This window comes from Burkholderia sp. RF2-non_BP3 (assembly GCF_001522185.1).
Lineage (GTDB): Bacteria > Pseudomonadota > Gammaproteobacteria > Burkholderiales > Burkholderiaceae > Burkholderia > Burkholderia diffusa.
Genome location: NZ_LOSU01000007.1, coordinates 1 through 56,167 on the forward strand (window position 1 = coordinate 1; position 56,167 = coordinate 56,167).

53 protein-coding genes and 3 pseudogenes (1 of these 56 cut by a window edge) are annotated in these 56,167 nt (G+C 65.1%); 40 read left to right on the forward strand and 16 right to left on the reverse strand.

Annotation, left to right across the window (positions count from 1 at the left end):
- Positions 1-73: 73 nt before the first annotated feature.
- The 7 genes from WS45_RS01640 to WS45_RS01670 all read left to right on the forward strand — a co-directional run bounded on the left by WS45_RS01640 (position 74) and on the right by WS45_RS01670 (position 8,270).
- The gene (locus tag WS45_RS01640; protein ID WP_059697832.1) at positions 74-997 is read left to right on the forward strand and encodes an ABC transporter permease subunit; all 924 of its coding nucleotides are present in this window, start codon (positions 74-76) and stop codon (positions 995-997) included.
- Positions 994-1,926 (forward strand): ABC transporter permease subunit, encoded by a 933-nt coding sequence (locus tag WS45_RS01645; protein WP_059697835.1) that lies wholly within the window; start codon positions 994-996, stop codon positions 1,924-1,926. The genes WS45_RS01640 and WS45_RS01645 overlap by 4 nt, the downstream gene beginning before the upstream one ends.
- Before the next feature lie 21 nt (positions 1,927-1,947).
- Complete coding sequence (locus WS45_RS01650) at positions 1,948-3,513, forward strand: DUF3138 family protein (RefSeq protein ID WP_059697837.1); 1,566 nt, start codon at positions 1,948-1,950, stop codon at positions 3,511-3,513.
- Positions 3,514-3,539: 26 nt separating this feature from the next.
- Positions 3,540-4,832 carry an NAD(P)/FAD-dependent oxidoreductase gene (locus tag WS45_RS01655; RefSeq protein ID WP_059697839.1) on the forward strand — a complete coding sequence of 431 codons (1,293 nt, stop codon included), beginning with the start codon at positions 3,540-3,542 and terminating at the stop codon, positions 4,830-4,832.
- A 75-nt stretch (positions 4,833-4,907) separates the two neighbouring features.
- Positions 4,908-5,288, forward strand: coding sequence for a cupin domain-containing protein (locus WS45_RS01660; protein WP_059697841.1), 381 nt, complete (start codon positions 4,908-4,910; stop codon positions 5,286-5,288).
- 46 nt (positions 5,289-5,334) lie between these two features.
- Positions 5,335-6,750 carry an amidase family protein gene (locus tag WS45_RS01665; RefSeq protein ID WP_059697843.1) on the forward strand — a complete coding sequence of 472 codons (1,416 nt, stop codon included), beginning with the start codon at positions 5,335-5,337 and terminating at the stop codon, positions 6,748-6,750.
- A gap of 29 nt (positions 6,751-6,779) precedes the next feature.
- Positions 6,780-8,270 (forward strand): aldehyde dehydrogenase, encoded by a 1,491-nt coding sequence (locus WS45_RS01670; protein WP_059693678.1) that lies wholly within the window; start codon positions 6,780-6,782, stop codon positions 8,268-8,270.
- Between the two features lie 67 nt (positions 8,271-8,337).
- Here WS45_RS01670 and WS45_RS01675 read toward each other — a convergent pair whose 3' ends face one another.
- Positions 8,338-10,191, reverse strand: a complete 1,854-nt coding sequence (locus tag WS45_RS01675) for an ABC transporter ATP-binding protein (protein ID WP_059697846.1) — start codon at positions 10,189-10,191, stop codon at positions 8,338-8,340.
- A gap of 308 nt (positions 10,192-10,499) precedes the next feature.
- Between WS45_RS01675 and WS45_RS01680 the strand changes: the two genes are divergently transcribed.
- The 3 genes from WS45_RS01680 to WS45_RS01690 all read left to right on the forward strand — a co-directional run bounded on the left by WS45_RS01680 (position 10,500) and on the right by WS45_RS01690 (position 12,160).
- Positions 10,500-10,871, forward strand: coding sequence for a CidA/LrgA family protein (locus WS45_RS01680; protein WP_059697916.1), 372 nt, complete (start codon positions 10,500-10,502; stop codon positions 10,869-10,871).
- The gene (locus tag WS45_RS01685) at positions 10,868-11,602 is read left to right on the forward strand and encodes an LrgB family protein (RefSeq protein ID WP_059526012.1); all 735 of its coding nucleotides are present in this window, start codon (positions 10,868-10,870) and stop codon (positions 11,600-11,602) included. The genes WS45_RS01680 and WS45_RS01685 overlap by 4 nt, the downstream gene beginning before the upstream one ends.
- A 243-nt stretch (positions 11,603-11,845) precedes the next feature.
- Entirely contained in the window at positions 11,846-12,160 is a 315-nt protein-coding gene (locus WS45_RS01690; protein WP_059693672.1) for a hypothetical protein, read from the forward strand.
- 120 nt (positions 12,161-12,280) lie between these two features.
- On the opposite strand, the gene wrbA is transcribed toward WS45_RS01690, so the two are convergent.
- Both wrbA and WS45_RS01700 read right to left on the reverse strand, forming a co-directional pair.
- On the reverse strand, positions 12,281-12,883 hold the full coding sequence (gene wrbA / locus WS45_RS01695; protein WP_059526008.1) for an NAD(P)H:quinone oxidoreductase: 603 nt from the start codon (positions 12,881-12,883) through the stop codon (positions 12,281-12,283).
- 61 nt (positions 12,884-12,944) lie between these two features.
- On the reverse strand, positions 12,945-13,670 hold the full coding sequence (locus tag WS45_RS01700) for a pirin family protein (protein WP_059697848.1): 726 nt from the start codon (positions 13,668-13,670) through the stop codon (positions 12,945-12,947).
- 127 nt (positions 13,671-13,797) lie between these two features.
- Here WS45_RS01700 and WS45_RS01705 point away from each other — a divergent pair, with 127 nt between their 5' ends.
- Complete coding sequence (locus tag WS45_RS01705) at positions 13,798-14,682, forward strand: LysR family transcriptional regulator (RefSeq protein WP_059697850.1); 885 nt, start codon at positions 13,798-13,800, stop codon at positions 14,680-14,682.
- A 741-nt stretch (positions 14,683-15,423) separates the two neighbouring features.
- Here WS45_RS01705 and WS45_RS01710 read toward each other — a convergent pair.
- The gene (locus tag WS45_RS01710; RefSeq protein WP_059697852.1) at positions 15,424-16,998 is read right to left on the reverse strand and encodes a winged helix-turn-helix domain-containing tetratricopeptide repeat protein; all 1,575 of its coding nucleotides are present in this window, start codon (positions 16,996-16,998) and stop codon (positions 15,424-15,426) included.
- 184 nt (positions 16,999-17,182) lie between these two features.
- Between WS45_RS01710 and WS45_RS01715 the strand changes: the two genes are divergently transcribed.
- From WS45_RS01715 to WS45_RS01730, 4 genes are all read left to right on the forward strand, one after another.
- The gene (locus tag WS45_RS01715; RefSeq protein WP_059697854.1) at positions 17,183-17,938 is read left to right on the forward strand and encodes an SDR family oxidoreductase; all 756 of its coding nucleotides are present in this window, start codon (positions 17,183-17,185) and stop codon (positions 17,936-17,938) included.
- Between the two features lie 158 nt (positions 17,939-18,096).
- Positions 18,097-18,279, forward strand: a complete 183-nt coding sequence (locus tag WS45_RS01720) for a hypothetical protein (RefSeq protein ID WP_059697856.1) — start codon at positions 18,097-18,099, stop codon at positions 18,277-18,279.
- Between the two features lie 199 nt (positions 18,280-18,478).
- A complete protein-coding gene (locus tag WS45_RS01725) occupies positions 18,479-19,516 on the forward strand; it encodes a LysR family transcriptional regulator (protein ID WP_059697858.1) in 1,038 nt (345 codons plus the stop codon).
- A 783-nt stretch (positions 19,517-20,299) separates the two neighbouring features.
- Entirely contained in the window at positions 20,300-20,872 is a 573-nt protein-coding gene (locus WS45_RS01730) for a YbhB/YbcL family Raf kinase inhibitor-like protein (RefSeq protein WP_059697860.1), read from the forward strand.
- 16 nt (positions 20,873-20,888) lie between these two features.
- Here WS45_RS01730 and WS45_RS01735 read toward each other — a convergent pair whose 3' ends face one another.
- Positions 20,889-21,638: an SDR family NAD(P)-dependent oxidoreductase gene (locus tag WS45_RS01735; RefSeq protein ID WP_059697862.1), complete on the reverse strand. Its 750-nt coding sequence runs from the start codon at positions 21,636-21,638 to the stop codon at positions 20,889-20,891.
- A gap of 110 nt (positions 21,639-21,748) precedes the next feature.
- Here WS45_RS01735 and WS45_RS01740 point away from each other — a divergent pair, with 110 nt between their 5' ends.
- The 8 genes and pseudogenes from WS45_RS01740 (at position 21,749) to WS45_RS34640 (ending at position 31,418) form a co-directional block, all read left to right on the forward strand.
- On the forward strand, positions 21,749-22,660 hold the full coding sequence (locus tag WS45_RS01740; RefSeq protein ID WP_059697864.1) for a LysR family transcriptional regulator: 912 nt from the start codon (positions 21,749-21,751) through the stop codon (positions 22,658-22,660).
- Positions 22,661-22,932: 272 nt separating this feature from the next.
- Positions 22,933-23,928: an alpha/beta fold hydrolase gene (locus WS45_RS01745; RefSeq protein WP_059697866.1), complete on the forward strand. Its 996-nt coding sequence runs from the start codon at positions 22,933-22,935 to the stop codon at positions 23,926-23,928.
- Between the two features lie 316 nt (positions 23,929-24,244).
- Positions 24,245-24,835 (forward strand): annotated as a pseudogene (locus WS45_RS01750) (IS30 family transposase); the annotation flags it as partial.
- Positions 24,836-25,117: 282 nt separating this feature from the next.
- Positions 25,118-25,531, forward strand: coding sequence for a DoxX family protein (locus WS45_RS01755; protein ID WP_059449243.1), 414 nt, complete (start codon positions 25,118-25,120; stop codon positions 25,529-25,531).
- A gap of 163 nt (positions 25,532-25,694) precedes the next feature.
- Entirely contained in the window at positions 25,695-26,639 is a 945-nt protein-coding gene (locus WS45_RS01760) for a dTDP-4-dehydrorhamnose reductase family protein (protein WP_059697918.1), read from the forward strand.
- A gap of 210 nt (positions 26,640-26,849) precedes the next feature.
- Positions 26,850-27,245, forward strand: a complete 396-nt coding sequence (locus WS45_RS34635) for a hypothetical protein (RefSeq protein ID WP_156436990.1) — start codon at positions 26,850-26,852, stop codon at positions 27,243-27,245.
- A gap of 156 nt (positions 27,246-27,401) precedes the next feature.
- A complete protein-coding gene (locus tag WS45_RS01765) occupies positions 27,402-30,692 on the forward strand; it encodes an autotransporter outer membrane beta-barrel domain-containing protein (RefSeq protein ID WP_059697870.1) in 3,291 nt (1,096 codons plus the stop codon).
- Between the two features lie 297 nt (positions 30,693-30,989).
- Entirely contained in the window at positions 30,990-31,418 is a 429-nt protein-coding gene (locus WS45_RS34640; protein WP_156436992.1) for a hypothetical protein, read from the forward strand.
- Between the two features lie 319 nt (positions 31,419-31,737).
- Here the strand turns inward: WS45_RS34640 and WS45_RS01775 are convergent.
- Positions 31,738-31,992: pseudogene (locus WS45_RS01775) on the reverse strand (amino acid permease); the annotation flags it as partial.
- 7 nt (positions 31,993-31,999) lie between these two features.
- On the opposite strand from WS45_RS01775, the pseudogene WS45_RS35940 reads away from it, so the two are divergent.
- The 4 genes and pseudogenes from WS45_RS35940 to WS45_RS01790 form a co-directional block, all read left to right on the forward strand.
- Positions 32,000-32,262: pseudogene (locus WS45_RS35940) on the forward strand (reverse transcriptase family protein); the annotation flags it as partial.
- Positions 32,263-32,606: 344 nt separating this feature from the next.
- Entirely contained in the window at positions 32,607-32,936 is a 330-nt protein-coding gene (locus WS45_RS01780) for an H-NS histone family protein (protein ID WP_059525998.1), read from the forward strand.
- Between the two features lie 267 nt (positions 32,937-33,203).
- Entirely contained in the window at positions 33,204-34,451 is a 1,248-nt protein-coding gene (locus WS45_RS01785) for an MFS transporter (RefSeq protein ID WP_059697875.1), read from the forward strand.
- A gap of 76 nt (positions 34,452-34,527) precedes the next feature.
- The gene (locus WS45_RS01790; protein ID WP_059697876.1) at positions 34,528-35,094 is read left to right on the forward strand and encodes a hypothetical protein; all 567 of its coding nucleotides are present in this window, start codon (positions 34,528-34,530) and stop codon (positions 35,092-35,094) included.
- 29 nt (positions 35,095-35,123) lie between these two features.
- Here WS45_RS01790 and WS45_RS01795 read toward each other — a convergent pair whose 3' ends face one another.
- The 4 genes from WS45_RS01795 to WS45_RS01810 all read right to left on the reverse strand — a co-directional run bounded on the left by WS45_RS01795 (position 35,124) and on the right by WS45_RS01810 (position 38,470).
- Positions 35,124-36,242 (reverse strand): polyamine ABC transporter substrate-binding protein, encoded by a 1,119-nt coding sequence (locus tag WS45_RS01795; protein WP_059697878.1) that lies wholly within the window; start codon positions 36,240-36,242, stop codon positions 35,124-35,126.
- A gap of 193 nt (positions 36,243-36,435) precedes the next feature.
- Complete coding sequence (locus WS45_RS32850; RefSeq protein ID WP_156436994.1) at positions 36,436-36,723, reverse strand: hypothetical protein; 288 nt, start codon at positions 36,721-36,723, stop codon at positions 36,436-36,438.
- A gap of 331 nt (positions 36,724-37,054) precedes the next feature.
- Positions 37,055-37,747: a pentapeptide repeat-containing protein gene (locus tag WS45_RS01805; protein ID WP_059697882.1), complete on the reverse strand. Its 693-nt coding sequence runs from the start codon at positions 37,745-37,747 to the stop codon at positions 37,055-37,057.
- 84 nt (positions 37,748-37,831) lie between these two features.
- Positions 37,832-38,470 (reverse strand): TetR/AcrR family transcriptional regulator, encoded by a 639-nt coding sequence (locus tag WS45_RS01810; protein WP_059697885.1) that lies wholly within the window; start codon positions 38,468-38,470, stop codon positions 37,832-37,834.
- Between the two features lie 274 nt (positions 38,471-38,744).
- On the opposite strand from WS45_RS01810, the gene WS45_RS01815 reads away from it, so the two are divergent.
- Positions 38,745-39,932 carry a beta-propeller fold lactonase family protein gene (locus WS45_RS01815; protein WP_059697887.1) on the forward strand — a complete coding sequence of 396 codons (1,188 nt, stop codon included), beginning with the start codon at positions 38,745-38,747 and terminating at the stop codon, positions 39,930-39,932.
- 50 nt (positions 39,933-39,982) lie between these two features.
- On the opposite strand, the gene WS45_RS35945 is transcribed toward WS45_RS01815, so the two are convergent.
- Entirely contained in the window at positions 39,983-40,117 is a 135-nt protein-coding gene (locus tag WS45_RS35945; RefSeq protein ID WP_006750603.1) for a hypothetical protein, read from the reverse strand.
- A gap of 401 nt (positions 40,118-40,518) precedes the next feature.
- Between WS45_RS35945 and WS45_RS01820 the strand changes: the two genes are divergently transcribed.
- The 3 genes from WS45_RS01820 (at position 40,519) to ampC (ending at position 43,205) form a co-directional block, all read left to right on the forward strand.
- Entirely contained in the window at positions 40,519-40,935 is a 417-nt protein-coding gene (locus WS45_RS01820) for a hypothetical protein (RefSeq protein WP_059697889.1), read from the forward strand.
- Positions 40,936-41,037: 102 nt separating this feature from the next.
- Complete coding sequence (locus WS45_RS01825) at positions 41,038-41,850, forward strand: alpha/beta fold hydrolase (RefSeq protein ID WP_059697892.1); 813 nt, start codon at positions 41,038-41,040, stop codon at positions 41,848-41,850.
- 185 nt (positions 41,851-42,035) lie between these two features.
- Entirely contained in the window at positions 42,036-43,205 is a 1,170-nt protein-coding gene (gene ampC, locus WS45_RS01830; protein WP_059697893.1) for a class C beta-lactamase, read from the forward strand.
- A 174-nt stretch (positions 43,206-43,379) separates the two neighbouring features.
- Here ampC and shc read toward each other — a convergent pair whose 3' ends face one another.
- Positions 43,380-45,425 carry a squalene--hopene cyclase gene (gene shc, locus WS45_RS01835; protein WP_059697895.1) on the reverse strand — a complete coding sequence of 682 codons (2,046 nt, stop codon included), beginning with the start codon at positions 45,423-45,425 and terminating at the stop codon, positions 43,380-43,382.
- Positions 45,426-45,477: 52 nt separating this feature from the next.
- Here shc and WS45_RS01840 point away from each other — a divergent pair, with 52 nt between their 5' ends.
- A complete protein-coding gene (locus WS45_RS01840) occupies positions 45,478-46,182 on the forward strand; it encodes a TetR/AcrR family transcriptional regulator (RefSeq protein WP_059697897.1) in 705 nt (234 codons plus the stop codon).
- Between the two features lie 15 nt (positions 46,183-46,197).
- On the opposite strand, the gene WS45_RS35950 is transcribed toward WS45_RS01840, so the two are convergent.
- A complete protein-coding gene (locus WS45_RS35950) occupies positions 46,198-46,323 on the reverse strand; it encodes a hypothetical protein (RefSeq protein ID WP_257140249.1) in 126 nt (41 codons plus the stop codon).
- A gap of 222 nt (positions 46,324-46,545) precedes the next feature.
- On the opposite strand from WS45_RS35950, the gene WS45_RS01845 reads away from it, so the two are divergent.
- Positions 46,546-46,821, forward strand: a complete 276-nt coding sequence (locus WS45_RS01845) for a hypothetical protein (protein WP_059697900.1) — start codon at positions 46,546-46,548, stop codon at positions 46,819-46,821.
- A 146-nt stretch (positions 46,822-46,967) separates the two neighbouring features.
- On the opposite strand, the gene WS45_RS01850 is transcribed toward WS45_RS01845, so the two are convergent.
- Complete coding sequence (locus WS45_RS01850) at positions 46,968-47,909, reverse strand: dihydrodipicolinate synthase family protein (RefSeq protein WP_059525958.1); 942 nt, start codon at positions 47,907-47,909, stop codon at positions 46,968-46,970.
- Between the two features lie 591 nt (positions 47,910-48,500).
- Here WS45_RS01850 and abaF point away from each other — a divergent pair.
- Positions 48,501-49,880, forward strand: a complete 1,380-nt coding sequence (gene abaF / locus WS45_RS01855; RefSeq protein ID WP_059697902.1) for a fosfomycin efflux MFS transporter AbaF — start codon at positions 48,501-48,503, stop codon at positions 49,878-49,880.
- A 288-nt stretch (positions 49,881-50,168) separates the two neighbouring features.
- On the opposite strand, the gene WS45_RS01860 is transcribed toward abaF, so the two are convergent.
- Positions 50,169-51,092: a recombination-associated protein RdgC gene (locus WS45_RS01860; protein WP_059693637.1), complete on the reverse strand. Its 924-nt coding sequence runs from the start codon at positions 51,090-51,092 to the stop codon at positions 50,169-50,171.
- A 270-nt stretch (positions 51,093-51,362) separates the two neighbouring features.
- Between WS45_RS01860 and WS45_RS01865 the strand changes: the two genes are divergently transcribed.
- The 3 genes from WS45_RS01865 (at position 51,363) to WS45_RS01875 (ending at position 53,545) form a co-directional block, all read left to right on the forward strand.
- Positions 51,363-51,965, forward strand: coding sequence for a J domain-containing protein (locus WS45_RS01865; RefSeq protein ID WP_059697904.1), 603 nt, complete (start codon positions 51,363-51,365; stop codon positions 51,963-51,965).
- A gap of 308 nt (positions 51,966-52,273) precedes the next feature.
- Positions 52,274-52,657: a hypothetical protein gene (locus WS45_RS01870; protein ID WP_059693633.1), complete on the forward strand. Its 384-nt coding sequence runs from the start codon at positions 52,274-52,276 to the stop codon at positions 52,655-52,657.
- 207 nt (positions 52,658-52,864) lie between these two features.
- Positions 52,865-53,545, forward strand: coding sequence for a GntR family transcriptional regulator (locus tag WS45_RS01875; protein ID WP_059525948.1), 681 nt, complete (start codon positions 52,865-52,867; stop codon positions 53,543-53,545).
- An 84-nt stretch (positions 53,546-53,629) separates the two neighbouring features.
- Here the strand turns inward: WS45_RS01875 and WS45_RS01880 are convergent, their stop codons facing one another.
- Positions 53,630-53,824 (reverse strand): hypothetical protein, encoded by a 195-nt coding sequence (locus WS45_RS01880; RefSeq protein WP_059693630.1) that lies wholly within the window; start codon positions 53,822-53,824, stop codon positions 53,630-53,632.
- Between the two features lie 555 nt (positions 53,825-54,379).
- Between WS45_RS01880 and WS45_RS01885 the strand changes: the two genes are divergently transcribed.
- The 3 genes in view from WS45_RS01885 to WS45_RS01895 are tightly spaced (at most 4 nt apart) and all read left to right on the forward strand, a layout consistent with a single transcriptional unit that may run on beyond the window.
- Entirely contained in the window at positions 54,380-55,366 is a 987-nt protein-coding gene (locus tag WS45_RS01885; protein WP_059697906.1) for a TRAP transporter substrate-binding protein, read from the forward strand.
- Positions 55,363-55,941: a TRAP transporter small permease gene (locus tag WS45_RS01890; RefSeq protein ID WP_059697908.1), complete on the forward strand. Its 579-nt coding sequence runs from the start codon at positions 55,363-55,365 to the stop codon at positions 55,939-55,941. The genes WS45_RS01885 and WS45_RS01890 overlap by 4 nt, the downstream gene beginning before the upstream one ends.
- Positions 55,942-55,945: 4 nt before the next feature.
- Positions 55,946-56,167 carry the start of a TRAP transporter large permease gene (locus WS45_RS01895; protein WP_059449222.1) on the forward strand. It continues 1,131 nt past the right edge of the window, so only the first 222 of its 1,353 coding nucleotides appear in the window; the start codon lies at positions 55,946-55,948; the stop codon falls past the right edge of the window.

The window sequence follows — 56,167 nt, forward strand, 5'->3', positions numbered from 1 at the left end:
CCGGCGTGGAACGACGACGTGTTCGTGTCGTGGTCGCCGGCCAGCGGCGTCGTGCTGACGCAGTGAGGGCGACATGACGAAACCCACCGTTGATGCTGCGTCCGCGCTGTCGCGCTTCGTGCCGTCGGGTCGCAACCTGGCGATCGGCGTGCCGTTCCTATGGCTCGCGATCTTCTTCGCGTTGCCGTTCGCGCTGGTGCTGAAGATCAGCTTCGCGGACCAGATGCTCGGCATTCCGCCGTACACCGCGCTCGCGCGACTGGAAGCCGGCACGGTACAGGTTGCGCTGTCGCTGAAGCATTACGCGCTGCTGCTGCAGGACGACCTGTACCTGAACACCTACGTCAGTTCGCTGAAGATGGCCGCCGCGTCGACGCTGATGTGTCTGCTCGCCGGTTATCCGATCGCGTACTGCATTGCCCGCGCGGCGCCGGCACGCCGCAACCTGTTGATGATGGCCGTGATGCTGCCGTTCTGGACGTCGTTCCTGATTCGCGTCTATGCGTGGGTTGGGATCATGAAGGACGACGGCCTGCTGAATCGTGCGCTGACGGCGCTCGGCGTGATCGCGGCGCCGCTGCGGCTCTATCACACCGACGCGGGCGTCTACATCGGGATGGTCTATTCGTACCTGCCGTTCATGGTGATGCCGCTCTACGCGCATCTCGTGAAGCTGGACCTCACGTTGCTCGAGGCCGCGCACGATCTCGGCGCGACGCCGTGGTCCGCGTTCTGGCGCATCACGCTGCCGCTGTCGAGAAACGGGATCGTCGCGGGCAGTCTGCTGGTGTTCATTCCTGCCGTCGGCGAATACGTGATTCCCGAACTGCTCGGCGGCGCGAACACGCTGATGCTCGGCCGCGTGATGTGGGACGAGTTCTTCAACAACATGGACTGGCCGATGGCGTCCGCGGTGACGGTGACGATGGTGGCGCTGCTGCTCGTGCCGATGGCGTTGCTCCATTACAGCCAGACCAAAGCGGAGGGGCGCTCATGACCCGCGCGAATCGCCTGTTCTCTGCCTGTGTGCTGGGCGCGGGCTTCCTGTTCCTGTACGTGCCGATCGCGAGCGTCGTCGTCTATTCGTTCAACGCGTCGAAGCTGGTGGCGGTGTGGTCCGGTTTCTCGTTGCGCTGGTACGGTGCGCTGCTGCACGACGGCGAATTGCTGACGGCCGCGTGGCTGTCGCTGAAGATCGCGTTGCTGACGGCGACCGCGTCGGTCGCGATCGGCACCTGGGCCGGCTTCGTGCTGGCCCGCATGGGGCGCTTTCGCGGCTTCACGCTCTATGCGGCGATGATCAACGCGCCGCTGGTGATTCCCGAGGTGATCCAGGGCATCTCGCTCCTGCTGCTGTTCGTCGCGATGCAGCAGACCTTCGGCTGGCCCGCCGGACGCGGCTGGCTGACGATCTGGATCGGCCACGTGATGCTGTGTCTGTCGTTCGTCGCGGTGATCGTGCAGTCGCGTGTGAAGGAACTCGACCGCTCGATCGAGGAAGCCGCGCTCGATCTCGGCGCCCGGCCGCTGAAAGTGTTCTTCGTGATCACGCTGCCGCTGATCGCGCAGGCGCTGGTATCGGGATGGCTGCTCGCGTTCACCGTGTCGATCGACGACGTCATTCTTTCCGCCTTCCTGTCGGGCCCCGGTTCGACGACGCTGCCGCTGGTCGTGTTCTCGCGCGTGCGGCTCGGACTCAATCCGGAGATGAATGCGCTCGCAACGGTGTTCATCACGATGGTGACGATCGGCGTCGTCGTCGTGAACCGCTCGATGCTGGCCCGCGAGCGACGACAGGCTCGCGAGGCCCGTGCATGGCACGCGGCCGCCGCGCCGGATGCGCTCGCCCCACCGCCCGCGTTGCCGCCCGTTCGCCCGTCGGCCGCGCACGCGCGGCACGACCCCGCACCGCATCCCGTGAAGTGAAGAACGACAAGGAGACGTCGAATGAAAAAGAAGGTGCTTTGCGCGTTGATCGCCGGTGCGTTGCCGGGGTTGGCCGCCGCGAGTTCGAGTGCCGACCAGATCAGGGCGCTGCAACAGCAGATCACCGTGCTGCAGCGGCAGATGAGCGCGCTGCAATCGCGACTGGCTGCGAAACCGGCGGCTGCCCCGGTGTCGTCGACAGCGGTGGCGAGCGTGCCCGCCGCCGATCCGTCGGTGCCCGGCTACGGGCAGGCGCCGGCGGTGCTGACCAACGACGACGTGACCGAAATCCGGCAGCAGGTCGCGAACCAGCAACTGAAGGTCGACTCGCTGACCGACGCCGCGCGCACCGGCCCGATCGCCGGGCTGTCGGTGACCGGCTATCTCGATCCGTCCTACGTGTACAACCGCGGCGCCGGTACCTCGTCGTTCCAGTTCGCGAACCATGAGAACGCGTACACGTATTACAACAGCACGTTCGGCGACGTGTTCCTCGACATCAAGAAGACGTTCGGCGTCGGGCCGACCGCACCGTCCGCCGAGATCACGCTGATGCCGAACCGCGGCGCCGGCCTGTCGATGATGACGGGCAGCGGCGCGAGCGGTCTCGACATCGTGAACACGGCCGTCGTCACGGTGCCGCTGTCGGGCACGACCGCGTTCGTCGGCGGGCTGGTGCTCGGCTTCGGCGGCTACGAGTACCAGCAGTCGAACCAGATGCTCACGCTCACGCACAACCTGCTGTACGACTTCTCCGATCCGGGCTCGTCGATCGGCGCGGGCATCAACTACCTGAGCCCGAGCGGCCAGTGGGCGTGGAAGTTCTTCGTCGGCAACGAGCAGTTCCGCAGCGCCGGCGCCGTCACGCAGACCGGCGTGAATGCGCTCGGCGACCCGATCACGACGAGCAACAAGGTGCCGACCTTCACCGCGCGCGTGGACTACATGCGCGGCAGCGCGCTCGACATCGGCGGCTCGATCAACATCGGTCGCCAGACGCTGCCGAGTGCGATCGACCCGGCCACCGGCACCGTGCACTACGGCGTGGGCGGCAATGCGCCGAGCGCTTACGGCGCGTTCTTCTTCGCGGAAGCCGATGCGACCTATACGCTCGCCGATGCGCAGTACAACGCCGAGCTCGATTACGGCCAGCAACAACACGGCGCGTTCAACGGCGGGCTCGCGCAGTGGTTCGGGTTGTCGCTGCTCGCGCACCGCAAGTTCAACGTGCCGGTGGTCGGCCGCATGGGTGCGACGTTGCGCTATGACCTGCTCGTCAACCGCAGGAACGGCGGCGGCGGATCGTCGATCGGCCTGAACGGCAACGGGATGGATCCGTACAACGGCTTCGGCATCGACGCGGACTGCCTCGCGATGTCGAAGGCGAACGGCGGCGTCGGCTTCGAATGCAAGGGCGCGACGCGGCAGGCGGCCGCATTCGACCTGCTGTTCTATCCGACTCAGCAAGTGACGGTCAAGGTCGAGTATCGGCACGACTGGGCGAGCAACAAGGTATTCCTGCGTCACGACGGGTCGTACGCGAAGTCGAACGACCTGCTCGCGACTCAACTCATCTACGCGTTCTGACGCGACGCCGTTCGCGAATGTCACTCATGCTCAAGTTCGAAAATCAGCAACATGTTCAGTCGTACTACGCAGACACGGCCAACGACCGGACCCGCCATCCGTCGCTCGACGGTGCCGTATCCGCCGACGTATGCGTGATCGGCGGCGGACTCACCGGCCTGTCCGCGGCGCTCGATCTCGCCGAGCGCGGTCATTCGGTCGTGCTCGTCGAGGCGTCGCGAATCGGCTGGGGCGCCAGCGGCCGCAACGGCGGCCAGTTGATCGCCGGCTACTCGTGCGACATCGATACGTTCTCGGCCCATCTGCCGGAAGACGACGTGCGGAAGATCTGGGCGATGGGGCTCGAATCGGTCGATATCGTCCGGCGGCGTGTCGAGCGGCACGGCATCGATTGCGACCTGACCTTCGGTTATCTGACGGCGGCGAACAAGCAGCGCCACATCGACGCGCTGCGCAAATGGCGCGACGCCGCGGCGAGCCGCTTCGGCTATCGCGGCTACGACATCGTCGAGCGCGCCGACATGCCGCGCTTCGTCGCATCGGATCGTTACGCCGGCGGCCTGCGTCACGAGGGCAGCGGCCATCTGCATCCGCTGAACTACACGCTCGGCCTCGCGCGCGCAGCGCGCGCGGCCGGCGTGACGATCCACGAGGACACGCCCGCGCTCGCGCTCGAGCGCGCCGCGCTGCACCACCGCGTCAGGTGCGCGCGCGGCCATGTGGATGCCCGCTACGTCGTGCTGGCCGGCAATGCGTACCTGGGGCGGCTCGCGCCGAGCCTGGCGCGCAAGATCATCCCGGTGGCGACCTACCTGATCGCGACGGAGCCGCTCGGCGAAGCGCGCGCGGCCGAGACGATGCCGGCCGACGCGGCGATCAGCGACTGCAATTCGGCGCTCGACTATTTCCGGCTGACGCGCGATCGGCGTCTGCTGTGGGGCGGCAAGGCGAGCAGCTCGACGCGCGCGCCGCGCGATCTCGCGACGGCGATGCGGCGCGACATGCTGAAGACGTTCCCGCAGCTCGCCGACGTGCGGATCGACTACGCATGGGGCGGCCTGATCGACGCGACGATGAACCGCGCACCGCATTTCGGGCGGCTCGAGCCCACGGTGTATTTCGCGCAGGGCTTCTCCGGGCACGGCGTGAACGTGACCGGCCTCGCCGGGCGGCTGATCGCCGAAGCGATCGACGCGCAGGCTGCGCGCTTCGACCTGTTCGGCCGGATTCGCCATCGCGACTTTCCGGGCGGCCGCGTGCTGCGCACGCCGATGCTGGCGCTTGCGATGGCGTGGCATCGGACGATGGACCTGCTTTGACCCGTGGAGCGCGGCTCGCATGGCCGCGCGGCCACGAATCGTTTTGAACCATTCACTCATGCGCTGGAGGCATTCATGACCCACGTTACCCGTCTCGTCGACTTGATGCAGGCGCCGGCCCGGCTCACGCAAAGCCGCGTGCCGGCCGGGCTGCTGCTCGACGGCAATCCGATGCAGACGCTGTCGCATCACTACATCAGCCCGTGCGGGCAGTTCAGTTGCGGGATCTGGGAATGCACGCCCGGACGCTGGACGATCGACTACGACGAGTCGGAGTACTGCGAGATGCTGAGCGGCGTCGCGATCGTGCGCGATGCCGACGGCGGCGAACGCGTGCTGCGTGCCGGCGACCGCTTCGTGATCCCACCGGGCTTTCGCGGCACCTGGGAGGTCGTCGAGACGTGCCGGAAGATCTACGCGTCGCATGCGCCGCAGGCGGAGCCCTCGTGTGCGTAGCGCGAGGCCGAATCCATTCGATCCAGTCATCAACGAGGAGCATCCCATGACCCAGGAATTGTGGCGACTGAGCGCGGCCGAGATGGCCGCGCACGTCGCACGGCGCGACGTGTCGTCGACGGAACTCGTGCACAGCTGCCTGCGGCGGCTCGAGCAGGTGAACCCCGTCATCAACGCGATCGTCGACGTGCTGGCCGACAGCGCGTTGCAGGCGGCGTCCGATGCCGATGCCGCGATCGCGCGCGGTACGCCCGTCGGTCCGCTGCACGGCGTGCCGGTGACGGTAAAGATCAACGTCGACACGGCCGGCTGCGCGACGACGAACGGCGTGCGCGCGTTTGCCGGCCTGGTCGCGCATGAGGACAGCCCGGTGACCGCGAACCTGCGCAACGCAGGCGCGATCGTGATCGGGCGCAGCAACGCGCCGGCGTTTTCGTACCGGTGGTTCACCGACAACGACCTGCACGGCCGCACGTCGAATCCGTGGAATCCGGCACTGACGCCCGGCGGCTCCAGCGGCGGCGCGGCCGCGGCGGTCGCTGCCGGCATCGGCGCGATCGCACACGGCAACGATCTTGGCGGTTCGATCCGCTACCCCGCCTATGCGTGCGGCGTCGCGGGGCTGCGGCCGAGCACCGGCCGCGTGCCCGCCTACAACCCGACGCAATCGAAGGACCGCACGCTCGCCGTGCAACTCGCGTCCGTGCAGGGGCCGCTGGCGCGCACGGTCGGCGACCTGCGCCTCGCGCTCGATGCGATGGCGGCGGGCGACGCGCGAGACGCATGGTGGATGCCGGTCGCGCCGGCCGGCCACGACGCGGCGTTTCCCGCACGCGTCGCCGTGTGTCCCACGCTGCCGGGCGTACCGTCCGACCCGATCGTCGTCGATGCGGTTCGGCAAGCCGCGCGGTGGCTGGAGGAGGCCGGCTGCATCGTCGAGGAAGCGGAGCCGCCGCGGTTCGCCGAGGCGTGCGCGCTGTGGCTGGACCTCGTGACCAACGAAGCACGCAGCGGGCTCGGCGACGTGATCATGCAGCACGGCGACGCGGCGATCCGGACCGCGTTCGCGAGCCAGCGCAACCTCGCATCGCCGCTCGACCTCGCCGGCTACATGAATGGTCTGGCGCGGCGGACCGCGCTGCTGCGCGACTGGCAGCAGTTCTTCGCACGTTACCCGCTGCTGCTGATGCCGGTGTCGTGCGCGCAGCCGTTCGCGATCGATGCGGACCAGCACGGTGACGAGGCGATGCGCCACATCGTCGACATGCAGGGGCCACTGCTGGCAACCGCGCTGCTCGGGCTGCCCGGGCTGTCGGTGCCGACCGGCGTGCGTGGCGGCGTGCCGACGGGCGTGCAACTCGTCGCGGGCCGCTTCCAGGAGGCGCTGTGCCTCGCCGCCGGCGAAGCGATCGAGGCGCGCGCCGGTACGTTCACGCCGATCGATCCGGTGACCGGATCGTGATGGTCGACTTCTGACGGTAAGGAATACCCATGAATCCATCCACATTCGAAGACTGGCGGGCACGCGCGGCCGTTCTGCGCATCGAAGCGCGCGCGTTCATCGACGGCGAGGCGCGCCACGCGCGCACCGGGGCAACGTTCGCGTGCGTGAGCCCGATCGACGGCCGTGTGCTCGCGCACGTGGCCGACTGCGGCGCCGAGGAAGTCGATGCGGCCGTGGCAGCTGCGCGCCGCGCGTTCGACGCGCAGGCGTGGGCCGGCATGAATCCGCGTGCACGCAAGGCTGTGCTGCAGCGCTGGGCGGCGCTGATGCGCGAGCATTGCGACGAACTCGCGCTGCTCGAGACGCTCGATACAGGCAAGCCGATCGCCGACACCACGGCCATCGACGTGCCGGCCGCCGCGCACAGCGTCGACTGGTATGCCGAGGCCATCGACAAGGTCGGCGGCGAGGTCGTCCCCGCCGATCGCCATCTCGTCGGACTCGTCACGCGCGAACCGATCGGCGTCGTCGCGGCGGTCGTGCCGTGGAATTTCCCGCTGCTGATGGCCGCATGGAAATTCGCGCCGGCGCTCGCGGCAGGCAATAGCGTGGTGCTCAAGCCATCGGAAAAATCGCCGCTGACCGCGATCCGCGTCGCGCAACTCGCGTGCGAGGCCGGCGTGCCGCCCGGCGTGTTCAGCGTCGTGCCCGGTGGCGCCGAGCCGGGACGGCTGCTGGCGCTGCATCGTGACGTCGATTGCATCGCGTTCACCGGTTCGGCGCGCACCGGGCGGCAGATCATGGCGTGTGCCGCGCAATCGAACCTGAAGCGCGTATGGCTCGAACTGGGCGGCAAGTCGCCGAACATCGTGCTGCCCGATTGCCCCGATCTCGATCGCGCCGCGCAGGCGGCCGCCGATGCGATCTTCTTCAACATGGGGGAAGTGTGCACGGCGGGCTCGCGCCTGCTCGTGCATCGCGACATCAAGGACGCGTTCGTCGACAAGGTGGTCGCCGCGTCGCGGCGCTTCGCGCCCGGGCATCCGCTCGATCCCGCGGTGGCGATGGGCGCGATCGTCGATCACGCGCAGCTCGAACGCGTGATGCGTTACATCGGCATCGGAAGGGAGGAAGGGCGCCTGGTGACGGGCGGTGCGCGCGTGCGCGAGGAGACGGGCGGGTTCTATGTCGAGCCGACCGTGTTCGACGTCGACGCGCATGCGACGATCGCGCGCGAGGAAATTTTCGGGCCGGTGCTGTCGGTGATCGCGTTCGACGACGTCGATGCGGCCGTGCGTATCGCCAACGACACCGAGTACGGGCTCGCGGCAGCCGTGTGGTCGGCGGACCACGCGACGGCGCATACGGTCGCGCGGCGCTTGCGTGCCGGCACCGTGTGGGTCAACTGCTACGGCGACGGCAGCGACGACATGAACTTCCCGTTCGGCGGATACAAGCAGTCGGGCAACGGTCGCGACAAGTCATTGCACGCGCTCGACAAATACACCGAGCTGAAATCGACCATCGTGCGGTTGTAACGCATCACGCATCACGCATCACGCACGCGCGGCAGGCCGGCATGCGCCTGCCGCGCGTGCATGAACATCACTGCTCGGCCCCCTCCGCATCCGCCGTCTCGCCGAGGAACCCGCCGCTCTGGTGCGCCCACAGCGCCGCATAGATGCCGCCCGCCTGAAGGAGCTGCAGGTGCGTGCCTTCCTCGACGATGCGCCCTTCGTCGAGCACGATCAACCGGTCCATCGCCGCGATCGTCGACAGCCGGTGCGCGATCGCGATCACCGTCTTGCCGCGCATCAGGCCGTCGAGGCTGCGCTGGATCGCGACTTCGACTTCGGAGTCGAGTGCGCTGGTCGCTTCGTCGAGCACGAGGATCGGCGCGTCCTTGAGCATCACGCGCGCGATCGCGACACGCTGCCGCTGGCCGCCCGACAGCTTCACGCCGCGCTCGCCGACTTCAACGTCGTAGCCGCTGCGCCCGTGCCGGTCGCGCAGCCGGTCGATGAAGTCGGACGCTTCCGCGCGCACGGCCGCGTCGTGCATCTCGCGCTCGGTCGCGTCGGGGCGGCCGTACAGGATGTTCTCGCGCATCGTCCGGTGCAGCAGCGACGTATCCTGCGTGACCATCCCGATCGCCGCGCGCAGGCTGTCCTGCGTCACGTGCGCGATGTCCTGCCCGTCGATCCGGATCGCGCCGCCATCCACGTCGTAGAAGCGCAGCAGCAGGTTCACGAGCGTCGACTTGCCGGCGCCCGAGCGGCCGATCAGGCCGATCCGCTCGCCCGGCCGGATCGTCAGGTTCAGCCCGTCGAACACCGCGCGCTCGTTGTCCTCGTGCGCGAAGCTCACGTTGTCGAACACGATGCCGCCGCGTTGCACGGCGAGCGCCTTCGCGTCCGGTGCGTCGACCACGCTGCGCGCCTTCGTCAGCGTGTTGATGCCGTCCTGGACCGTGCCGACGTTCTCGAACAGTTCGGTCATCTCCCACATGATCCAGTGCGAATAGCTCGACAGGCGCAGCGCCATCGCGATCACGGCCGCGACCACGCCCGCGCTCGCCTCGCCGTGCAGCCACAGATAGAGCGCGAGGCCGGTCGAGCCGACCAGCAGCAGCGTCGACAGCAGGTGGTTGACGACCTCGAACGCGCTGACGAGCCGCATCTGCGCATCGCCGGTGACCTTGAACGCCTCCATCGCGCGCCGCGCGTGGTCGGCTTCCCGGCGCGTGTGCGAGAACAACTTCACGGTCGTGATGTTCGAATAGGCGTCGGTGATGCGGCCCGTCATCAGCGCGCGCGCGTCGGCCTGCCGGCTGCCGACCGCACCCAGGCGCGGCACGAAATACGCGCACGCCACGCCGTAGCCGAGCGCCCACAGCGCGAGCGGAATCATCAGGCGCCAGTCGAAGCTCGCCGCGAGCGCAAGGATGCCGATCAGGTACGCGCCGACGCCGATCACGACGTCGACCGACATGAATAGCGCGTCGCGCACGGCGAGCGCGGTCTGCATGATCTTGGTCGTCACGCGGCCCGCAAACTCGTTCGCGTAGAACGACAGGCTCTGGTCGAGCATCAGCCGGTGAAACAGCCAGCGCAGCCGCATCGGGAAGTTGATCGCGAGCACCTGGTGCTTGATCATCGTATGCAGCGCGATCAGCAATGCGCTGCCGGCAAGGATCGCCGCGAAGCCGGCGAGCGTGCCGAAATGCCGGCCGCCGAATTCGGCCGGCGTCGTCGACGACAGCCAGTCGACCACGCGCCCCATCATCGCGAACAGCACGGCTTCGTACGCGGCGGTTGCGGCCGACGTCAGCGCGATCAGCAGGATCCAGCCGCGCGCGCCTTTCGTGCACGCCCAGACGAACGAGAAGAACCCCTTCGGCGGCGTGACGGGATCCTCGAGCGGGAACGTCGGCAGGCGCCGTTCAAACCACGAAAACATTGAACCTTCTCCTTGATGCGGCGCGGGCAGGTGGCCCGGCCGCTCATGCGTGTCTCATGTGGGCCGTGCGTAGGCGACGCATCCGCGTGCGCGCGGATTGCGTCGTTTTCGCATCGTCCGGCGGCAAGTGTCGCATCGATTCGATCCGGCTGCAGGGCGGTTGCCCGCAGTCGCGCACCGCGCCGGCAGCCCGCCCGGCGGCCTTTGTTGATACGATCGCGCGTATCGTCCACGCCGGCGCGACACGCCGCCGGCCCATCGGTCGCGCGTCTGCACGATCGCGCGGCCACGTTCGGGAGAAGCGCTTCATGCTGCAGGCGTTCGCGGTCTTGCTGACCTTCCAGTGTCTTGGGGAAGGGGTGTCCTATCTGTTCGGCCTGCCGGTGCCGGGCCCCGTGATCGGCATGCTGCTGCTGTTCGGCTTCGTGATGCTGCGCCCGCAGGTGGCCGACGCGATCGAGCCGACCGCGCTCGAACTGCTGCGCCACCTGTCGCTGCTGTTCGTGCCGGCCGGCGTCGGCATCATGGTGTCGGCCGACCGCGTGCGAGGCGATGCGCTCGCGGTCGTCGTCGCGCTGGCGGTGAGCACGTCGCTCGCGATCGCCGTGACCGCGCTCGTCACGCGTGCATTGCTGCGCCGCCAGCGGCGCGCGGACGGCACGGCGGAGGGCACGCAATGACGGCCTTCCCGAAACTCGGCGCGATCTGGGTCTACCTCGCCGCGACCCCGCTGCTCGGCCTCACGATCACGTTGATCGCGTACCTGATTGCACAGGCCGTCTATGCACGCGCGCGCTTCAACCCGCTCGCGAACCCGGTGCTGATCGCGGTCGCGCTGATCGTCGTGCTGCTGACGATCACGCACACGCCGTATCCGACGTATTTCGAGGGCGCGCAGTTCGTCCACTTCCTGCTCGGCCCGGCGACCGTCGCGCTGGCGCTGCCGCTGTACCGCCAGTGGTCGAAGCTGCGGCGCGCCGCGGTGCCGCTGCTCGTCGGGCTGCTGGCCGGTTCGCTGACCGCGATCGTGTCGGCGGTCGGCATCGCCGCATTGTTCGGCGCGTCGCACCAGACGATCGCGTCGCTCGCGCCGAAATCCGCGACCACGCCGATCGCGATGGCCGTCGCGCAGGAAATCGGCGGGATTCCGTCGCTGACCGCCGTGCTGGTGATCTCGACCGGGATCTTCGGCGCCGTATGCGCCCGCGCGATCCTGAACGCGCTGCGCATCGAGGAGCCGGCGGTGCGCGGTTTCGCGCTCGGCGTCGCGTCGCACGGGATCGGCACCGCGCGAGCGTTCCAGGTCAGCGAGGAGGCCGGCGCGTTCGCCGGCCTCGGGATGGGGCTGAACGGCGTGCTGACTGCATTCGTCGTGCCGATCCTGCTGCCGGTGCTGTCGCGCTGGATCTGAGCGGCGCCGGGTGCCGGCGGCGCGCGATGCTATCGGTTTCCCTGATGGCACGTGCGTCACGCCGTCTGGCCGGGTGCCTGCCGCGCATGTATCGTTGCCGTTATCAGGAGAATTCAGGAACGGGCACGGACAATTGCGCAGCGATCGGCTAACGTTGCATCGGCGCCGTGGTCGCACGCCGACGTCCGTCGCGTGCGTGCCGGCGTTCGACCCACAACCAACAATCGACAAGGAGATCCGGCCATGACGAAGTCTCGCGTGGTTTCGGTAGCAGTGGCAGTAACGGCGTCGTTCGGTCTGCTGTTGACCGCCGCGCCGGCGGCATATGCGCAGGATCCGGCGTCCGCGCCGACGCAGAAGCAACTCGACAAGGCGCAAAAGAAGGCCGCCCGCAAGGCGGCCCGCGCGCGCCACGCGACGGACCTGAAGGCGATCGGCACGGGCACCGGCTACCGGCTGACCAACGATCAGAGCAATTATCCGCAGAACGCGGTCGAGAAGGCGCCCGCGACGAAGGCGGCGCCCGCTGCTCCGGCCGCGCCGGCATCGGGCCAGTAACGGCCGGCGTTCGCGCGACGGAAAACGGCGCCGGGTCCACCGGCGCCGTGCTTGCTCGTGCGTGTCGCGCAGGCGGCACGCGCCGTGGTCCCGGGCTTTCCGGGACGGACGGCGCCCGCGTTACGACGCGAGCTTCGCGGCGAGTTCCGCGACGTGCTTGCCCTGGTAGCGCGCGATGTCGAGTTCGTTCGCGCTCGGCTGACGGCTGCCGTCCGCGCCCGCGAGCGTGGTCGCACCGTACGGCGTGCCGCCCGTGATTTCGTTCATGTTGACGAGCCCGCTGCACGCGTAGGGAACGCCCACGATCACCATCCCGTGGTGCAGCAGCGTCGAGTGGAACGACGTGATGGTCGTTTCCTGGCCGCCGTGCTGCGTGCCGGTCGACGCGAACACGCTGCCGATCTTGCCGACGAGCGCACCCTTCATCCACAGGCCGCCCGTCTGGTCGAGGAACGTACGCATCTGGCCGGCCATGTTGCCGAAGCGGGTTGGCGTGCCGAAGATGATCGCGTCGTAGCCCGCGAGTTCGTCCACGGTGGCGACGGGTGCGGCCTGGTCGACCTTGATGCCGATCGCCTTCGCCTGGTCGACGGGAATGGTTTCAGGCACGCGCTTGAGCGTGACCTCGACGCCGGGCACCGATTTCGCGCCTTCCGCGACGTGCTGCGCCATCGTTTCGATGTGCCCGTAGGACGAGTAGTAGAGAACGAGTACCTTGGCCATGTTGCGAATCTCCGAATAAGAAGGCCCCGCGTTCAGCGGGGCACGATGTTCCGAACGGGCGTCATGCCCACTCGGCCGTCACTTCGACCGGACGCAAATCGAATACCAGCACTTCGGCATCCTTGCCATCCGTGAACGTCAATACCTGCTCGTCGCGGATACGTGCGCCGTCGCCTTCGCCGAGCGTCACGCCGTTGACCGTCACGCTGCCGCGTGCGACATGCACGTAGGCGAAGCGGTCCGGTGCGAGTTCGAGCGTGGCGCGCTCGTCGCCGTCGAACAGGCCCGCGTAGATCCGCGTGTCCTGGCGGATCTTCAGCGAACCGCCGCTACCGTCGGGCGACACGATCGGCGTGAGCTTGCCGCGCTTGTCGTCCGCCGCGATGTTCGTCTGCTGATAGCGCGGCTCGGCACCCTTCTCGGAAGGCCCGACCCAGATCTGCAGGAAGTGGACGGGCGTCTCGTGCGAGTGGTTGAACTCGCTGTGACGCACGCCGGTACCCGCGCTCATCAACTGGACGTCGCCGGGCACGATCACCGACCCGGTGCCCATCGAATCCTTGTGCTCCAGCGCACCGTCGAGCACGTACGACAGGATTTCCATGTCGCGGTGCGGGTGCGTGCCGAAGCCGCGGCCCGGCGCGACGCGGTCGTCGTTGATGACCAGCAGGTCGGAGAAGCCGACTTGCTTTGGATCGTAGTAATTCGCGAAAGAAAACGTGTGACGGGAGCTGAGCCAGCCATGCTCGGCACGGCCACGTTGGTTTGCTGCACGAGTCTCGATCATGATTTTTTCCTGGATCTCGCCGGACCTCGGAAGTGGGTCCGGCTGTTCGTTGAGATGAATCTTAGGTCAATCGATTTGACAAATAAATGGCTGTAGAGATAATGACTGTCACTCTGAGGTGGACAATATGGAACTCAACGACCTGAGGATCTTCGTCGCGACCGTCGATGCGGGCAGCTTCACGGCGGCGGCCGACCAACTGATGCTGTCCAAGCAGTTCGTGAGCCGGCGCACGATGGCGCTCGAGGCAGCGCTCGGCGTGCGTTTGCTGCATCGCAATACGCGCAATCTCGCGGTCACGGAATCGGGGCACGAGTTCTATGCGCGTGCGCAGCGGATCCTGGCCGAGGTCGCCGACGCCGAGCAGGCGATGTCGGTGCGCAGCACCGAGCTGCACGGCTCGCTGAAGATCAGCGCGCCGCTGTCGTTCGGCATCACGCATGTGTCGCCGCTGATCGCCGAATTCCTGTCCGCGCATCCGGCCGTGCGGCTCAACGTCGACCTGACCGACCGGCGTGTCGACCTGATCGGCGAGGGCTTCGATCTCGTGCTGCGGATCGGCACGCTCGAGGATTCGACGCTGATCGCGCGGCAGCTCGGCGCGTGGGAGATGATCGCGTGCGCGAGCCCCGCTTACCTGAAGCGCCACGGCACGCCGGCGACGCCGGCCGACCTCGCCGGCCACACGTGCCTGATGTATGGGCGCGAGCGGCGCGTCGGCTGGGAGTTCCGGGTCGACGGCGCGGCGCGCACGTTCGACGTGCAGGGGCCGCTCGTCGCGAACAACGGCGAAGTCGTGCGCGACGCGGCGATCGCGGGGCTCGGCATCGCGCTGCTGCCGCATTTCATCGTCGGCGCGGCGCTCGACAGCGGCGCGCTCGTGCCGGTGCTCGACGCGTATGCGCCGTCGCCGATCACGCTGAATGCGGTGTTTCCGCAGCACCGGGAAGGGTTCGTCACGCTGCGCACGTTCATCGGGTTTCTGGCGGAGCGGTTGGGCGAGCGGGGGTAGCGGGTGGGGCGAGCGTGGGGGTGCTGAGCGGACCGCACTGGAAAGGTTGCTTCTTGTCCGTGACGAGCAACTTGCTGCAGTCCCGGTCCATCGCTACCTCGAGGCACTGGAGCAAGTGCAGCGGGCCAGCAAACCGGACTTCAGTTTGCCCGTCGCATCAGAATGACAGATGGGCCGTGTCTGTCCCAACTGAGTGGGAGAATGCTGCGTATGCGGTGGCTAGCGCGACCGACGATTGGTGCGCGGATGTTCGACATTGAATTAGAGCCACGACTACGTAGGGCAATACGGCGGAATGAAGGGGAACATAGTAAGGGCTATGTTCCCCTTCATTTCGGGACATAGACGACGCCCGCGCGGGCGCGGCACCCTGTCCGCAGGGTATCGAGCGCCCCCGCCGCCGCGATCGAAAACGCTGCCGCCACCGTCTCGGCGCCCCTGTATTTCTGGCGCGGGCGACGACGTGCCGGTGGGTGGGTTCATTGGGGGGTATTCGTTCTTTTCGTGCAAATTCTGGCGGTCAGTCGCCGCAATCCCTTATCCCGCAAGGCTCCGCGCCCCTGCGACATCTTTTCAAAACACGATTTTGCGAACAGTTGATCAGAAGGGCATTTCTGGTCCAAAGCGCCAGAATTTGCACGAATGGTACGAATACCCCGAAAATCAACAGTGCATTCGGGCCTTTTTGAAACGGTCTTCCGGGCCTGTTTTACAACGATCACCACACTGCGCCTCCGCGGCTCAGGATTGAAATCCAGCCTTGGCCAGTCCTTCGATCAAAAGGTTGAGATCATCTTGCCGCACAATCGGTATCACGTCGGTCAGATTGCCCAGACGCAAGGCCGGCGCGAGTGCATGCAGGCGTTTGGCAGCTCGCCTGGCTTCCTCTAGTTTTCCCAGCCACGCCAGACTGGACGCGAGCACGGCTTGCGCGACAAAGAAGCTCGGCAAATCCCGCGAAGCTTTCTCGGCATATGAGGCGGCCTCGGCATGCTTGCCGAGAAACAGGTGCGCGGCAGCCAACCCGAAATGAATCCGGTAGAGTTCGGGATCCACCGGACTCAGATCCATCGCGCGAGTGAATTGTTCGACCGCCCGCGTGGATTCGCCATGCCACAAGCGGCAGAATGCGCCGAGAAACCACGCCGACGCGAGATTGGGATTCAGTTCCAGCGCCCGGTCCAGCAGCTCGATGCCCTCGGGCAGATCACCCGCAAGATGGGCCAATGCATGTCCGCTTCGGGCCAAAGCGACGGCGTCGTATTTACCCAACCTCACCGCACGGTGCGCCAGCCTCGTGCCCTCGAGCATTTCCTTTGGGTGGTCGCTCATCCAACCGTTGATCTTGCGCCAGCAGTGACACCAGGCCGCCATTGCATAGGCCGACGAGAAATCCGCGTCGCAGTCGAATGCACGATGGAATAGTGGAAGAGCCTCGTCGATCGCTTCGCGCGTGCCCAGATGAAGTTGGGCCATGCCGCGCAAATAATAGTCGTATGCGTCGAGGCTGCCAGTCGGCTTGTGTCGGGCACGTGCGATTTCCGCCTGCTCCAGCTGAGGCGCAATGGCACCGACCACGCTGTCGGCAATCCGGTCCTGGAACTCAAAGAGGCTACCAAGGACACCTTCGAAACGATCGGCCCAGTGAGTGGCGCCACTGGACGCGTTGACCAAACGGCCGGTAATGCGCACCCTGCCTTGCGCCTGCCGCCAACTGCCCTCCAGCACGTATCGCACGCCAAGTTCGCGTCCGATCTGCTTCACATCAACATCGCGATTCTTGTAGGTGAAGCTTGAATTCCTGGCCACGACGAACAGCCAGCGGTAGCGTGATAGCGCGATGATCACGTCTTCGATCACGCCGTCGGCCAAATAATCCTGGTTCGGGTCGCCGCTCAAATTGACGAAGGGCAAGATTGCAATGGAAGGCTTGCCGGATAGCGCGGTGTCGGGCGACGTCGAATCGGACGGCGTGGCAGTTCGTTCGACGATGCAAGGAGGAATGTCCTGTCCGGCGAGATCGGCAACGAACCGGAACCCCCTGCGCGCGACGGTTTTGATAATGCGCTGTTGCTGGCCGTCGTCGCCAACCGCGGTACGTGCGGCATTGACGTGGCTGGCCACGGTCGACTCGGAAATCGTCCGTCCACCCCACACTGCGTCGATCAACTCGTCTCGGCTGACGACACGGTCGTGATGGCTCGCAAGGTATACCAGCAGGTCGAACGTCTTCGGTGTCGTCGCCACCGGCTGGGAAGCGCGACGCAGGTCGCGGCGCTCCAGATCCAGCACGCAGTCGGCAAAAACCCATTGCATTCGAGTCTCCAAGATGCGGAAGGGAAGCTTCCAGCCAAAGGGAATCCGGAGCTTCGGGATCGATCAAGAAATTTTGGACGGAAATACAAGATACAGGCAAAGCGATGCGCGCAGCCGAAAATGATACTGCTCCCACCAGCCTGACGGCAGAAGCAACGCAGCTCGAACCAGAGGGGAGCGGGTGATGAAGGTAGTCGTTATCGGTGGCAGCGGACTGATCGGATCGAACGTGGCGAAGCGGCTCTCCAGTGATGGCCACGAGGTCGTGGCTGCTTCTCCAAGCACCGGCGTGAATCTGATCACCGGCAACGGGTTGGCCAAGGCGCTCGAAGGAGCACAGGTCGTTGTCGATGTCGCAAATGCGCCGTCTTTCGACGACATCGAGGTGATGGAATTTTTTGACACGGCCGGTCGCAATCTGCTGGCCGCGGAACAGACCGCTGGCGTCGAGCACCATCTGGCACTCGCCGTCGTGGGGACCGAACGCCTTCAGCGCAGCGGCTACTTTCGTGCAAAGGCAGTGCAGGAAGCATTGGTCAAGTCGTCGCCGATACCGTACACGTTGTTGCGTGCAACCCAGTTCTTCGAATTCGTCGGCAGTATTGTCGACGCAGGTGTCCACGGAGACGAGGTGCGTCTTTCGCCTGCGCTGATCCAGCCGGTCGCGGCTGACGACGTCTCCGCAGTCCTGGCCGATCTGGCGGCCGGGATGCCATTGAACGACACCATCGAAGTCGCCGGTCAGGACCGCTTCCCGCTTGATGACCTGGGGCGCAAGTATTTGGCCGCGAACAAGGATTCACGCACCGTGATCGCCGATGTCAGGGCCCGCTATTTTGGATGCGAACTGGACGATCGCACATTGGTCGCCAGCGACGGGTACCGTGTCGGCCCGACGCGGTTTCAAAACTGGCTGAGTCGCTCCGTTGCGCAAGGTTGAGTATCCAGTGCAATTTTCCCTGCCATCCTGACATTGAATTGCTTCACCGTGACGTTGCGTCCGTTCCCGGTGTCGCGCTGGAAAATCCGATGAATCGAGCTATGAAACAGGAGGCGAGATGAGTTCATGGTCTCGTTCGACTTCGGCCTGGAACCTGCATGATCGAATGGAAACCGGCGGCTTACGTCGTCGACGATGACGAATCGCTTCGTCTGTCGCGCGAGGGGCTGCTGCGATCGAGCGGGCTGAGTGTGCTGACATTCAAATCGACGCAGGACGTTCTCGCCTTTCCGAAGCACGACGCGTCAACGCATACGTACCTGTCCAGCGTGATTGCATGACCCGTGCTCGAGCACCTATACAAACGTGTTGCGCATCGCAAATCTCGGCATTCTGTTTCGCCGATTGGCAACTGGTCACGACGACAGCGTTTCCGCGATATCACTGGCATCAGGATGGCTGCCTCTGTTCGACAGGCGTGCACTGGATCGTCGTCCGGAATAGATTGGTAATACCTTGAAACAGTCTTGGAGTCGTTCAATGGATCAACTGAATACATCGCAACGTGGCTTTCGTGTTGGCTCGCCGAATCACGCCGACTCCCTGTCAAACTGTTTTTCGGCCAACTATGTCAGCATCGTCGTATTCATGGCGGTCGCTACCGAAGGGAGTTTTTCCAAGGCAGCCGAGCGTCTTGGCGTCGGTCGTTCGACTGTCTCGCGCAAGGTGCAGCGGCTCGAAAAGCAACTGAGCACGCGCCTGTTTCTCAGAACGACGAGAACCACGAGATTGACGCGCGAAGGTGAGCGGTTCTTCGAGAACTGCAACTTGGGCGTGACCTATATCGTTGGGGCTGTGAACGAGATACTGGATCTTCGCCATGGTTCGCCTCGCGGTTTGCTTCGCGTGTCTGCGACCTCCGGATTCGGGCGCAATGTAGTTGCGCCGTTATTGTCCAAATTCTCGGAGATTTACCCCGATATCTCGGTCGAGTTGCTGCTCGACGACAAACCGGTGGATTTCGCGGCGGGACAAATCGATGTCGCGTTTCGCGACGGTCATCTTGAGGATTCCAGCATCATCGCGAAGCGGTTGATTCCGATGCAGATGATCGTTTGTGCATCGCGTGCGTATGCCGAAAGGCGCGGGCTGCCTTCCGTGCCGGACGAGCTTGCGCAACACGACTGCATCAACATGAGATTTTCTACCGGGCGTGTCCTGGAGTGGGAGTTCGCGATGGACGGTCAGATACGCAGGTATCTGCCGACCTCAAAGCTGACATTCAACGATGCGGATCTGATCCGTCAGGCTGTCCTTGACGGTCGCGGCATCGCACAGCTCCCGGCTCATCAGATCTGGGGTTACATCCGGCGCGGCGAACTCGTCATGCTACTGACGCAGCACGCGTTGAAAGATCGCAGCCACTACATCTGCTACCTGTGCCGGGAACACTTGCCGGCGCGCGTTCGCGTGTTCGTCGATTTCATGACCGAACAGATTCGAGCGCTCGATTTGAATGATCTCGACCGGTTCGAGGCAGGCGAGGTCGGAAATGCCGTCGCGATGCTACCTGCATGAAAGTGACGACGGTAACCGACTCGAAAACTCACTGGACAATGGCGAGCGTGTCTTTTGGCGAGAACTGTCCGCGCTGGCAGCATGGGGCTGTTGATTTGTCGCTCGATCATAGCGCGCACGGCGGTCGATTGTGGGCAGGCAAGAATGCCTCGCGCGGAGCGGTTGTCCAGTTTACCGTGCCTGCCGCTCCTCCCGCGGCCGTTTCAGCGCGACTGTCGCCATCGCGATCCCCTGGTTTGCGTGTCGCCAATTGTTGCCATCAAGGCAACACGGTGAACGCGTTGCCGGCGCTATTAACGTTCGGATTCCAAATCTACAATTTGTCTCAGCGCTGGTTTTACAAGCCTTGTCTCATGTTACGCCACACCGTATCTGCCACGACGAAGCCGGCGTCCAGGTCGCGGAAGCTCAGTCTTTCGTTGGCTTTGTAGTGTTCCAATTGAAGGCAATGTCATGTCCAGGAAAATTCTGATTGCGGGTGCCGGCTTTGCCGGAGTGTGGGGCACACTGGCTGCAGCTCGCGTGCTTGACGAAGCAGGCGTGACGAGCGGTGACGCGTCCGCACGATTCGGCGCCGACGGGTAAATCCATTGCGTATCGATCATCCGCTTGAGCGCCTTGCCTTCGGCGTGCGTCAGTTTGATCTGCCGATCCCGGCCTTCCGAATAGCTGACGCCCCACTCGCCGAGATCGGTTCTGGCTGCCGGCAACCCTCAGATTTCGTGCGGCTAGATCGTTCCAGCCGCCTGCAGAAAAACGCTCTCCTTTTCAACGGAGCACACCATGAGATTCAACTTCTTTCCGCGATCGATCATCTGCTCTGCAATGCTCTTGTCGATCGTGCCGACAATCGCTGTCGCGGGAGCGTTCTCCGTCAAAGTCGATGGCTTGAACCATGGCCGGTTCGTGAACGAACAGGTCTACGGCGGATTTGGCTGCCACGGCGACAACGTCTCACCACGCATTTCGTGGTCCCATCTTCCTCACGGAACGAAGAGCGTCGTCGTGACCATTCACGACCCCGACGCCCCCACAGGCGGGCTTGGCTGGACGCATTGGGAGGTCGTCAATATTCCGCCGTCGGAAGCGTCGATCGAAAAGGGCGCCTCCGGCAATCCGGAGCGGATGCCTGCGGGGGCCATCGAAACGCTGACCGACTTCGGGGCGGCGAGATACGGCGGCCCTTGCCCGCCTCAGGGAGAGTCGCACCGCTACGTCGTGACAGCATCGGCGCTCGCTGTTCCAAGTATCGACGTGAACGCCACATCAAGCCCGGCCCTCGTCGCATATCAGATGCACGGGAAAGTGATAGCACGGGCACGCTACGTTGCGAAGTATCACCGAGCGGCTGAGTGAGCGTCCTGGCGGGAAGTTAGCGCAACGACATCCCGCCGTCGACTTTCAGGTTCACGCCGTTGACGAAGCTACCTTCGCTGCTGACGAGAAACAGTGCGGCGCGAGCCAGTTCTTCGGGGTGACCGAAACGACCGAGCGGGATGCTGTCGGCGACAGCCGCCTCGAATGCCGGTCGGTCAGCCGATTCGATACCGAGCTTGGAAAGAATGGGCGTGTCGGTGGGACCGGGACTGATTACGTTGACCCGGATGCCGCGTGCATTGAATTCGAGCGCCCAGCTGCGGGCAAACGCTTCGATGGCGGCCTTCGTTCCCGCATAAACCGCATGTCCTTCGAATACTTTGGAACTGGCGATCGAACTCGTCAACAGGATCGCGCCGCCGTCGCGCAGGTGGGGCGAGATCTTTTGAACGCCGAAGAACACTGCTTTGGTATTGGTGGCGAAATGATCGTCATACGACTCGACGCCAACCTGGCTTGACGATGCAATCGTATTGACGCCGGCATTCGCTACGTATATGTCGGCGCCGCCGAACCGCTCGGCAACCAGGGTTGCTACGCGATCGTGCGTTTGAAGATCGGCGAGATCGCCTGTCAGCCCCGTCGCGCGATTTCCAAGTTCCGCCGCGGCTGCGTTCACGGCATCGAAGCGACGACCCACGATCACGACATTCGCGCCTTCCTCCACAAACAGCCTTGCCGTGGCATACCCGATTCCACTGTTGCCACCCGTAATAACTGCAACCTTATTCGCGAGTCGATTCATTGAAATCTCCGTTGTTTCCCGCCGATCCGGCGTACGGCGTCAATATAGTCCGAGGACTTCGAGCGCTGTAGTCATGCAACGGAACTATCAATTTTTCCGAAGAGTCACAAATGTCATTCGAGAAATTCAGCGGTCTTCCTGCGTTCGTGAGGTCGGTCGAGGCAGGTTCGTTCACGGCTGCAGCACGGTCGCTTGAAACGACACCGTCTGCCGTGTCGAGGAGCGTCGCAAGGTTGGAGAAGCGGCTCGGCGTAACGCTGTTTCAGCGCTCGACGCGGGCGTTTGTCCTGACGGGGGAAGGGCAAACGTACTATGAACGCGTTGCGCCGCTCATGCGAGGTCTCGAGGATGCGAGCGATGTTCTGGCGATACCTGCAAGAGCAGCCGGAAAGCTGCGCGTGAGCCTTCCAGTCGATCTGGGGCGGACCTTGCTCGAGCCGATCACACGGGAATTGATGGGCAGCAACCCCGAACTGTCGCTCGAAGTCAATATCAGCGATCGCCACGTCGATGTGATCCGTGAGGGCTTCGATATCGCCATAAGAGCCGGGCGCGCCGTCGATAGCAGACTGTACGCGCACACGCTGGTGAGTCTGCCGCTGGTGCTCGTGGCTTCTCCGAGCTATCTGCGCAAGCATGGTATGCCCAAACGACAAGACGATCTCGTTGCTCATCTCCATGTGCGCTACAAACTCGACGGACGCGTCGTCCCGATCATTTTCGCCGACGGAACCACTATACCCATCGATGGCGTATTCGATGCCGACAATGGTGATGCGATGAGAGTAGCTGCATTGAACGGGCTGGGTATCGCTCAGATTCTGAGAACAGCAGTACAGCATGATCTCGATTCCGACCGGTTGACGGAAGTGCTGCCTGACGTGAAGTTAAGTGCGGTGCCAGTCATTGCGCTGCACGCATTCGGAAAACGCTTGCCCGCCCGCGCGAGAATATTCATCGATTTCGTCTCGCAACAGCTCGCTCAACCCAGACAGAGCGATAAGGATCATGGGCCTACATGAATGAGACGCTCAAATTGGCCTACGGGACGAGCGCATATTCCAACGCGCGGATTGGTGCCGTTTGAACAACACCGTGAGCGCTTCTGGGCAGCTACCGCCAGGTTAATGGCCGTCCTACGATTCTCGCCATATCGAGCAGACGTGATCACGAACCCAGTCTCCTCGTTAGCACGTACTCGCGTCTGAAATTCGCTAACGGCGCGGCGGGTCCGGTCCGTCTGGCCATTCGCTCGGCCAGCATGACGATTTCTTCCACAACAGGAGCATATTGTATGAAGCCTGATTTTTACCTGTCTCCCGACGACGCTAGCCGTCGAGACCTGATGCTGGGCGGTGTCCTGGCAACCGTCGCTGCCGTTGTGCCTACTGTTGCGGGCGCAACCACGGGTCGCCTGTCGAAGTCCGCTGCGGTTTCCGGCGCGGGGAGAAATCAATCTGCGGACAGGATCGTCACCAAGGACGGCGTGGACATTTTCTACAAGGACTGGGGACCGAAGGACGCCCCGGTAGTCACGCTCAGTCACGGCTGGCCCCTTAGCTCAGATAGTTGGGATAACCAGGCATTTTTCCTTGCGTCGAATGGCTTCCGGGTGATCGCTCATGACCGACGTGGGCACGGGAGATCAAGCCAGCCTTGGGACGGCAACGATATGGACCACTACGCCGACGACATGGCTGCCGTCATTGACCACCTGAACCTCAAAAACGTGACGGCGATCGGTTTTTCGACCGGAGGGGGCGAAGTCACGCGGTATATCGGCCGCCATGGCGGCGCGCGTGTGACCAAAGTCGGCCTGATTTCGGCCGTTCCGCCGTTGATGCTCAAGACTCCTGCCAATCCGCAAGGGGTACCGATGGAGGTTTTTGATGCTATCCGTTCGGGAATGGTTGCTGACCGGTCGCAGTTGTTCCGCGAGATTGCCAGCGGCCCGTTCTATGGTTTCAATCGTCCCGGCGCCAAGGTGTCTCAAGGGATGATTGACTCGTGGTGGAGCCAGGGAATGATGGGGGGCTTCAAGAATACTTACGATTCAGTGCGTGCATTCTCGGAAACGGATTTTTCTTCGGATCTGAGCAAGTTCGACATGCCAACGTTGATTGTGCACGGGGACGACGATCAAGTCGTGCCGGTCGACGTCGGAGGGCGCGCCACGAAGAAACTTGTTCCGCACGCCATTCTGAAGATTTACAGGGGGGCACCGCACGGTTTGACCGAAACACATAAGGCTCAGCTTAACCAGGATCTTCTTGCGTTCCTGCGTAGTTGAGTAGCGGCGACTTCGAAGCACAAGGAGATGGGGTCTGGCACGCTCGGGCGAGTGGCGGCGCTTCAAGGAACCGGGATCAGTCACCGTCATTTATCGACGAGACGCCCGGCAACGTCAGAATGAACGTGCAGCCTTCACCCGGACGATGCAGACCTCGTCCCCGATGTTCACGTCGAGCCGGATGACGCGCGCTCGAGCCGGTGCCCACGGTTCGTCAATCGCATCGAGTGCCGCGCTGCCGATATCCGTTTCCCCAGTGACCAGGTCGGCGTTTGGCCCAATGTCCGTCCCGGTCTTAGTTGGAAAATTCCGGCTGGAACACCTGCGCCGTTCTCGGGCCATGCGTCGCTTGCGTCAACACACACTGAAGACCGAGGACCGCACGAATATCCGCGATGTCATATCAATCAGTGAACGCCCAGGCACAGCCGAGGATCGAGTAATACCCGGGTACTGGGAAGGCAATCTGCTGTTCGGCAACGCCAACAGTCGGATTGCCGCACTCGTCGAACGCCAGACCCGGTTCGTGATGTTGGTAAAGATTGCCAGCAAGGACTCTGAGGCTGCCGTCAATGCCCTGATAAGACATGCCGGCAAGCTTCCACACGAATTGTATAAATCGCTGACGTGGGATCGGGGCACGGAGATGGCTGGCCACAGGCGCTTCACTGTCGCGACGGACATCAAGGTCTACTTCTGCGATCCCCAGCATCCCTGGCAACGCGGCACGAACGAAAACACGAACGGGCTTCTCAGACAGTACCTCCCCAAAGGAACCGACCTCTCTGCCTACTTGCAAGCCAAGCTCAACGCCATTGCCCGACGGCTCAACGAACGTCCACGCAAGACATTAAATTTCGATACACCGGCTGAACGATTCCAACAAGCTGTTGCATCGACCGGTTGAATCCACCACGCGTTTGTTACGTGACAATTGTCCACTCAATCGCGACAGCCAATCTTGTTTCGACGGATTGATGATTTCCGGTGAGACAGTAGACTGCACCCGTGCTTCGCCAGAACCGCTCCGCAGCGCGCCACGACGGCGCGACGGGACGGATTCCTCGGCAGCGGGCCGGCCGGCCCGCCGTTCGATCGTGCGAGGAGGGTTCGTTGCCGATCCGTGGGTTCGCCGTTGCGGCGGCCATCGGCACCGAATGCGTCAAACCGTCAATTCAAGGTGATTGCTATGCGTTACGTTTCGCTGGAGTCGAAGAAGGACGAGCTGCTGCTGGCGGCTCGCGTGCTGATGATGATCCTGTTCGTGCTGTTCGGCTGGCAGAAGCTGAACGGCTTCTCGGGCACGGTCGCGTACATGGCGTCGACGGGCGCGCCGTCGCCCGAGCTGTCGGCGGTGATCGCGGTGGCGGTCGAGCTGGTCGGCGGCGCGCTGATCGCGGTCGGGTTCTACACGCGTCCGCTTGCGCTGGTGTTCGCGGTCTACACGCTCGCGACCGCGTTGATCGGGCATCGCTACTGGGCGCTGCAAGGCATGGACCAGTACCTCGCGATGATCAACTTCTACAAGAACATCAGCATCATCGGCGGGCTGCTGTTGCTCGCGGTGAGCGGGCCGGGGCGCTATTCGTTCGACCGGAAGTAAGCGGACGCGAGGCTTCGTGCCGCACGACAGGCCCGGTGCGCCCAATCGCGCATCGGGCCTTGTTTTCATCACGCGCACGTCGTCGACATGTGATCGAAATCGACATCGGTTGCGTGTTCTCGTATAGATTGGGGGCCCTCATTCCCTTTCATCGTTGGCCACCGTGTCGCATCCGACCATCCTTCTCATCGGCGCGTCCGGCCTGCTCGGCCGTGCGGTTGCCGCATCGCTGTCCCGCGAATCGTCGCTGACGCCGATCGGAACGATCCGTAACCCGGACACCGCGGGCGCCCGGCGCCTCGCGTTGCCGCCGGAAAACGTCGCCCGAATCGACGCGCTCGATCAGCCGGCGCTCGAACACCTCTTCGCAACTCTCCGACCGGCCGCCGTGATCATCTGCGCCGCCGAACGCCGCCCGGACGTCTGCGAACGCGACCCCGCCGCCGCGCGCGCGATCAACGTCGACGCACCGGCCCGCATCGGCGCGCTCGCGGCGCGCTACGGCGCGTGGACGCTCGGCATCTCCACCGACTACGTGTTCGACGGCAAGGCCGCGCCGTACCGCGAAGACGCCGCGCCAAACCCGCTGAACATCTACGGCCGCACCAAGCTGGAAGGCGAGGCCGCGTTGCTCGCCGCATCGCCGCTTGCCTGCGTGCTGCGGCTGCCGTTGCTCTACGGGCCGATCGTCGACTGGCGCGAGTCGGCCGTCACGAGCCTCGTGCCGGCGATCGTCGCGTCCGCGCGTCCGGGTGCGAATGCGGTCGGGATGGACGCATGGGCGATCCGCTATCCGACCTACACGCCCGACGTCGCGGCGGTCATTCGCGACTTGACGCTGCGCCATCTCGCGGGCTCGACCGTCACGGGCATCCGTCACTGGTCGGGCGAGGAGCCGATGACGAAGTACGACATCGCGCAACGGATCGCGACCGCGCTCGGCGTCGATGCGGCGCTTGCACGGATCGACACGCCGGCCGACGCGACGCCGCGTCCGTACGATTGCCACCTGGATGCGTCGCGCGTGCGCGCCCTCGGGATCGATCATGCGACGCCGTTCGCGACCGGGCTGCAAGCCGTGCTGCGCGACGCGCCGCCGCTGCCGTAAGCGCGTCGAACCGTGATGCCGCGACGCGTGGCAGCGGTCATCGCAGGTGCACGACAAGACGCCACGCCACGCCGCGCAACATTCCCGCTCGGCGGGGAACGTCGAGGCTGAGGGGCGGTGCGTCGGGTTCGCCGATGGCTTGACGCATTCGAACAATCAAAAGAGCAGAGAGCGCCCATCGCGCTACGTCTTCGTATCGGATTCAATCGCGTGCATGAGCTCGTGCATGCCCGTTCCCGGCCAGGCTGCCTTCTGGCCGCGTTGCCGGGAGACGTGAAACGTTACGTTATCCATATCGATGCTGGAACGTTGCACGCGCCACGCACCGGCATGCTCGCCGCCAGCGCGGTCGTCAGGCGCGTGGCAAAGGCCGTCATGCGATGCAACACGACGAGCTCGCGCGCGCCGGCCGGCACTGTCGATCGATCGTCGACTGCCGTCAATTTTGCCGATAGAACCCGGTCCTCTCCTCCGCGCACTTTCGAGGAGGCCGCGGAAATCGGAAAATTCACCCGATTTTCCCGCTTGCGCCGCCATACGCCCTCATCCTTGCTTGCCGCAACGCATCAGCACGAGCCGACCTATTACTTGCCACTACGAAATTAATCGCGCGATGGTTTCCGATATCACGCAATTTGACCTTGCGATTATTTCGCGACGGGTGATATAACCTCGTTCACGCACCGATTTGCAGCAATTACGTCATCAATAAATTGCGAGCGGAAAATGAAAAGAAATGCGTGGAACCTGAGGGTGGGTGGAATGGCGATCCTGACCGGCGCGATGCCGGTGGGTGTCCATGCGGCATGTTCGGCTACCGCGCCGGGCACCGGAACGACGGTCACGTGTTCCGGCGCCAATGTCCCGTCGGTCGTGGCCGCTGCCGGCAGCACCAACGTGACGATCAATCTCGATTCGACCGCGACCGGCAGCTATGTGCTCACGTCCACGCCGACGCCGTTTTCCGTCGACACGTCGAGCGCGATCACCAACAACGGCATTCTGTCGATGTCCGGCAACGGCACGGGCGTCGCGAATCGCGGCGCCGTGCTGCTCGGCGTGAACAACGGCAATACGCTCACCAATGCCGCGACCGGCGTGGTTTCGACGACGGGCGCCTACAACGACGGGATGGCCGCGAACGGCAACAACAACACGCTCGTCAACAACGGCACGATCACGACGACCGGCAACAATGCTTACGGGATGACCGCCGCGTGGGGGCAAAGCAATCCCGGCGCGTCGGGCAACCAGATCGTCAACACCGGCACCGTGACGACGTCGGGCAACAACGCGCGCGCCGCATCGCTGCTCGGCGGCAACGGCACGATCACCAACAGCGGCACGCTGACGTCGAACGGCCGCGATGCGCCGGCCGTCTACATGCAAGGCAACAACGACACCCTCGTCAACAGCGGCACGATCCAGACGACCGGCACCGCGACGAGCGGTGGCAGCGTCGATGCGGTCGTGTCGAACACGCTGGGCAGCTCCTTCACCGCGACGATCACGAACCAGGCCGGCGGCAGAATCATCAGCAACAACGGCGTCGGCGTGCGCTCGACCAACGGCGCGACGACGATCACGAACGCCGGGTTGATCCAGGGTGGCGGCGGTACGGCGATCCAGGGCGGTAACGGCAACGTCACGCTGATCCTGCAGACGGGCTCGCAGATCGTCGGCGTGGCCAACGGCGGCGCGGGCACCAACACGGTGACGCTGCAGGGTACGGGCACCGCGTCGAATGCATTCACGAACTTCCAGAGCCTGACGATGGCCGGCGCCGACTGGACATGGGCCGGCACCGGCACGTTCTCGACGGCGCTCGTGCAGAGCGGCACGTTGAATCTCACGGGCACGCTCGGCACGACGACGGCATCGGTCGTCGCGACCGTGAATGCGGGCGCGACGCTGCAGGCGAATGCGTCGAACCTGCCGTTGTCGGTCACGGACAACGGGCTCGTGCGTTTTCAGCAGGATGGTGCCGGCACGTACACGGGCACGATCGGCGGCGCCGGTGCGGTCGAGAAAACCGGCGCGGGCACGCTGACGGTCGCGCCAGCCGCACCCGGCGGCAACACCTATGCGGGCGGCACGACGATCACACAGGGCACGCTGTCGGTCGCGGCAGACAATGCGCTCGGCGCGTCGTCGGGCGCACTGACGTTCAATGGCGGCACGCTGCAACTCGGCAGCGCATTCGATCTTGCGTCGAGCCGCGCGGTGTCGATCACGTCCAACAACGGCACGATCGACACGCAAGGGTTCAACACGACGATGACGCAAGGCATCACCGGCGCGGGCGCGCTGACGAAGCTCGGCAGCGGCACGCTGACGCTGAACGGTGCGAACGGTTATGCGGGCGGCACGAACGTCGACGCCGGCACGCTGGTCGTCGGTGACGGCACGAGCGCGTCGGCCGCGCTGGGCGGCGGCGGGCCGGTGATGATCGCGTCCGGCGCGACGCTCGGCGGGTACGGCAGCGTGACCGGCAACGTGACGAACGACGGCACGATTTCGGTCGCGAATGCGCTCGCGAGCCTGGCGAGCGGGGCGACCGGCAATTTCCAGATCAACGGCAACCTGACGAACGCGGGCGTCGTGCAACTCGGCGGCAGCGGCGTGGGCAACACGCTGACGGTGGCAGGCAACTACGTCGGCCAGAACGCGACGATCGCACTGAACACGACGCTCGCCGGCGACGGCGCGCCGTCGGACCGGTTGATCGTCAGCGGCGGCACCGCGAGCGGCACGAGCACGCTGAAGGTGACGAACGTCGGCGGTGCGGGCGCGCAGACCGTGGCCGACGGCATCCAGGTCGTGCAGGCCGCGAACGGAGCGACGACGACCGCCGGTGCGTTCACGCTGTCGGGCGGCTCCATCAGCGCCGGCGCATTCACGTACTTCCTCGCGAAGGGCGGTGCGGCGAATGGCAACGACTGGTATCTGCGCAACACGATACCGCCGAAGCCGCAGCCGCCGATCGCGCAGCCGGGACAACCGACGCCGCCCCCGGTGTCGGTCACGCCGGCCGAAGGGACACCTGAATCGATCGTCGAAGCAATCGCCGACGCGGGGACGGGCGGCAGTCCGGCTCCGATCTATCGTCCGGAAGTGCCGCTGTACGCGGAGGCATCGGCTGTCGCGCGCCAGCTCGGACTGCTGCAGATCGATACGTTTCATGATCGTCAGGGCGAGCAGGGCTTGCTGTCGGAGAATGGTCCGATGCCCGCATCATGGGCGCGGGTATGGGGCGGCAACAGCAACATCGCGCAGAAGGGCGACGTGGCGCCGTCGTTCGACGGCACGGTGTGGGGGATGCAGGTCGGGCAGGACCTGTATGCGGATACGACCGCCGGCGGCCACCGCAATCACTACGGCTTCCTGCTCGGCTTCTCGCGCGCGGTGGGTGACGTGAACGGTTTCGCGCTCGCGCAGCCCGATCTCGGCGTCGGCACGTTGCAGATCAATTCCTACAACCTCGGCGGCTACTGGACCCACATCGGCCCGGGCGGCTGGTACACGGATGCCGTCGCGATGGGCAGCGCGCTGACGATGCGCACGCATTCCAACGGCAACGTGAGCGGATCGACAGACGGCAATGCGTTCACCGGATCGGTCGAGGCAGGCTTCCCGGTCGCGCTCGGCCACGGACTGACGCTCGAACCGCAGGCGCAATTCGTGTGGCAATGGCTGTCGCTGGGCAAGTTCAACGACGGCGTGTCGGACGTCACCTGGAACAACGGCAACACGTTCCTCGGCCGATTAGGCGCGCGGCTGCAATATGCGTTCGATTCGAACGGCGTGAGCTGGAAGCCGTATCTGCGCGTGAACGTGCTGCGCTCGTTCGGTAGCGACGACAAGACGACGTTCGGCGGCGCGACGACGATCGGCACGCAGGTCGGGCAGACGGCCGGGCAAATCGGCGCGGGGCTCGTCGCGCAGTTGACGAAGCGCGGCAGCGTGTATGCGACGGTCAGCTACCTGACGAACCTCGGCGGCGAGCACCAGCGCACGATTACCGGGAATGCGGGTATGCGCTGGGCGTGGTAGTGAACGCAAGTGCGCCGGTCGGCTTCGGAGCGGACGCTCGGCGCTCGCATATGGCAGCGTTTTGTTTCAACACCCGCTTACTCTGTCGTGGCCGCGCCCACCGGCCACCGCCAAACGCCCACACCGAAGTCGACGGCACAAGGAAGGTGTGCGGCAAGCGGTGAAGAGTGTTGACCGACTCACTCCGACATGAATAGGGCTTCACCGATGCCGCACCCTTGAAGCTTAACGACGCCGCGTGCCGCCGCCTATCGGACTGGGCTGATTCTGCATGGCCGCATCCGCGCGGGAGGGCGGATGGCCATGTGGGTTGACGTGCGGGTCCCGGCCGGCGTTACGCTGATTCGTATCGGCTTTCTGGTCGGCGTCGTGCTGAGCGCGCATCATCCAGGACGAAGCAAGGCGCGGCGCCATGTGCGCCGTGTTTTTCATTGGATTCGCCGGGCGACGCCGGCACGACGCTCGACGCGGGATCTACACGGGATCGATCGTGAAATTCGCGAGCGCGTAATGCACGCGGCAGGTCCAGAGCGTCGCCCCGCCGCGATGAAAGACGGCGATGCCGTCGCGCACGGTCATTCGGGTGCGCGGATAAACGGCGGCATGGCCGTTGACGGCCGCTGCGAGATCGTTGCGTTCCTTGCAGGCAGCCCAGTATTCGCCGTCCTGCAAGGTCGTCTGTCGCTGATTCATATTGATTCCGGTTGGCGTCGCCGCGATCGGTGAATCGGCGGAGCGGCGCGACATACGCAACAGGGCTTCGGTGCGGGCGCTCGACGCTCGCATATGGCAGCGTTATCGGGTTGCAGCACGATCAGCGCCTTTTTACAGTGTGGCCGCGCCCACCGGCCACCATCGAGCGCCCGCACCGAAGCCGTCGCGTGCGAACGGCGCGCGGCATCCGGAATCTTCCGAGCCTTTCGGACGCAGCCCCATACGGAACTGTCCGCCTCGGCGAAACCAGCGCCACGCAAAACAAGCTTGGCGTCGTACCTTGCGCCCGCCTGTCGAATCAGGATGATTCGATGCGGCGAGCGGGTAATGTTCAATGCCCCCACGCGAAGTGATACGCGCCGGCGATCGTGAGCGCCGCGGTGGCCAGCGCCGCATACGGCATCAGGTTCAGCCACATCGCGCGCTTCGGCACCTCGAGTTCCATGTCGCGCTGCATTTGCGCGGGGAAACGGCCGCGATCCTGCCAGTAGTGGCGATAGAGAAACACCGGCACGATCAGCAGCATCGCGATCAGCCCGTTGCGCAGCGTGCCTTCGCCCTGCAGGTTCGCGCCCGCACCGACATGCGGCTCGGCTGCGATCGCACTCGAGGAAGGCTTCGCGCTGCAACTGCGCGAGACGCGCGTGATGTTGCGCGGGATGCGGCGGCGACTGGCCGGTGTGGTCGTCAATCGCCATCCGAACCTCGCGCGCGACGAATTCGATGTCCTGAAGGCTATCCCGACCCGCTGCATCCGCCACGGACCGGCGTCGCGGAATCGCGCCTCGCACCTGGATTCCGCGCACACCCGACTCGACGCGTCGCCCATGCAAGCGCGCTGAACGCCGTGCGCTGATTGCGTGGAACGGGTGCCGCTTCGGCACGTAAACCGCCGCACCGGCGCCGACGCGCGCGGGCTGGCGAAGGCAAGTGTGCGCCGGACCGCAAAAGTCCTCGAACATGACGGATGCGCACTGCTATCATTCGCGCCATGCCGCGCCTGTGCATGGGTGCGGCGCCATGTGTTGCGTGCCGATGCCGTGCGGTTTTCGACGATGGCGTGGTGTTCGGTACACTTCGAAAGCGTTACAGGTCCAGGCAAACGATTCACATATCGCAACACCGATTGGCGGAACTTCGTGATAGGTTCGGCCATCGGAGGTTTTTTTGAATAAAAACATGCCCAAAGAGGATGAATACATGACCCAGGCCCTGCAGGATCTCGAAGCACAACTTCGGGACCTGAATATCAAGCTGTCGGAAGCCAAGCAGAAGGAGAAGCAAGCCGCACTCGCGGCATTCAAGGAGCAGGTCGAGTTGTTGGGCATCTCGCAGCAGGAAGTGCTGAGCGCCCTCGGCTACATCGTCCAGCGCAAACGCAAGGCGCCTGCCAAGTATTACGATCCGACGACCGGCCGCTCGTGGTCGGGCCGTGGCCCGCGTCCCAAGTGGCTCGAAGGCAAGGATCTCGATACGCTGCTCGTCGACCGCGAAGCCAAAACCTGGTGGCCCGGCGACGATCGGGGCTGAGGCTGCCCCGCGCCGGCACCGCTCCGGTGTCGTTCGACCCGCGCGGGCGGCGACGCCGGCCTCGCAACACCCGCTTCATCGCGTTCTTTCGGTGTCCCGCCTGACTGCGGATCGCCGGCTTCAATGTCTTTCAAATTCATTACCGACGCTGCCTGCTTCCGTTCCCGGAAGCGGGCCGCGCGGCGTTTTCCGCGTGCGCGCGTCCGGCGCCCGTCATGCGCGGGAACAGGCTTTAGAATGTCGCCCGGACATTTCCGGCAGGACACCATGGCAGCAAACATGAAATCTTCGGCGCTCGGCGATCCGGCGGCGCCGCGCGGCGAGCAGGTCGGCGCGTACGCGTGGAAGGCGCTGGCCGGCTCGGCGATCGGCTACGCGATGGACGGCTTCGACCTGCTGATCCTCGGCTTCATGCTGCCGGCGATCACGGCGGCGTTGCAGCTGACGCCCGGGCAGGGCGGCGCGCTCGTCACGTGGACGCTGATCGGCGCCGTCGCGGGCGGCATTCTGTTCGGTGCCCTGAGCGATCGTTACGGCCGCGTGCGCGTCCTGACCTGGACGATCATGCTGTTCGCGGTCTTCACCGGCCTGTGCGCGTTCGCCCAGGGTTTCCGCGATCTGCTCGTGTATCGGACCATCGCGGGCATCGGCCTCGGCGGCGAGTTCGGAATCGGCATGGCGCTCGCGGCGGAAGCGTGGCCGGCGAGCAAGCGGGCACGCGTGTCGTGCTACGTCGCGCTCGGCTGGCAGGCCGGCGTGCTGCTGGCCGCGCTGCTGACGCCGCTGTTGCTGCTCCATATCGGCTGGCGCGGGATGTTCGTGGTCGGCGTCCTGCCCGCGCTGCTCGCGTGGCTGCTGCGCAACCGGCTGCACGAGCCGGAAGTCTTCGTGCAACGCGCGGCGCGGCCGCGGGCCAACGCGTTCCGGATGCTCGTCGCCGACGCCCGCACCGCGCGCACGAGTCTCGGCATCGTGATCCTGTGCTCGGTCCAGAACTTCGGCTATTACGGGATCGTGATCTGGCTGCCGACCTTCCTGTCGAAGCAGATGGGTTTCTCGCTGACGAAGTCGGGGCTGTGGACGGCGGCGACTGTCGTCGGGATGATGATCGGCGTCTGGACGTTCGGGCAGCTCGCCGATCGCATCGGCCGCAAGCCGACGTTCCTGCTGTACCAGCTCGGTTCGGTCGTGACGGTCCTCGCATATGCGCGCCTGACGGACCCGACGGCGATGCTGTGGGCCGGTGCGCTGATGGGGATGTTCGTCAACGGGATGGTTGGCGGCTACGGCACGCTGATGTCCGAAGGCTATCCGACCGTCGCGCGCGCGACCGCGCAGAACGTGCTGTGGAACATCGGCCGCGCGGTCGGCGGCTTCGGACCGGTGGCGGTCGGCGCGCTCGCCGCACACTACTCGTTCCAGACGGCGATCGCGCTGCTCGCCGGCCTCTACGTGCTCGACATGGTCGCGACGCTGTTCCTGATTCCCGAGCTCAAGGGCGTCGAACTCGAATGACGACGCGCGGCGTGCGCCGGGATTCGCGACCCGGCGCACGCCGCGGTTCAATTCAACTTCATCACGGGAATTCACGATGCAACGCAACAACCGAACGATCGGCGTGATGGGCTCGGGCAAGGAACCGTGGCTCGCGTTTTCCGAGCCGCTCGGCGCGTGGCTCGCGCAGGCCGGCTTCAACCTGCTGACGGGCGGCGGCCAGGGCGTGATGCTGGCGGTCGCGCGTGCGTTCGCCGGCGTGCCGGGACGGGCCGGCCGGTCGATCGGCATCGTGCCGACGCAGGCTGATCCGCACGCGGGCTTCGTGCCGCTCGAAGGCTATCCGCATCCGTTCGTCGAGATCCCGATTCTCACGCCGCTGCCGCGCCGCGAACCGGGCGCCGAACCGCATACCATCAACCGGAACTACGTGAACGTGCTGAGCAGCGACCTGATCGTCGCGCTGCCCGGCGGGCACGGGACGGCCGAGGAGATCGCGCTCGCGCGGCGCTGGCGCAAGCCGCTCATCTGCCTCGGGCCGGACGGCGCGTTCCGGGAGCTTGCCGCGGGCGCGACGTGCACGTCGTCGCTCGACGATGTGATCCAGTTCATCGACGCCACGTTCGCGGCCGCGTTGCCGCATGCGGCGCGGGCGCAGCGATAGGGCGGCCATGGCCGTCGCGAGCTGCCCCGTCAGCGCCCGGTCTTCAGTTGCGCCCACAACCGGTTCTGGAGCCGACGAATTTCGGGCGGCATCGGTTTGAGCAACGTCATCTTGCTCAGTACCTCGTCGGCCGGATAGACCGACGGATCGCGCGCGATCGCGGGCTTCACGAACTGGCGCGCGGCCTTGTTCGCGGTCGGGTAGAACACCGCGTTGGTGATCCCCGCGTTGACCTTCGGGTCCTGCAGGTAGTTGATCCACTTCAGCGCGGCGTCGCGGTTCGGCGCGTCCTTCGGGATCACCATCATGTCGAACCACAGCAGCCCGCCTTCCTTCGGATTCGCGAAGCGGATCTCGTACGGACGCTTCGCTTCCGCTGCCCGGCGATGCGCGATGCCGACGTCGCCGGAATAGCCGAACGACACGCACAGGTCGTTGTTCGCGAGATCGTTGATGTAACCCGACGAGTTGAACTGCGTGATGTACGGGCGCACCTTCTTGAGCACCTCGTACGCGGCGCGGTAATCGGCCGGATTCGTGCTGTTCGGATCCTTGCCCATGTACTGCAGCGTCGCGGCGAACACATCGACGGCCTGGTCGAGGAACGATACGCCGCAGCTCTTCAGCTTCGCCATGTTGGCCGGGTCGAACACCAGCGCCCAGCTGTCGACCGGCGCCTTGTCGCCTAGCGCTTTCTTCACCGCCTGCACGTTGTAGCCGATGCCGTCGGTGCCATACGCCCACGGCACGCCGTACTGGTTGCCCGGATCGGCGTCGGCGACCATCTTCATCAGCAGCGGATCGAGGTGCGACAGGTTCGGAAGCTTCGTCTTGTCCAGCGGCTGGTAGACGTTCGCCTGGATCTGCTTGGCCATGTAGTTCGATGTCGGCACGACGATGTCGTAGCCGGAGTTCCCCGACAGCAGCTTCGCCTGCAGCGTGTCGTCGCTGTCGTAGTTGTCGTAGCGCACGTGCAGGCCGGTCTGCTTCTGGAAATTCGGGATCGTGTCCGGCGCGATGTAGTCGGACCAATTGTAGATATTCAGCTCGCCGGCCGCCTGGGCGTTCGTGTTGCCGAAGGCGGCGATGCCCGCGACGGACATCATGGCGGCGGTGGCGATGGCGCGGCGAAGGGTGCGGAGTTGCATGGCATGTCTTCCGTATTGGAGCGCGCGGTGCTCGGCGGTTGGCGAGTCGCCGCGCCACGGTTCAAGGGTGAACGTGTGTAACCGGCCGGCATTCGAAACGAGCGCCGGCGATGCATGATGATCGGGAGTCCATTCGGTCTACGAAGCGAATCGCACGGACACGATGCGCAGGTCGAACGGAAAGCAGGGGGCGCTAAGGCAGGAGCGATGCCACGTCGTCGGTGTGGATCGCAACGAACGCGCGTGCGGCGACGGCGTTGTGACGGCGGACGGAACGGCGGGACAGGATGGTATAGATCGACAGATGCAGGCGAGGACTCTGCCGGCGGTCACTGTCGCCGGCGGACGAGATCGCGACGCGCACGTTGCGCGCATCGCCTCGTCTCCACCGCACCAGCGGGCCACGGATTCTCACGTTACTCTCGACCGGGTTGTTGAAAGTATTGAACACCTGGCGACTCGCGGACGCTTGCCGTTTCATGCTTCGATCGTCGCGCTTGCCGCGCGGCGATATCGAAGCGTTGAAGCAAAACGAAAGCATGTTGCAAAGTGAAATCGCCGAAACATGACGTTCCTGTGAATCATCAGGTAAATCGCTGTAAGGATGTCTCCGGATTTTCCCTAGTGATTTGAATGCCGTTGGGTTCGGTCGGCGAATGTGAGCGCGCGGGGCATGCGTGGTGCGCGCCGGTCGGAATGCCGCCGAAGTGACGAAAATATTCGACAGATCGCCGGTGGCATTTGCAACATGCGCGGTTCGCGCGCGAAGTCGCGGATATCGGCCGCGATGCGAAGCAATGCGCGTGCAGTCGTCAGGCGACCCGGATCCCCAGATTCTCGATCAGCATCGCGGCCTGGTCATACGAGATGGTCGCGCCGCGCAGCACGCCCGACGCGAGCAGCTTCGGCGTGCCGCCGAGTTCCACGTCGCGCAGATCGGCTCCATCGAACCGGACGTCGTTCAGATGCGCGTTGCGCAGGCTGCCGCCTTCGAACACGGCGTCGCGAAAGTCGGTGCCGGCGAGATCGGCATCCGAGAAGTCGAGCGCCACGAGCCGCGTCTTTCGGAACGAGAAACGGCGCAGACTCGCGCCGACCAGCAGCGTGTTCGAGAACTCGATGCCGAGTGACTTGCATTCCTCGAAGTCCGCGCCGGTGAGCCTGCATTCGTCGAAGCGTGCGGAGCTCAGCTTGCTGCGGCGCCAACTCGTGTTGTTGAGATCGCAGGACTGAAACTGCGCGTCCTCCAGGTCGGCCGACGCGAAGCTCGTCTGGCGCACGCGGCAGCGAATCCACGTGGTCTGCGCGAGGGTCGCGCCGACGAACGATGCTTCCGCGAGCGCGCAGCGCTCGAATCGCACGCCGCGCAAATCGAGCCGCGACAGGTCCGCGCCTTCGAGGTCGCAGTCTTCGAGACGAATCGGCGCGGGCGAGCCTTCGACGAGAAGCAGCAGGTCGGCGCGATCGAGCGTTCGGCCGGAGACGGAAACTCCGCAGGTCGTCATGAGGGAATCCAGTGTGAGTTGAAAGGTTCGTGGCCGGTATCGGATGGCATCGGCCGGGTTGCGCGACATCGCGCGCGTTGTCGTTCAGCGCGCCGCCTTCAACCTGGCGGCGACCGGCTTGCCGGTCGGCTCGGGCCGGAACGTCCACAGGATGCGCATCTGCGCGCGCATCGCCTGCTCGTCCACCGGAATCAGGCAGTACGCGAGCCCGATGCGGCTGATCAGCGCGATGATGTCGTCAAGTGCGGGCACCTGCGCGCCATGCAGGGCGACGTATTCGCGGTACGGCCGTTCCAGCACGCGTTGCCACATCGGCGCGACGTTCTCGACGATGTAGCCGAACACCTCCGTGGAGACGCTCGTCGCGAGATAGTTGTGGTGAAAACCGCCGTGATGACGATCGCGGTAGCGCACCGCGAAGCACATGGTTTCCTCGCAATAGGCCTCGAAGTCGTGCTCGAAGCCGGTGAGCGCACGCTGCATCTCGTCGAAGAACGCGGCATTCTCGACGCCGATCACGCCCTGGATCAGTTCCTTCTTCGTGCCGAAATAGCGGTACAGCGTGCGTCGAGAAATGTTCGCGCGACGCGCGACGTCGTCGATCGACAGACGGTCGATCCCGTGCTCGATCATCGTATCGAGCGTCGCGCGCAGGATGGCGTTTCGCCCGTCGTTGACGCTGTCCCTCCTGCTGGCGTCGCCCCAGCGCAGTTGCCGATCCATGCTTTTCCTCGATGCCGTGAGTGTCGTGAGTCGCGCGGCGTGTGCCGGTGTGCCGACCGAATGCGCCGGTTCGGAATTCTCGCACACGTTGTCACAAATTGATTGATCTGTGACATAGCGTGGGACGCATCAACCCGCCCTGCATGTTCTCGAGCCGCGGGCACGAGACGCCGGATTCGCGGGCTTTCATGCATCATGCGGTTGCATCGACCCGTCGAGCAGCAGGGTCGTGCGAGTCATTGCGTCCGCAACCAATCCGGAGAACCGACCCGCCATGCATTCGAACCCCTTTCGCCTTCGTCGCGCCCGCCTGCTCGCCGCGCTGACGCTCGTCACCACTGCCGTCGCCGCGCACGCAGCCGACTGGATCGTGTCCGGCAACGACGGCAAGTACCAGCGCGTCGAAGGGCGCGATACTTATCTCGCGTCGCCGCCCGCCGACACGCTGACGCTGCTCGACGCGAGCGTGGTTCCGCCGAAGGTCGTGCTGCAGGTCGATGTCGAGAACGGCATCCAGGGGCCACCGCAGGCCGTCGCGATCGCGCCCGGCGCGAAGCTCGCGCTGGTCGGCGCGCCGACGCGCTATGACCAGAACGCGAAGCAGCTCGTGTACGACACGTTCCTGCAGGTCGTGAACCTCGATGCGTCGCCGCCGGCGATCACGCGTATCGAACTCGGCACGCACCCGCAGGGGATCGCGATCGACCGGTCGGGCCGGCTTGCGCTGGTGGCGAACGTCGACGGCAGCGTGTCGATCCTGCGGATCGACGGGACGCAGGTGACGCTCGACGGCAACCTGAGGATCGGCAAGAAGCGGCTCGCGGGGATCAGCTTCACGCACGACGGCAAGCATGCGCTCGTGTCGCTGCGCGACGAGCAGGGCGTCGCGGTGCTGAACGTCGACGACGGCAAGGTGACCGACAGCGGCACGCGGCTGAGCACGGGCGTCGCGCCTTATACGATCGACGTGTCGAGCGACAATCGCTGGGCCGTCGTCAGCAACGTCGGGCTCGCGGGGCTGCCGGGCTACACGGGCACGCTCGCGGGCGATGCCGATTCGGTCGCGCTGATCGACGTGTCGCGCACGCCGTTCCGCACGGTCCAGTACCTGACGGTGCCGTCGCTGCCGGAAGGCGTCGCGATCTCGCCGAACGGGAAGTGGATCGCCGTGCAGGCGATGGACGGCTCGAACCTGACCGCCGACAACCCGGGTCGCCACAAGCTCGGCAGGGTGGTGCTGTTCGAGATCCGCGACGGCCGTGCGGTGCAGACGAGCGACGTGCCGGGCGGCGAAGCCGCGCAGGGCATCGTGTTTACCGCCGATAGCCGGCACGTGATCGTGCAGTTCAACGTCGAGCGCCAGCTCGCGCTATATGCGGTCGAAGGCGGCAAGCTGCGCGATACGGGCAAGCGCATTGCGCTGTCGGGCGGGCCGTCGTCGTTGAGGACGTTGCCGCGGTGAAGTGTTGAAGCGTTGACGGGCTGGTCGTGTTCGCGCCGCGCCGACCGGCGTTACGGACGCAGCAGGTCGAATCCGCCGAACACGACCACGCCGCTGAGCGCAATCATCGCGACCGAATGCTGGCCGAAATAGAGAATCGCGGCCGCGAGCCACGTGGTCAGGCAGAAGGCGCCGATGCGGGCCATCGTGAGTTCCTCGAAATGCGTGATGAAGGGTGTGCGTGCCGGAGTCGGCGCGTCGTGATGTCGATGCGGGCGCGGGGCTCGCGCACCGACGGCGCCGGACGGCATCGCGTATCGGGCCCGATCGGGCGGGCGTCGACGCGGGGTAGCCCGCGCGGCCTTGCAGGAAGCAGCCGGTGTGCTGCGGCAGCAGGCCAGCGGGCGATTTTACCAGCGTCGACGGTCGGCTAATCTGGCCCCTTCGCGACAATCGACGGTGCGCGTACGGCAGCCACGGCGCAGGCGCCGTTTCAACGCACTTCGGAGGGCGGGGCTAAAGTTTTGTCCGACGAATGCCGTAAACGAGTTGCAAGGTATCCCTTGTTCAACCGACCCGAGTCGCACACTCATTACGGACCGACACGATGCAGATCGATCTTTCTTCCGCCGCGCAGACTTCGCTCACCACCGGTCAGACGGCCACCGGCGCCGCGTCGACGGCGACGTCCACCGCGTCGTCGCCGACGGGCAATGCGGCGCCGGCCGACGGCGCGGGGCAGACGCCGGGCGCGTCGGGATCCTCGTTCGAGGATCCCGCGGTCAAACAGCTGAAGCAACTCATCGAGCGCTTGCAGAAACAGCTCGCGCAAGTGCAGCAGCAAATGGCGGCCGCCGCGCAGCGCGCGAAGAACGATCCGGCCGCGGCGATCGAGCAGCAGACGCTGAGCGCGGAAGCGAGCACGATCTCCGCCGCGCTGTCGACGGCGATCGCGCAGCTTGCGCAGGCGATCCAGAAGTCTGGCGGTTCGACCTCAGGCGGGCTGGTGTCGACGCAGGCCTGACGGCACGGCGCCGCACCGTCGCGCAGAGCGCGGACGCATCGCGGCACGCCACCCCGCGCATTACAATCGCAAGCTCGTCTCCCTCGAAAGGACGGCAGAACGATGAATGCGGAATTCACCGACGACGATCTCATCCGTTTCGACGCGCAAGGCGGCACGCCGCTGCCGGCGGCCGACACCGAAGGATGGCTGGACCACGACGGCGCGCGCATCTGGCACGCGTCGTTCGGTGATGGGCCGCCGGTCGTGCTGCTGCACGGCGGTCTCGGCCACGCCGGCAACTGGGGCGACCAGGTGCCGGCGCTGCTCGCTGCCGGCTATCGCGCGATCGTGATCGACAGCCGCGGCCACGGCCGCAGCACGCGCGACGATCGCCCGTATTCCTACGAACGCATGGCCTCCGACGTGCTCGCGGTGCTCGATGCGCTGCACATCGGGCGCGCGCGCTTCGTCGGCTGGAGCGACGGTGCGTGCGTGTCGCTCGTGCTGGCTGCCCGCGCGCCGGAGCGAGTGGTGGGCGTGTTCTTCTTCGCGTGCAACATGGATCCGGGCGGCACGAAGGAGATGGTGCCGAGCCCGCTGATCGACCGCTGCTTCGCGCGGCACCGCAAGGACTACGCGCGGTTGTCCGCGACGCCGGGCGAGTTCGATGCGTTCGTCGCGGCCGTCAGCGAAATGATGCGCACGCAACCGGATTACAGCGCGGCCGACCTCGCGGCGATCGCCGTGCCGGTCGCGATCGTGCAGGGCGAGCACGACGAATTCATCCGCCCCGACCATGCAGCGTATCTCGCACACACGATTCCGGGCGCGACGCTGACGATCCTGCCAGGCGTGAGCCACTTTGCGCCGCTGCAACGGCCGGCGCGCTTCAACGCCGCGATGCTGGCGTTTCTCGACCGGTTGGCGGACTGACGTCCGCATGGCCGGTTCGCGCGCCGCATAAGTTTTTCTTTAGGCTCGCGCAAAATTTCATCGATTGTTGGCAAGCGGCCGGCGGTGGATAGTCCTGCTCGACAGGCCGGCTGCCGCAGTCCTCGCGCGGCGCGGCCGGAACTGTTGTTCACGCAACCATCACAAAAATAGAAGGAACCGCAATCATGCGATTCAACGCGATCCGCATCGCCGCGACCCTGTTCGTCGCCGCGTGCGCCGCCGCCATGGCCGGCCGCTCGGCCGCCGCCACGCAGGACGAAATTCACGACACCGTGACCCGCCACGTCGCGCCGCTGATGAAGCAGTTCGCCATTCCCGGCATGGCGATCGGCGTCGTCGCCGACGGCAAGCCTTATGTGTTCGACTACGGCGTGATGTCGACGCAAACCGGCAAGCCGGTGACCGGCGACACGCTGTTCGAGATCGGCTCCGTCAGCAAGACGCTGACCGCGACGCTCGCGGCCGACGCACAGGAAGGCGGCGAACTGTCGCTCACGGACCCGGCCGGCAAGTACCTTCCCGCGTTGCAGGGCAAGCCGTTCGGTGTCGTCACGCTGCTCAATCTCGGCACGCATACGCCCGGCGGAATGCCGCTGCAGGTGCCGGACAGCATCCGCGACGATGCGGACCTGATGCGCTATCTCGACGCATGGCGGCCTGCGTATGCGCCGGGCACGCGTCGCACGTATTCGAACGTCGCGATCGGGATGCTCGGTTTTCTTACCGCGAAGGCGATGCACGAAGACTTCGCGGTGCTGATGGAACAGCGGCTGTTCCCCGCGCTCGGGATGACGCATACCTACATCGACGTGCCCGCCGCGCGCCAGGCCGACTATGCGCAGGGTTATACGCAGGACGGCAAGCCGATCCGGATGACGGGCGGCATGCTGTGGCAGCCGGCGTACGGCGTCAGGACGACGGCGGCCGACCTGCTGCGCTTCGTGCAGGCGAACATGGGGCTCGTCGAAACGTCGACGCGGCTGCAGCGCGCGCTCGAACGCACGCATACCGGCTATTTCCGTGCGGGCCCGTTCACGCAGGACCTGATCTGGGAACAGTATCCGTATCCGGTCGCGTTGCCGACGCTGCTCGCGGGGAATGCGCCGCCGATGCTCCACAACGCGACGCCCGTGACCAAAATCGAGCCGCCGCTCAAGCCGCGCCCGGACACGTGGATCAACAAGACGGGGTCGACCAACGGCTTCAGCACGTATGTCGCCTTCGTTCCCGCGAAGCGGATCGCGATCGTGATGCTCGCGAACCGCAGCTTCCCGATCGAGGATCGCGTGAAGACCGCGTACCGGATCGTCGAGTCGCTGCAGGGCAAGCCGTAACCTGCGTCGCACCGGCCCGCGTGGAATTGCCGACGATCGGCGTGCAGTGTCCGAGAGCGATCCGCGCGACGAGCGAGGGGGAAGGGCGGTGGATCGAAGCGTGATCGCGCCGGACGCCGTGACGCGCGCCGGCGCGTTGCCGCCCGAGCCTGGGCTCGGACATGACGCATATGCTCAGGCGAGCGCGGTGTCGGTGGTGTGCGAGGTCGCCACGCCGGACCCGCTGGAAGAAGACGCACCGGCCAGACGCCGATAGCGCGCGAGCGCCCACAGCGGGAAGTACGCGGTGTAACCGTGATACTTCAGGTAAAAGATGCGCGGAAAACCCGGCGCATTGTGCGATCGGTGCCACCAGAAGCCGTCGTCCTGCTGCACCGATTGCAGATACGCGATGCCGCGTTTCACCGAGTCGGATTCGCAATCGCCGAACGCCATCTGCGCGAGCAGCGCCCACGCGGTGAAGTTCGACGCGCTTTCGCCCGCGTTGGTGCCGGCGAGCGCCGGGTCGATGTAGCTGTCGTTCGTTTCGCCCCAGCCGCCGTCCGCGTGCTGACGCGCGCGCAACCATGCGAGCGCACGGGCGATGTACGGTTGCGACGGGTCTTCGCCCGCGAGCGCCAGCCCGGCCAGCACGCTCCATGTGCCGTAGATGTAGTTCGTGCCCCAGCGGCCCCACCAGCTGCCGTCGGGTTGCTGCGTGCGCTTCACGTAGTCGATCGCGCGCGCGAGCGACGCCCGGTCGTCCGCGCGCTTCGTGACGCCGAAGCACAGCAGCACGCGGCCCGACACGTCCTCGGTCGGCGGATCGAGCAGCGCGCCGTGATCGGCGAACGGGATCGCATTCAGGTACATGCGGTCGCAATCGGCGTCGAAGGCCGCGAAGCCGCCGTTGCGCGATTGCAGGCCACGCATCCAGTCGAGCGCGCGTGCGACGCGCGCCGCATACGGGTGCGAGCCGTCCGCGTTGCGATGCGTGCGGCCGCGACGGTCGAGCATCGCGGTGACGACCGCGGTGTCGTCGATGTCAGGGTAGTACGGGTTCGCGTACTGGAACGCCCAACCGCCCGGTTGCGTGTCGGCGGGCGCGTTCTCGACCCAGTCGCCGCGCAGGTCGTTCACCTGGCGCTCGGCGAGCCAGTCGTACGCGCGCGTGATGCGCGCGTCGAGTTCTTCCAGTGCACTCGCGGGTGCGCCGGCTTCCGGCGCGGCCACGCCGCGTGCCTGTTCGAGCGCCATCGTGCTCCACGCGGTGTCCCATACCGGCGACAGGCACGGCTGGCAGTAGACGCTGCCGTCGGGCCGCGTGACCAGCAGCTTCTCGAGTGCGTTCTCGCAGTCGCGGCGCAACGGATGATCGTCAGGATAGCCAAGTAGGTCCATCATCTGGTAGCTGTACACGATCGGCGGGAAGATTCCGCCGAGGCCGTCCTCGCCGTTCATGCGCTCCGCGCACCATGCTTCCGCATGCCGGATCGCGCGCTGCCGCAGGCGTTTCGGCAGCAGCGGCTCGATGTGGCGCACCACGCGGTCGAGCGCGAGGAACGCGCGGCGCATCCCGCGCGCAGGCGGGAAGTACTGGCGTTCCTGGTCGGGCGGCGTGACGAACAGCTCGGGAATCGCGATGTTGCGCGGGTTGCGCGCACGCGCCTTCAGCGAGCACAGCACGAGCAACGGCACCATCGTCGTGCGCGCCCAGTACGCGACCTTGTACATCGAGATCGGCACCCACTTCGGGAACAGCACGAATTCGATCGGCATGAACGGCGCCGCACGCCACGGCACCTGGCCGAACGTCGCGAGCAGGATGCGCGTGAACACGTTCGCGCGTGCGGCGCCGCCGAGCTTCAGGATCGCGTCGCGCGCGCGGACCATGTGCGGCGCATGCTCGCTGTCGCCGGCGGCCTTCAGCGCGAAGTACGCCTTCACGCTGCACGACACATCCGGATCGCCGTCGACGTACAGGTCCCACCCGCCGTGCGTGTCGAGCCGCTGGATCGCGCGCAGGTAGCGCGCCATCTGCGCCTGGCGCACGTCGTCGATCTTGTCCATGAAATGCATCATCAGGATGTATTCCGCGGTGATCGTCGCGTCGGACTCGAGTTCGAAACACCAGCTGCCGTCAGGCTGCTGAAGACGCATCAGCGCGTCGCGTCCGCGGGCGATCGCGGCGTCGAGCGCGGACCAGTGGGAGGGGGCGGGTTTGTTCATGCGGCGGATCATACCATCCAGACGGAATGTTTATATCGAGACCGCGGGTGCTAACATCGCCCCCATGAAAAAACGCCCAGAATCCGCTTCGCGCGCCATCTCCATGCCTGTCGACACGGCAGGGCCGGCAGGCGCACCGGAAGCACACGAAGCCGCGCCCGCCGCCGGCGTGCGGCGAAAAAAAGCGCCGGAGCAGGTGCGCGCGCAACTGCTGGAAGCCGCGTCCGAGATCGCGACACATCAGGGCGTGGCCGCGTTGACGCTCGACGCGGTCGCCGAACGCGCGGGCGTGACGAAAGGCGCGCTGCAGTATCACTTCGCGAACAAGCAGGGCTTGCTCGATGCGCTGTTCGGGCAGGCGACCGAGCGCTTCGCATCGCAGATGGCCGCGCACCGGGCGGCCGATGCGCATGACAATGGCGCGGCGGCGCGCGCGTATCTGCATGCGGTGCTCGACACCGCGCAGCCGGCCGCGAGCACCGACGTGCTGCGCGTGCTGGTCGCGTCGATGATCACCGAGCAGGAAACACGAGCGCGCTGGTCGGTGCCGATGCGTGAGTGGACGCGCCCGGACCCGGTGCCGCTCGAGCAGGCGGCGACGCTGATGATCTGCCGGCTCGCGGCCGACGGGCTGTGGATTTCCGAGCTGCTCGACAGCGTGGAGATTTCGGCCGAGTTGCGCGCGGAGATCGTTCGGCAACTGGACCGGATGAGTGCGGGCGAACCGCCGGCGGGCAAGAGCAAGGGCTTGCGCGGCCGGCGCGGCTGAGCGGGTTCGGTCGCCTTACAGCGCGCCGGGACCGGCGCGCCTTCTCACACGCGTTCTTGCGAGGGTCGCGTTGATCTTGCTGCGCATGGTGCCGATCCGCACGCTGTGCATGCCGCTGTCGATGTCGGTCGTGACGGCCATGTCCGCACGCGTGAGCGTGCCTCGGACATCCCCATTTCCTGATTGCCGCGGGCGCCGCATCGCACGGATGCGGTGCGATCGATTCAAGCAGGCATCCTCAATATTGGGGATGCCGCCGCGAGGCGCAGCATCTACGATTGTCGACGGAGGATCGAGTTGCGGATGCAACCGACGCGGCACGGCGGCGACGTTTCGACGGCTGCGCGGCAATGATCCGATGATATGAACCAAATCGTTGCACCGATCGGCGGTGTTCTGACACAGAGCGTGCGCGCGACTGGCGTGGCCTGGATGCTCGGCATCGGACGGATCGGCGGCGTGGCCGGCGCGTTCGCCGGCGCGCTGCTGATGGGGCTCGGCTGGCGCGTCGGCGATGTGTTCAGCCTGCTCGCGGTGCCGGCGCTCGTCGCGGCCGGTGCGTTGCACGCGATCGGCCGTTGCCGCACGGAAATCACGGAACAGGAGCGCGCGAGTGGCGCGGCCGTGCAGCAACACTGATGCGGCGGGAGCCCGCCGAGCACGTGCGGGCGCGTTGCTTGGGGGCGCGGCATGAACAAGAAAAGCCACGGAGGGCTCCGTGGCTTTTCTGCTCGATCACGCAGCCGTGTCACGGCCGCGTATCGCACTGCATCGTGCGAGCGCGCTTACGCGATGCTCTTCGACCAGTTCGCGTACCAGTTGCGGAACAGCGTGTACTGCGCTTCCGCGTAGTTGCGTTGCGCGTCGCTCAGTGCGTCGGTTTCGTTGAAGTGCAGCGTGTATTCCTTGTCGCCGTTCAGCACCATCAGGTGCTTGTAGAACAGGACCAGGTCGCAGCCTTCGTCGAACGACGACAGCACGGCCAGCGCCGCTTCCAGTTCCTTCGCACGTACGCGTGCCACCGCATCGCCTTGCGCGGCCTTCTTGCACAGGTCGACGAGTTGCAGCACTTCGCGCGGCAGCGCGTTGCCGATGCCGGTGATCGCGCCCGCGGCGCCGCAGTTCACGAAGCCGTGGAAGACTTGCGTGTCGACGCCGGCCATCAGCGTCACGCTGTCGTCCTGCGACGTGATGTTCTCGGCTGCGTAACGCATGTCGGCGGCACCGCCGAATTCCTTGAAGCCGATCAGGTTCGGGTGCTGGCGACGCAGTTCGAAGAACAGGTCGGCACGGGTCGCGAAGCCGTAATACGGGCTGTTGTAGATCACGGCCGGCAGGTTCGGCGCGGCGTTCAGGATCGCGGCGAAGTGTGCCTTCTGCGCGGCCGGCGATGCGCCGCGCGACAGCACGCGCGGGATCACCATCAGACCGTGCGCGCCGACCTTCGCGGCATGCGCGGCGTGCGACACGGCTTCCTTCGAGTTCACCGCGCCGGTGCCGACGATCGTCGGGACGCCGGCTTCGACCAGGCGCGCGACGCCTTCCTGGCGCTGCGCTTCGGTCAGCAGCGGCCAGTCGCCCATCGAGCCGCAGTACACCACCGCGCGCATGCCGAGTGCCACCAGTTCCTTGCCCTTCTTCACCAGCGCGTCGAAATCCGGCTGACGGTCAGCGGTGCACGGCGTCATCAGGGCCGGAATGGTGCCGGTAAAAATGTTGTCGCTCATCTCGTTTCCTCACATTCAGATAGGGTCAACTGCCATTGCTGGCAACGTGGGCGGTACGCGCGCTCGCCGTCTCGTCGATGCTTCACGTGATCCGGACGGCGGCTGGCCACCTCTTGTTTGCCTCGGTGCCGAAACGTTGCCTCCGGTTTCGCCCGAGAGTCAGCCATCGACGAGTGCATTCTAGCCAGTTCGCATATTTTATACAATATAAAATAAAAAGGGCATGACGAAGGCCATCGTTCCGGGGCAGCGGGGCGGGCGGTGAACCCCGGCGCGCCGGCCTCCGGCGAGGATGGCGGGCGATTCCGGCGAAGTCGGCGCGATGCGGGTCCTGGCGCCGCACGATGGTCCACAAAGTCGGACCAGCGTCGCGTAAGCCTGTTCTCGTCGCGCTTTTATCTGACCGAAATCCGCTCCCTCCGATGACTTTCGAAGCGATCGACGGTGGCACGCCGACGTGTCGCATTTCCGCCGAACGCATTTTTGAGATTGCTTGGATTGTGTATTGGATATTGTATAAAATCTTTCGGCGCGCTTACCCGCGAACCGGCCCATCAAGGGAAATGGAAGACAACGAGAGGAGATACGGAGATGACAAGTCAGGTCGGCGAGGCAGTCTCGCCTGGTGGTGTGGCGGCCGTGCAGGACACGGCATCGAAACGGGAATTGAAGCGGGTCGTCGCGGCGTCGATGGTCGGGTCGGTGGCGGAGTGGTACGAGTTCTTCCTGTATGGAACGGCTTCGGCGCTGGTGTTCGGCACGCATTTCTTCAAGAAGACGGGCAACCCGATCGACGGCCTGCTCGCGGCGTTCGCGCTGTACGCGGTGGGATTCGCCGCGCGCCCGATCGGCGGGCTGGTGTTCGGCTATTACGGCGACAAGTTCGGCCGCAAATATCTGCTGCAGGTCAGCCTGATCGTGGTCGGCATCACGACGTTCCTGATGGGCTGCCTGCCGACCTTCGATGCGATCGGCTACTGGGCGCCGGTGCTGCTGGTGTCGCTGCGCCTGATTCAGGGCTTCGCGTTCGGCGGCGAGTGGGGCGGTGCGATCCTGCTGGTCAGCGAGCACAGCCCGGACAACCGCCGCGGCTACTGGGCCAGCTGGCCGCAAGCCGGCGTGCCGGCCGGCAACCTGGTCGCGACGATCATCCTGCTGGTGCTGTCGAGCTCGCTGTCCGAGGCCGACTTCCTGGCGTGGGGCTGGCGCGCGGCGTTCTGGTTCTCGGCGGTGGTCGTGCTGATCGGTTTCTGGATTCGCCGCAAGGTCGACGATGCGCCGATCTTCAAGGAAGCGCAGGCGCGCCGCGCGCAGAAGCAGGAAAGGCAGCTCGGCGTGGGGCACGTGCTGAAGTACCACTGGCGGCAGGTGCTGATCGGTATCGGCGCGCGTTTCGCCGAAAACATCCTGTACTACATGGTCGTCACGTTTTCGCTGACGTATCTGAAGCTGGTCGTCGGCTTCGATACCACGCGGATCCTGAAGCTGATGTTCGCCGCCAACGCGATCCATTTCTTCTTCATTCCGCTGATGGGGCTGATGTCGGACCTCGTCGGCCGCAAGCCCGTGTACCTGACCGGCGCGGTGCTGACCGCGGGCTGGGGCTTCGTCGCGTTCCCGATGATGGACACCGGCAACGACTGGATCATCATGGCCGCGATCGTGCTCGGCCTGTTCATCGAATCGATGACCTACTCGCCGTATTCGGCGCTGATGACCGAGATGTTCCCGACCAACGTGCGCTATACCGCGCTGTCGCTGTGCTATCAGGTCGCGCCGCTGATGGCGGGCTCGCTCGCGCCGTTGATCGGGCTGTCGTTGCTCGAGCGCTATCATTCGTCGACGCCGATCGCGTTGTATCTGGTCGCGGCGGCGGCGATCTCGATCGTATGCGTGGGCCTCGCGAAGGAAACGCGCGGCAAGTCGCTGCGTGACGTCGACGCCGAGGCAAGCCGACGGACCCACGCGTGACGTATGCGGCCGAAGTCTGCTTGAACGCACCGAAGCCACCCGCGAGGGTGGCTTTTTTCGGTTCATCGCGGATTCCCGGGGGAGGGCGGGGAAGGCGGTCGGTGGCCTTCTACGAATTGCCTGGAGCCCTTGACGATCGCGGCCGCTTTCAGGAATTGCTCTGGTTTCCTATGGATCGCGAGCGTGCAGCCGCGACCTGCGCCGGCGCGGCGACGGTCCTGCTCGACATGTCGCGTCAGGGCAAAACCGCGCCGCCGCGGGGCGATGATTATCGACAGCCGACGGGATTCAGGCTGCTGCCGCCTGATGAATCGCGTCGTCTCGATCGCCGCCCAGGATATCGACAAGATCGGTCAACATCCGCCCCAATTCGCCCGTCATCAGCGTGACGTCCGAGTCGAAGCGTTCGTCGTCGTTTTGCGCGGTGGGATCCGTCGCTTCCTTGATCACGTCGAGCGGCGTGACACGCTTGATCGTCAGCGACGGTGTCAGCACGAAGGAGATCCGGTCATCCCAGGTCATCGCGAGGCGCATGCATTGTTTGCCGGCCTCGATGTGCCGGCGCATGTCGTTCGCTTCCAGCGCGTGGCCGACGTATCGCACCGTGGCGCCGCCTTCGCCGCTCGAGCGCAACTCGGCATCCTGGTCCACGGTGAATCCGCCCGGCGCGTCGCCGGACAGCAGCCAATCCGTCATCGCGGCGACCGGCGAAAGCGCCACCTGAACGCTGGCGAGCGGCAATTGATCGATCGATTTGACGAGCAGGCCGCGGACGTCGTCGGCAAGCGCCTGTGCAGCCGCATCGATGACGAGCCAGCCGTTCACCGTATCGATCCACACGCGGGTATCGCGGCGAATGGTGAACGCGCGCGGCAGCAGTTCGTCGGTGACCTGCTCCTTGAGTTCGCGCAGCTGTTTTCGTCCGACCTTGAAGCCCTGCTGCTCCTCGACTTCAAGCGCGCGGGCCTTGGTCACCTGATTGACGACCGAGGCCGGAAGCAGCTTCTTTTCGGCACGAAACGTCAGCAGCATCTGCCGGTTGATCGAATACACGAGCGCGCCGTCGTCACGCGGCGACGCCCATCCGACGCGCTGCATCTCGACGCTGGTGCCCGGCTGAAACGCGTGAGGCGCCAACCATGCTTCCATCTGATCGGGGGTAACGGCCCACGGTGCCGGAAGACGATGAAGCTGAAGATTCTTGAACCACATAGGCGTGCGGGCAAAGCGCATCATTCTATATGACGGTGACGTTTGCCGGCCAGGAAGTGCCGTCAGCCTGCATGCTCGTTCGGATACTCGATCGACCGCTCCAGTTGGCAAACGGACGTTCCGATGTGAATGATTCGGATCTCGTCATCCGCCAAAGTGCTCCCGACCGGCACTCAGGATGTTCAGCATCTGGTGAATTCCCAACCCGACAAATTGGCGTTGCGGCGACATGCTACGATCAACGCGATCCGACTTTCATCCCGACGCACGATGACGACAATGTATGAATTGCTCGGTGTGTGCGAGAACGCCACCGACGAGGAAATCAAGCGCGGCTACCGAAAGGCGGCGATGAAAGCGCATCCCGACCGCAACGTCGGGTGCGAAGCGGACGCGCATGCGCGATTTCAGGAGATCAAGGAGGCATACGCGATTCTCTCGAATCCGGAGCTGCGCCGCGTTTACGACACCGTTTACGCAGAGGAAATGCTCCGTCACGCACGGCTTCGCGAAGAAGAGGAGCGCTTGAAGGCGGAGCGCGAAGCGGAATATGCGCGATTCGTGGCATGGGCGATGCGCTTCGCCGAGCAAGGGCACAACCGCGACGTCGTGTTCGGTGTTCTGCTCGGCCGCGATTGCGATGTTCAACTCGCCGAGCGCATTGCCGACAGTGTGATCGAACTGCATGCGTCGCGCCAGCCGGGCGCATCGCGGGACGGACAGCATGATGAGCAGATGCCGCAACGCGACGAGAGGGCGACGCAGGCGGCATCGGCGCAAGCGTCAGAGAGCGATGCGCGAAGGCGTGACGAACACGCGCATACGGATTTTTTCCGCGCTCTGTGGCACGGCATGTTCGGACTGCGCCCGTGAGTCCTGGCGGGCGACCGGTTTTGCGAACGCGGAACTCGACCGCGATCGGTGCCGTCTTCGAGGGAGGTTCTTTGATCGACTGCTTCATGAGTCGATGGCTAAGTGGGTTGAATGCGCACCACTAAACAGTCATTCCCGTCGACGACGCTGAGTTGAGAGGCCCGAGACGGCAATACGGCCGTTGAACAGGCGCGAAGGCGTACGGGCCAAACATCGGCGTCAGGCGGCGCGTTGCATCGTCCGAATTCGCGGCACCTGTCCGGGTGCGACTCATGCGATCATGTGCCGTGACCAACATGAGAGATGGAATGACGACTACGTTCGACGAGGCGACAACGGCGGCGATCGCCGCGTTTGCCCAATTGGATTTCTACACAGCGGTGCAAGCGATGCGCGCCGAGGCCGATTACGACCGCGAGCGAGACCAGTGGATCTCGCGCTATATCGATGAGCACGGCGGCGGGGCGGACGATGCAGCATACGATGCGCTGCACGCGCAGGCCCAGGCGACCCCGGAATACGCGGAGTTCGTCGATGCGGTTCGCCGGGAAATCCTGGAATACTTCGGCGTGACCGACGATCAACTGGACTGCATGGTCCTGCTGCGCGATGACGACAGCGATGAGCTGTGGGCGGAAGTCAATCGGCAGCGGAGCGCGCTGGGAACCGGTGAAGTGCGCGGAGATCTCTGATCGTCGCTTGCCATTGTGGTCTCGAGTCGTGCCGGGTGCAGTGGGGCGGCATACGACATCCGCAGGCGGCCGAACGAAGGGCGCGACAGCGTGAAGCCCCATGCGGGGGCGGTTCGACGACACGGGCGCTCTGCTAATATTGTAGAAAATATGCAATATCCGCCGCCGCGCCGGCACCCTGCCTGACCGCCTTCCCCCAATCCGAACATGAACGAGAAACGCCCTGCTCTTGTCTACGCCACGCGCGCCGAAGCCGCAGCGAACGAATTGCGCCGCCGTATCCTGACAGGGGAGTATGTCGACGGCTATCAGCTTCGCCAGGATGCGCTGGCGACCGAGCTCGGCATCAGCCGGATCCCGCTGCGCGAGGCGCTCGTGCAGCTTGAGAGCGAGGGGCTCGTCAAGATCCTGCCCCACAAGGGGGCGATCGTTTCGGAACTGTCCCCGGAAGACATCACCGAACTGTTCGAACTGCGCGCGCTGCTGGAACCCGTGCTGCTGAAGAAGTCGATTCCGAAGCTGACCGCCGAGGATTTCGCGCGGCTGGATGCGATCCTCGAGGAATACAGCGAGGTGCTGCATGCGAGCCAGTCCGGGCGCTGGGGCGAACTGAACACCGAACTGCATCATCTGCTGCTGTCGCGCGCCGACCAGCCGAAGACGGCGGCGATCGTCGCGTCGCTGCTGCAGCAGACCGACCGCTACACGCGCGTGCAGTTGTCGCTGTCCGAGGCCGCGCGCGACGTGGCCGAATCCGAACACGCCGAACTGGTCGCGTTGTGCCGCAAGGGCGATGCGCGCGCGGCGGCATCGCTCCTCAAGCGGCATATCGAGCATGCGGGCGGCGAGCTGAATGCGTTTCTGCGCGATCGACGCCTCGGACGTTGAGCGCGCGTCCGGCCAGGACGCGGCGCACACCGCTTTGCAGCAGATTCCGGCATCGAGGCGCGATCGCATGCGCGTGACGTTCGTCTATCCGCCGCCGATACCCTGCAGCACCTTGCCCGTTCCGCCGCACACCGTGCACGGTTGTCCTTCGACCATGCCCGTGCCGCGGCACACGCCGCACAGGTCCTCGCCCACGCCCGGCGCATCGGGCGGCCCTTCGTCGCCCGGATTCAGCGGTGTGTCCTGATTCGGCCCTGCCGACATTCTGGTCGTCTGCATCGCATACCTCCTTTCGCATTTTCGATGTCGCCGCGAGGACGCATCGCGCGTGCCCGCGGCGACTGCATGCGTGTGGGCGCCGGTCCGTATGCCGGAAGTCGTCATCGCATCGTCATTACTACGACGGCGCCCACATCGAGCCACGTTGCGAAGAGTGAGGTTCGCATCCGGTTGATCGTCGAGGCCTGATATCACGTGGCAGCGATTGTTGCGTGGTCGGTCATCCTACAACTTGCGAAATAGAAACGAATACCGGCGTTCGGTCTCGGGAAAGCGATGCAACGTCGTGCCGATCCAGATGCGGACCCATTTCCGGAAAACGTTTCGCTAAAAGTCACCCGAAGAGGGGCGACTTCTTCCTATATCCCGCCGCAAGCCCGCGCCAGTGCCCGTTATAGGGTATGCACCAAGTGAGTAAAACGATTAACCGCCGTACATTCGCTCCGACACATCATACAACGTATGACTGCGATTCCTCGAAGGGCCGTACGTCGATGCATGCGGATGCCGCCCGGATCGCCGTCAAATAACGAGCAACCAGCAAGGAGACTGACGATGAAGCACCGATTCACCCGCTCCCGTAACGCACTGGCCGTCGCGCTGATGGCCGGCTTCGCGATGTCCGCGCACGCCCGCGTATTCCGCTCGGCGGACGTACACGGCGACAGCTTCCCGACCAACATGGCGGTCAAGTACATGGGCGACGAGCTGTCGAAGCTGACGGGCGGCAAGGACTCGATCAAGGTGTTCGGCAACAGCGCGCTCGGCTCCGAGAAGGACACGGTCGACCAGGTGCGGATCGGCGCGATCGACATGGCGCGCGTGAACGGCGCGTCGTTCAACGAGATCGTGCCGGAATCGCTGATTCCGTCGTTCCCGTTCCTGTTCCGCGACGTCGACCATTTCCGCAAGGCGATGTACGGCCCGGCCGGCCAGAAGATTCTCGACGCGTTCGCGGCGAAGGGGATGATCGCGCTGACGTTCTACGAGAGCGGCGCGCGCTCGATCTACGCGAAGCGCCCGGTGCGCACGCCCGCCGACATGAAGGGGCTGAAGGTGCGCGTGCAACCATCGGACCTGATGGTCGACGAGATCCGGGCGATGGGTGGCACGCCGACGCCGATGCCGTTCGCCGAGGTCTACACGGGCCTGAAGACGGGCCTCGTCGACGCGGCGGAAAACAACCTGCCGTCGTACGAGGAAACCAAGCACTTCGAAGTAGCGCCCGACTACTCGGAGACGCAGCACGCGATGACGCCGGAAGTGCTGGTGTTCTCGAAGAAGATCTGGGACACGCTGTCGCCGCAGGAACAGGCCGCGATCAGGAAGGCCGCGGCCGATTCCGTGCCGTACTACCAGAAGCTTTGGACCGCGCGCGAGGCATCGGCGCAGCAGACGGTGACGAAGGGCGGCGCGAAGATCCTGCCGGCCGCGCAGGTCGATCGCGCGGCGTTCGTGAAGGCGATGCAGCCGCTGTGGGCGAAGTACGAAAAGACGCCGCAGATGAAGCAGATCGTCGACGAGATCGAGGCAATCAAGTGACCCGTCGCACTTCCCTGAACGGCGCGGCGGCCGTGGGCGCGCCGGATGCGGCCGCCACGGACGGTGCTGCACCGTGCCGGCCGCGCGCGGCCGCGCCGCGCCTGCGTTGCGTGAACGACCTGCTGTTCCGCGCACTGGCCGTGGCCGCGTCGCTGTGTCTCGCGGCGCTCACGGTGCTGGTGTTCTACGCGGTCGTGATGCGTTACGTATTCGAGAACGCGCCCGATTTCGTCGAGCCGATCGCGCTGCTGCTGGTGATCGTGATCGCGATGTTCGGCGCCGCGATGAAGGTGCGCGACGGCGGCCACATCGGCCTCGACTCGCTCGTGCGGCGCCTGTCGCCGGGCGCGCGCACCGTGGTGATCGCGATCCAGCACCTGAGCCTGATCGCGTTCGCGATCGCGATCATGGTCGGCTGCGGCAGCATGGCCGCCGAGACGATGGGCGACCGCATCCCGATCATCGGGCTGCCCGAGGGCGTTCGCTATCTGATCACGATTCCCGCGGCGATCGCCATCATCCTCTTCTCGCTCGAGCACCTGCTCGCGCTTCGTCGTTCTTCGTCGGGCCAATAACGTCATGGAACTCGCGATCCTGTCCGTCAGTTTTCTGATTTTCCTCGTGCTCGGCGTGCCCGTTTCGTTCGCGCTCGGAATTGCCTGCGTGCTGACCTATATGGTCGAAGGGCTGCCGATCGCGACCGCGATGCAGTCGATGATTTCGGGGATGAACGCATTCTCGTTCCTCGCGGTGCCGTTCTTCATCTTCTCCGGCGAGCTGATGCTGCACGGCGGCATCGCG

What these genes read in the sequence shown, in the direction of transcription:
- WS45_RS01640 (WP_059697832.1), top strand. Translation starts at nt 74, where the DNA reads ATGACGAAACCCACCGTTGATGCTGCGTCCGCGCTGTCGCGCTTCGTG.
- WS45_RS01645 (WP_059697835.1), top strand. Translation starts at nt 994, where the DNA reads ATGACCCGCGCGAATCGCCTGTTCTCTGCCTGTGTGCTGGGCGCGGGC.
- WS45_RS01650 (WP_059697837.1), top strand. Translation starts at nt 1,948, where the DNA reads ATGAAAAAGAAGGTGCTTTGCGCGTTGATCGCCGGTGCGTTGCCGGGG.
- WS45_RS01655 (WP_059697839.1), top strand. Translation starts at nt 3,540, where the DNA reads ATGCTCAAGTTCGAAAATCAGCAACATGTTCAGTCGTACTACGCAGAC.
- WS45_RS01660 (WP_059697841.1), top strand. Translation starts at nt 4,908, where the DNA reads ATGACCCACGTTACCCGTCTCGTCGACTTGATGCAGGCGCCGGCCCGG.
- WS45_RS01665 (WP_059697843.1), top strand. Translation starts at nt 5,335, where the DNA reads ATGACCCAGGAATTGTGGCGACTGAGCGCGGCCGAGATGGCCGCGCAC.
- WS45_RS01670 (WP_059693678.1), top strand. Translation starts at nt 6,780, where the DNA reads ATGAATCCATCCACATTCGAAGACTGGCGGGCACGCGCGGCCGTTCTG.
- WS45_RS01675 (WP_059697846.1), bottom strand. Translation starts at nt 10,191, where the DNA reads ATGTTTTCGTGGTTTGAACGGCGCCTGCCGACGTTCCCGCTCGAGGAT.
- WS45_RS01680 (WP_059697916.1), top strand. Translation starts at nt 10,500, where the DNA reads ATGCTGCAGGCGTTCGCGGTCTTGCTGACCTTCCAGTGTCTTGGGGAA.
- WS45_RS01685 (WP_059526012.1), top strand. Translation starts at nt 10,868, where the DNA reads ATGACGGCCTTCCCGAAACTCGGCGCGATCTGGGTCTACCTCGCCGCG.
- WS45_RS01690 (WP_059693672.1), top strand. Translation starts at nt 11,846, where the DNA reads ATGACGAAGTCTCGCGTGGTTTCGGTAGCAGTGGCAGTAACGGCGTCG.
- wrbA (WP_059526008.1), bottom strand. Translation starts at nt 12,883, where the DNA reads ATGGCCAAGGTACTCGTTCTCTACTACTCGTCCTACGGGCACATCGAA.
- WS45_RS01700 (WP_059697848.1), bottom strand. Translation starts at nt 13,670, where the DNA reads ATGATCGAGACTCGTGCAGCAAACCAACGTGGCCGTGCCGAGCATGGC.
- WS45_RS01705 (WP_059697850.1), top strand. Translation starts at nt 13,798, where the DNA reads ATGGAACTCAACGACCTGAGGATCTTCGTCGCGACCGTCGATGCGGGC.
- WS45_RS01710 (WP_059697852.1), bottom strand. Translation starts at nt 16,998, where the DNA reads ATGCAATGGGTTTTTGCCGACTGCGTGCTGGATCTGGAGCGCCGCGAC.
- WS45_RS01715 (WP_059697854.1), top strand. Translation starts at nt 17,183, where the DNA reads ATGAAGGTAGTCGTTATCGGTGGCAGCGGACTGATCGGATCGAACGTG.
- WS45_RS01720 (WP_059697856.1), top strand. Translation starts at nt 18,097, where the DNA reads ATGATCGAATGGAAACCGGCGGCTTACGTCGTCGACGATGACGAATCG.
- WS45_RS01725 (WP_059697858.1), top strand. Translation starts at nt 18,479, where the DNA reads ATGGATCAACTGAATACATCGCAACGTGGCTTTCGTGTTGGCTCGCCG.
- WS45_RS01730 (WP_059697860.1), top strand. Translation starts at nt 20,300, where the DNA reads ATGAGATTCAACTTCTTTCCGCGATCGATCATCTGCTCTGCAATGCTC.
- WS45_RS01735 (WP_059697862.1), bottom strand. Translation starts at nt 21,638, where the DNA reads ATGAATCGACTCGCGAATAAGGTTGCAGTTATTACGGGTGGCAACAGT.
- WS45_RS01740 (WP_059697864.1), top strand. Translation starts at nt 21,749, where the DNA reads ATGTCATTCGAGAAATTCAGCGGTCTTCCTGCGTTCGTGAGGTCGGTC.
- WS45_RS01745 (WP_059697866.1), top strand. Translation starts at nt 22,933, where the DNA reads ATGAAGCCTGATTTTTACCTGTCTCCCGACGACGCTAGCCGTCGAGAC.
- WS45_RS01755 (WP_059449243.1), top strand. Translation starts at nt 25,118, where the DNA reads ATGCGTTACGTTTCGCTGGAGTCGAAGAAGGACGAGCTGCTGCTGGCG.
- WS45_RS01765 (WP_059697870.1), top strand. Translation starts at nt 27,402, where the DNA reads ATGGCGATCCTGACCGGCGCGATGCCGGTGGGTGTCCATGCGGCATGT.
- WS45_RS34640 (WP_156436992.1), top strand. Translation starts at nt 30,990, where the DNA reads ATGGCCATGTGGGTTGACGTGCGGGTCCCGGCCGGCGTTACGCTGATT.
- WS45_RS01780 (WP_059525998.1), top strand. Translation starts at nt 32,607, where the DNA reads ATGACCCAGGCCCTGCAGGATCTCGAAGCACAACTTCGGGACCTGAAT.
- WS45_RS01785 (WP_059697875.1), top strand. Translation starts at nt 33,204, where the DNA reads ATGGCAGCAAACATGAAATCTTCGGCGCTCGGCGATCCGGCGGCGCCG.
- WS45_RS01790 (WP_059697876.1), top strand. Translation starts at nt 34,528, where the DNA reads ATGCAACGCAACAACCGAACGATCGGCGTGATGGGCTCGGGCAAGGAA.
- WS45_RS01795 (WP_059697878.1), bottom strand. Translation starts at nt 36,242, where the DNA reads ATGCAACTCCGCACCCTTCGCCGCGCCATCGCCACCGCCGCCATGATG.
- WS45_RS32850 (WP_156436994.1), bottom strand. Translation starts at nt 36,723, where the DNA reads ATGAAACGGCAAGCGTCCGCGAGTCGCCAGGTGTTCAATACTTTCAAC.
- WS45_RS01805 (WP_059697882.1), bottom strand. Translation starts at nt 37,747, where the DNA reads ATGACGACCTGCGGAGTTTCCGTCTCCGGCCGAACGCTCGATCGCGCC.
- WS45_RS01810 (WP_059697885.1), bottom strand. Translation starts at nt 38,470, where the DNA reads ATGGATCGGCAACTGCGCTGGGGCGACGCCAGCAGGAGGGACAGCGTC.
- WS45_RS01815 (WP_059697887.1), top strand. Translation starts at nt 38,745, where the DNA reads ATGCATTCGAACCCCTTTCGCCTTCGTCGCGCCCGCCTGCTCGCCGCG.
- WS45_RS35945 (WP_006750603.1), bottom strand. Translation starts at nt 40,117, where the DNA reads ATGGCCCGCATCGGCGCCTTCTGCCTGACCACGTGGCTCGCGGCCGCG.
- WS45_RS01820 (WP_059697889.1), top strand. Translation starts at nt 40,519, where the DNA reads ATGCAGATCGATCTTTCTTCCGCCGCGCAGACTTCGCTCACCACCGGT.
- WS45_RS01825 (WP_059697892.1), top strand. Translation starts at nt 41,038, where the DNA reads ATGAATGCGGAATTCACCGACGACGATCTCATCCGTTTCGACGCGCAA.
- ampC (WP_059697893.1), top strand. Translation starts at nt 42,036, where the DNA reads ATGCGATTCAACGCGATCCGCATCGCCGCGACCCTGTTCGTCGCCGCG.
- shc (WP_059697895.1), bottom strand. Translation starts at nt 45,425, where the DNA reads ATGATCCGCCGCATGAACAAACCCGCCCCCTCCCACTGGTCCGCGCTC.
- WS45_RS01840 (WP_059697897.1), top strand. Translation starts at nt 45,478, where the DNA reads ATGAAAAAACGCCCAGAATCCGCTTCGCGCGCCATCTCCATGCCTGTC.
- WS45_RS35950 (WP_257140249.1), bottom strand. Translation starts at nt 46,323, where the DNA reads ATGGCCGTCACGACCGACATCGACAGCGGCATGCACAGCGTGCGGATC.
- WS45_RS01845 (WP_059697900.1), top strand. Translation starts at nt 46,546, where the DNA reads ATGAACCAAATCGTTGCACCGATCGGCGGTGTTCTGACACAGAGCGTG.
- WS45_RS01850 (WP_059525958.1), bottom strand. Translation starts at nt 47,909, where the DNA reads ATGAGCGACAACATTTTTACCGGCACCATTCCGGCCCTGATGACGCCG.
- abaF (WP_059697902.1), top strand. Translation starts at nt 48,501, where the DNA reads ATGACAAGTCAGGTCGGCGAGGCAGTCTCGCCTGGTGGTGTGGCGGCC.
- WS45_RS01860 (WP_059693637.1), bottom strand. Translation starts at nt 51,092, where the DNA reads ATGTGGTTCAAGAATCTTCAGCTTCATCGTCTTCCGGCACCGTGGGCC.
- WS45_RS01865 (WP_059697904.1), top strand. Translation starts at nt 51,363, where the DNA reads ATGACGACAATGTATGAATTGCTCGGTGTGTGCGAGAACGCCACCGAC.
- WS45_RS01870 (WP_059693633.1), top strand. Translation starts at nt 52,274, where the DNA reads ATGACGACTACGTTCGACGAGGCGACAACGGCGGCGATCGCCGCGTTT.
- WS45_RS01875 (WP_059525948.1), top strand. Translation starts at nt 52,865, where the DNA reads ATGAACGAGAAACGCCCTGCTCTTGTCTACGCCACGCGCGCCGAAGCC.
- WS45_RS01880 (WP_059693630.1), bottom strand. Translation starts at nt 53,824, where the DNA reads ATGCAGACGACCAGAATGTCGGCAGGGCCGAATCAGGACACACCGCTG.
- WS45_RS01885 (WP_059697906.1), top strand. Translation starts at nt 54,380, where the DNA reads ATGAAGCACCGATTCACCCGCTCCCGTAACGCACTGGCCGTCGCGCTG.